This window comes from Leucobacter massiliensis, from assembly GCF_002982315.1.
GTDB classification, from domain to species: Bacteria; Actinomycetota; Actinomycetes; order Actinomycetales; family Microbacteriaceae; genus Leucobacter; species Leucobacter massiliensis.
Window position 1 is genome coordinate 57,672 of the sequence record NZ_MWZD01000024.1, and the last position, 55,576, is coordinate 113,247.

At 72.1% G+C, this 55,576-nt stretch carries 50 protein-coding genes and 4 pseudogenes (2 of these 54 only partly in view); 22 read left to right on the top strand and 32 right to left on the bottom strand.

Features of this window, described 5'->3' with window-relative positions; genetic code table 11:
• Positions 1–2,248, bottom strand: the 5' portion of a protein-coding gene (locus B4915_RS13900) for an ATP-dependent DNA ligase (protein WP_105806424.1). 164 nt of this gene lie to the left of the window's left edge; only the first 2,248 of its 2,412 coding nucleotides appear in the window; the start codon lies at positions 2,246–2,248; its stop codon lies beyond the left edge, outside the window.
• A 69-nt stretch (positions 2,249–2,317) separates the two neighbouring features.
• On the opposite strand from B4915_RS13900, the gene ku reads away from it, so the two are divergent.
• On the top strand, positions 2,318–3,217 hold the full coding sequence (gene ku, locus B4915_RS13905) for a non-homologous end joining protein Ku (protein WP_105806425.1): 900 nt from the start codon (positions 2,318–2,320) through the stop codon (positions 3,215–3,217).
• 60 nt (positions 3,218–3,277) lie between these two features.
• On the opposite strand, the gene B4915_RS13910 is transcribed toward ku, so the two are convergent.
• Positions 3,278–3,706 (bottom strand): hypothetical protein, encoded by a 429-nt coding sequence (locus B4915_RS13910; RefSeq protein WP_105806426.1) that lies wholly within the window; start codon positions 3,704–3,706, stop codon positions 3,278–3,280.
• Positions 3,707–4,107: 401 nt separating this feature from the next.
• Between B4915_RS13910 and B4915_RS13915 the strand changes: the two genes are divergently transcribed.
• The 4 genes from B4915_RS13915 (at position 4,108) to B4915_RS13930 (ending at position 5,962) form a co-directional block, all read left to right on the top strand.
• Positions 4,108–4,545 carry an SRPBCC family protein gene (locus tag B4915_RS13915; RefSeq protein WP_105806463.1) on the top strand — a complete coding sequence of 146 codons (438 nt, stop codon included), beginning with the start codon at positions 4,108–4,110 and terminating at the stop codon, positions 4,543–4,545.
• A gap of 101 nt (positions 4,546–4,646) precedes the next feature.
• A complete protein-coding gene (locus B4915_RS13920; RefSeq protein WP_105806427.1) occupies positions 4,647–5,027 on the top strand; it encodes a hypothetical protein in 381 nt (126 codons plus the stop codon).
• A 131-nt stretch (positions 5,028–5,158) separates the two neighbouring features.
• Positions 5,159–5,644: an SRPBCC family protein gene (locus B4915_RS13925; protein ID WP_105806428.1), complete on the top strand. Its 486-nt coding sequence runs from the start codon at positions 5,159–5,161 to the stop codon at positions 5,642–5,644.
• Between the two features lie 90 nt (positions 5,645–5,734).
• Complete coding sequence (locus B4915_RS13930; RefSeq protein WP_105806429.1) at positions 5,735–5,962, top strand: hypothetical protein; 228 nt, start codon at positions 5,735–5,737, stop codon at positions 5,960–5,962.
• Here B4915_RS13930 and B4915_RS13935 read toward each other — a convergent pair whose 3' ends face one another.
• The 7 genes and pseudogenes from B4915_RS13935 to B4915_RS15135 all read right to left on the bottom strand — a co-directional run.
• On the bottom strand, positions 5,963–6,673 hold the full coding sequence (locus B4915_RS13935) for an SDR family oxidoreductase (RefSeq protein ID WP_105806430.1): 711 nt from the start codon (positions 6,671–6,673) through the stop codon (positions 5,963–5,965).
• 84 nt (positions 6,674–6,757) lie between these two features.
• The gene (locus B4915_RS13940) at positions 6,758–8,161 is read right to left on the bottom strand and encodes a PfkB family carbohydrate kinase (protein ID WP_105806431.1); all 1,404 of its coding nucleotides are present in this window, start codon (positions 8,159–8,161) and stop codon (positions 6,758–6,760) included.
• On the bottom strand, positions 8,158–8,799 hold the full coding sequence (locus tag B4915_RS13945; protein WP_105806464.1) for a D-sedoheptulose-7-phosphate isomerase: 642 nt from the start codon (positions 8,797–8,799) through the stop codon (positions 8,158–8,160). Before B4915_RS13945 ends, B4915_RS13940 begins: the two co-directional genes overlap by 4 nt.
• A complete protein-coding gene (locus B4915_RS13950) occupies positions 8,799–10,052 on the bottom strand; it encodes a glycosyltransferase (RefSeq protein ID WP_105806432.1) in 1,254 nt (417 codons plus the stop codon). Before B4915_RS13950 ends, B4915_RS13945 begins: the two co-directional genes overlap by 1 nt.
• Positions 10,053–10,117: 65 nt before the next feature.
• A complete protein-coding gene (locus tag B4915_RS13955; RefSeq protein WP_105806433.1) occupies positions 10,118–11,047 on the bottom strand; it encodes a glycosyltransferase in 930 nt (309 codons plus the stop codon).
• On the bottom strand, positions 11,044–12,141 hold the full coding sequence (locus B4915_RS13960) for a glycosyltransferase family 9 protein (protein WP_105806465.1): 1,098 nt from the start codon (positions 12,139–12,141) through the stop codon (positions 11,044–11,046). Before B4915_RS13960 ends, B4915_RS13955 begins: the two co-directional genes overlap by 4 nt.
• Positions 12,136–12,330: pseudogene (locus tag B4915_RS15135) on the bottom strand (hypothetical protein); the annotation flags it as partial. The pseudogene B4915_RS15135 and the gene B4915_RS13960, both read right to left, overlap by 6 nt.
• A gap of 78 nt (positions 12,331–12,408) precedes the next feature.
• Between B4915_RS15135 and B4915_RS13970 the strand changes: the two are divergent.
• The gene (locus B4915_RS13970; protein ID WP_105806434.1) at positions 12,409–13,461 is read left to right on the top strand and encodes a glycosyltransferase family 9 protein; all 1,053 of its coding nucleotides are present in this window, start codon (positions 12,409–12,411) and stop codon (positions 13,459–13,461) included.
• On the opposite strand, the gene B4915_RS13975 is transcribed toward B4915_RS13970, so the two are convergent.
• On the bottom strand, positions 13,454–14,458 hold the full coding sequence (locus B4915_RS13975) for a sigma-70 family RNA polymerase sigma factor (RefSeq protein ID WP_146120123.1): 1,005 nt from the start codon (positions 14,456–14,458) through the stop codon (positions 13,454–13,456). The two genes, B4915_RS13970 and B4915_RS13975, sit on opposite strands and share 8 nt — an antisense overlap.
• Before the next feature lie 41 nt (positions 14,459–14,499).
• Positions 14,500–14,766 (bottom strand): GlsB/YeaQ/YmgE family stress response membrane protein, encoded by a 267-nt coding sequence (locus tag B4915_RS13980; protein WP_105806436.1) that lies wholly within the window; start codon positions 14,764–14,766, stop codon positions 14,500–14,502.
• A 514-nt stretch (positions 14,767–15,280) separates the two neighbouring features.
• On the opposite strand from B4915_RS13980, the gene B4915_RS13985 reads away from it, so the two are divergent.
• Both B4915_RS13985 and B4915_RS13990 read left to right on the top strand, forming a co-directional pair.
• The gene (locus B4915_RS13985; protein WP_105806437.1) at positions 15,281–16,798 is read left to right on the top strand and encodes an FAD-dependent oxidoreductase; all 1,518 of its coding nucleotides are present in this window, start codon (positions 15,281–15,283) and stop codon (positions 16,796–16,798) included.
• A gap of 69 nt (positions 16,799–16,867) precedes the next feature.
• A complete protein-coding gene (locus tag B4915_RS13990) occupies positions 16,868–17,134 on the top strand; it encodes a DUF7218 family protein (RefSeq protein WP_105806438.1) in 267 nt (88 codons plus the stop codon).
• A 32-nt stretch (positions 17,135–17,166) separates the two neighbouring features.
• Here the strand turns inward: B4915_RS13990 and msrB are convergent, their stop codons facing one another.
• The 9 genes from msrB to B4915_RS14035 all read right to left on the bottom strand — a co-directional run bounded on the left by msrB (position 17,167) and on the right by B4915_RS14035 (position 26,371).
• Entirely contained in the window at positions 17,167–17,568 is a 402-nt protein-coding gene (msrB, locus tag B4915_RS13995) for a peptide-methionine (R)-S-oxide reductase MsrB (protein ID WP_105806439.1), read from the bottom strand.
• 51 nt (positions 17,569–17,619) lie between these two features.
• Entirely contained in the window at positions 17,620–19,350 is a 1,731-nt protein-coding gene (gene ptsP, locus B4915_RS14000) for a phosphoenolpyruvate--protein phosphotransferase (protein ID WP_105806440.1), read from the bottom strand.
• A complete protein-coding gene (locus B4915_RS14005; protein WP_105806441.1) occupies positions 19,347–19,616 on the bottom strand; it encodes an HPr family phosphocarrier protein in 270 nt (89 codons plus the stop codon). Before B4915_RS14005 ends, ptsP begins: the two co-directional genes overlap by 4 nt.
• Before the next feature lie 31 nt (positions 19,617–19,647).
• On the bottom strand, positions 19,648–21,792 hold the full coding sequence (locus tag B4915_RS14010; RefSeq protein WP_105806442.1) for a PTS fructose transporter subunit IIABC: 2,145 nt from the start codon (positions 21,790–21,792) through the stop codon (positions 19,648–19,650).
• Positions 21,793–21,829: 37 nt separating this feature from the next.
• Complete coding sequence (pfkB, locus tag B4915_RS14015) at positions 21,830–22,777, bottom strand: 1-phosphofructokinase (protein WP_105806443.1); 948 nt, start codon at positions 22,775–22,777, stop codon at positions 21,830–21,832.
• Positions 22,774–23,535, bottom strand: a complete 762-nt coding sequence (locus B4915_RS14020; RefSeq protein WP_105806444.1) for a DeoR/GlpR family DNA-binding transcription regulator — start codon at positions 23,533–23,535, stop codon at positions 22,774–22,776. Before B4915_RS14020 ends, pfkB begins: the two co-directional genes overlap by 4 nt.
• 117 nt (positions 23,536–23,652) lie before the next feature.
• Positions 23,653–24,642 (bottom strand): SRPBCC family protein, encoded by a 990-nt coding sequence (locus B4915_RS14025; RefSeq protein ID WP_105806445.1) that lies wholly within the window; start codon positions 24,640–24,642, stop codon positions 23,653–23,655.
• A 122-nt stretch (positions 24,643–24,764) separates the two neighbouring features.
• Positions 24,765–25,694, bottom strand: coding sequence for a DUF4031 domain-containing protein (locus B4915_RS14030; RefSeq protein ID WP_105806446.1), 930 nt, complete (start codon positions 25,692–25,694; stop codon positions 24,765–24,767).
• Positions 25,691–26,371: a TetR/AcrR family transcriptional regulator gene (locus B4915_RS14035; protein ID WP_105806447.1), complete on the bottom strand. Its 681-nt coding sequence runs from the start codon at positions 26,369–26,371 to the stop codon at positions 25,691–25,693. Before B4915_RS14035 ends, B4915_RS14030 begins: the two co-directional genes overlap by 4 nt.
• Before the next feature lie 153 nt (positions 26,372–26,524).
• Here B4915_RS14035 and B4915_RS14040 point away from each other — a divergent pair, with 153 nt between their 5' ends.
• Positions 26,525–26,770: a putative antibiotic biosynthesis monooxygenase gene (locus tag B4915_RS14040; RefSeq protein ID WP_105806448.1), complete on the top strand. Its 246-nt coding sequence runs from the start codon at positions 26,525–26,527 to the stop codon at positions 26,768–26,770.
• Between the two features lie 99 nt (positions 26,771–26,869).
• Here B4915_RS14040 and B4915_RS14045 read toward each other — a convergent pair whose 3' ends face one another.
• Positions 26,870–27,607 (bottom strand): LysE family transporter, encoded by a 738-nt coding sequence (locus B4915_RS14045; protein WP_105806449.1) that lies wholly within the window; start codon positions 27,605–27,607, stop codon positions 26,870–26,872.
• A gap of 69 nt (positions 27,608–27,676) precedes the next feature.
• Between B4915_RS14045 and B4915_RS14050 the strand changes: the two genes are divergently transcribed.
• The gene (locus tag B4915_RS14050) at positions 27,677–28,096 is read left to right on the top strand and encodes an Lrp/AsnC family transcriptional regulator (RefSeq protein WP_105806450.1); all 420 of its coding nucleotides are present in this window, start codon (positions 27,677–27,679) and stop codon (positions 28,094–28,096) included.
• 211 nt (positions 28,097–28,307) lie between these two features.
• Entirely contained in the window at positions 28,308–29,345 is a 1,038-nt protein-coding gene (locus B4915_RS14055; RefSeq protein WP_105806451.1) for a serine hydrolase domain-containing protein, read from the top strand.
• 79 nt (positions 29,346–29,424) lie between these two features.
• On the opposite strand, the gene B4915_RS14060 is transcribed toward B4915_RS14055, so the two are convergent.
• A complete protein-coding gene (locus tag B4915_RS14060) occupies positions 29,425–30,939 on the bottom strand; it encodes an MFS transporter (protein WP_146120124.1) in 1,515 nt (504 codons plus the stop codon).
• 48 nt (positions 30,940–30,987) lie between these two features.
• Here B4915_RS14060 and soxR point away from each other — a divergent pair.
• A pseudogene (soxR, locus tag B4915_RS14065) lies at positions 30,988–31,416 on the top strand (redox-sensitive transcriptional activator SoxR); the annotation flags it as partial.
• A 48-nt stretch (positions 31,417–31,464) separates the two neighbouring features.
• On the opposite strand, the gene B4915_RS14995 reads toward soxR, so the two are convergent.
• The gene (locus tag B4915_RS14995; RefSeq protein WP_105806452.1) at positions 31,465–31,968 is read right to left on the bottom strand and encodes a SixA phosphatase family protein; all 504 of its coding nucleotides are present in this window, start codon (positions 31,966–31,968) and stop codon (positions 31,465–31,467) included.
• 238 nt (positions 31,969–32,206) lie between these two features.
• Between B4915_RS14995 and B4915_RS14075 the strand changes: the two genes are divergently transcribed.
• Together B4915_RS14075 and B4915_RS14080 are read left to right on the top strand one after the other, a co-directional pair.
• Positions 32,207–33,256 carry an NAD(P)-dependent alcohol dehydrogenase gene (locus B4915_RS14075; RefSeq protein ID WP_105806453.1) on the top strand — a complete coding sequence of 350 codons (1,050 nt, stop codon included), beginning with the start codon at positions 32,207–32,209 and terminating at the stop codon, positions 33,254–33,256.
• 154 nt (positions 33,257–33,410) lie between these two features.
• Complete coding sequence (locus tag B4915_RS14080) at positions 33,411–33,782, top strand: VOC family protein (RefSeq protein ID WP_105806454.1); 372 nt, start codon at positions 33,411–33,413, stop codon at positions 33,780–33,782.
• Between the two features lie 174 nt (positions 33,783–33,956).
• Here the strand turns inward: B4915_RS14080 and B4915_RS14085 are convergent, their stop codons facing one another.
• Both B4915_RS14085 and B4915_RS14090 read right to left on the bottom strand, forming a co-directional pair.
• On the bottom strand, positions 33,957–35,690 hold the full coding sequence (locus tag B4915_RS14085; protein ID WP_105806455.1) for a DUF2075 domain-containing protein: 1,734 nt from the start codon (positions 35,688–35,690) through the stop codon (positions 33,957–33,959).
• A complete protein-coding gene (locus tag B4915_RS14090; RefSeq protein WP_105806456.1) occupies positions 35,677–35,994 on the bottom strand; it encodes a nucleotide pyrophosphohydrolase in 318 nt (105 codons plus the stop codon). The genes B4915_RS14085 and B4915_RS14090 overlap by 14 nt, the downstream gene beginning before the upstream one ends.
• Before the next feature lie 159 nt (positions 35,995–36,153).
• Between B4915_RS14090 and B4915_RS15045 the strand changes: the two are divergent.
• From B4915_RS15045 to B4915_RS14115, 5 genes and pseudogenes are all read left to right on the top strand, one after another.
• A pseudogene (locus B4915_RS15045) lies at positions 36,154–36,252 on the top strand (VOC family protein); the annotation flags it as partial.
• A 115-nt stretch (positions 36,253–36,367) separates the two neighbouring features.
• A complete protein-coding gene (locus B4915_RS14100; protein ID WP_105806457.1) occupies positions 36,368–37,303 on the top strand; it encodes a virulence RhuM family protein/type II toxin-antitoxin system death-on-curing family toxin in 936 nt (311 codons plus the stop codon).
• A gap of 242 nt (positions 37,304–37,545) precedes the next feature.
• Entirely contained in the window at positions 37,546–37,851 is a 306-nt protein-coding gene (locus B4915_RS14105; protein ID WP_105806458.1) for a hypothetical protein, read from the top strand.
• Positions 37,852–37,938: 87 nt separating this feature from the next.
• Positions 37,939–42,738, top strand: a complete 4,800-nt coding sequence (locus tag B4915_RS14110) for a DUF5979 domain-containing protein (RefSeq protein WP_146120125.1) — start codon at positions 37,939–37,941, stop codon at positions 42,736–42,738.
• A 187-nt stretch (positions 42,739–42,925) separates the two neighbouring features.
• On the top strand, positions 42,926–43,699 hold the full coding sequence (locus B4915_RS14115) for an SDR family NAD(P)-dependent oxidoreductase (protein ID WP_425436382.1): 774 nt from the start codon (positions 42,926–42,928) through the stop codon (positions 43,697–43,699).
• A gap of 46 nt (positions 43,700–43,745) precedes the next feature.
• Here the strand turns inward: B4915_RS14115 and B4915_RS14120 are convergent, their stop codons facing one another.
• The 5 genes and pseudogenes from B4915_RS14120 to B4915_RS15050 all read right to left on the bottom strand — a co-directional run.
• Positions 43,746–44,519, bottom strand: coding sequence for an SDR family NAD(P)-dependent oxidoreductase (locus tag B4915_RS14120; RefSeq protein WP_425436382.1), 774 nt, complete (start codon positions 44,517–44,519; stop codon positions 43,746–43,748).
• 187 nt (positions 44,520–44,706) lie between these two features.
• Entirely contained in the window at positions 44,707–49,506 is a 4,800-nt protein-coding gene (locus B4915_RS14125; protein ID WP_146120125.1) for a DUF5979 domain-containing protein, read from the bottom strand.
• Positions 49,507–49,593: 87 nt separating this feature from the next.
• Positions 49,594–49,899 carry a hypothetical protein gene (locus B4915_RS14130; RefSeq protein WP_105806458.1) on the bottom strand — a complete coding sequence of 102 codons (306 nt, stop codon included), beginning with the start codon at positions 49,897–49,899 and terminating at the stop codon, positions 49,594–49,596.
• Between the two features lie 242 nt (positions 49,900–50,141).
• Positions 50,142–51,077 carry a virulence RhuM family protein/type II toxin-antitoxin system death-on-curing family toxin gene (locus B4915_RS14135; RefSeq protein WP_105806457.1) on the bottom strand — a complete coding sequence of 312 codons (936 nt, stop codon included), beginning with the start codon at positions 51,075–51,077 and terminating at the stop codon, positions 50,142–50,144.
• 115 nt (positions 51,078–51,192) lie between these two features.
• Positions 51,193–51,291, bottom strand: a pseudogene (locus B4915_RS15050) (VOC family protein); the annotation flags it as partial.
• Between the two features lie 159 nt (positions 51,292–51,450).
• Between B4915_RS15050 and B4915_RS14145 the strand changes: the two are divergent.
• A complete protein-coding gene (locus tag B4915_RS14145) occupies positions 51,451–51,768 on the top strand; it encodes a nucleotide pyrophosphohydrolase (RefSeq protein WP_105806456.1) in 318 nt (105 codons plus the stop codon).
• Positions 51,755–53,488 (top strand): DUF2075 domain-containing protein, encoded by a 1,734-nt coding sequence (locus tag B4915_RS14150; protein ID WP_105806455.1) that lies wholly within the window; start codon positions 51,755–51,757, stop codon positions 53,486–53,488. The genes B4915_RS14145 and B4915_RS14150 overlap by 14 nt, the downstream gene beginning before the upstream one ends.
• Positions 53,489–53,662: 174 nt before the next feature.
• On the opposite strand, the gene B4915_RS14155 is transcribed toward B4915_RS14150, so the two are convergent.
• Together B4915_RS14155 and B4915_RS14160 are read right to left on the bottom strand one after the other, a co-directional pair.
• A complete protein-coding gene (locus B4915_RS14155; RefSeq protein WP_105806454.1) occupies positions 53,663–54,034 on the bottom strand; it encodes a VOC family protein in 372 nt (123 codons plus the stop codon).
• Between the two features lie 154 nt (positions 54,035–54,188).
• Positions 54,189–55,238 carry an NAD(P)-dependent alcohol dehydrogenase gene (locus B4915_RS14160; protein ID WP_105806453.1) on the bottom strand — a complete coding sequence of 350 codons (1,050 nt, stop codon included), beginning with the start codon at positions 55,236–55,238 and terminating at the stop codon, positions 54,189–54,191.
• 238 nt (positions 55,239–55,476) lie between these two features.
• Here B4915_RS14160 and B4915_RS15000 point away from each other — a divergent pair, with 238 nt between their 5' ends.
• On the top strand, positions 55,477–55,576 hold the 5' portion of the coding sequence (locus B4915_RS15000) for a SixA phosphatase family protein (RefSeq protein WP_105806452.1). The gene runs 404 nt beyond the window's last position; 100 of the gene's 504 nt are visible here — the first part of the coding sequence; it begins with the start codon at positions 55,477–55,479; its stop codon lies beyond the right edge, outside the window.

Below are 55,576 nucleotides of genomic sequence, written 5' to 3' on the forward strand. Positions count from 1 at the left end.
GCCCGTCGCACGCGAGCGGCGCGAGTCGCTCCCGGATGGCGCGCCGCTGCGCCGCCGAGAACCCGGTCCCCACCCGCCCCGCGTAGCGCCACGCGCCGTCCTGCCGTTCGGCGAGGAGCAGCGAGGCGAGCCCGCGCGGCTCGGAGGCGCTCTCCCGCCACCCGATGACGGTGAACTCGCGTGCGTCGAGGAAGGGGAACTTGCGCCAGTCGGGCGAGCGCACCCCGGAACGGTAGGGGCTCGCCCAGCGCTTCGCCATGATGCCCTCCAGGCGCAGCTCCCGGCACGCCTCGGCGGCCTCCTCGGCGCTGCCGTCGAAGAGCTCCGGCAGTGCGACCGGCACGCCGGCCTCCGCCTCGACGAGTTCCTCCAGCAGCTCCCGTCGCTGCCGGAAGGGCAGCGCGCGGCAGTCGCGGCCGTCGAGGCTCAGCACGTCGAACACGAAGTAGGCCGCGGGCGCCGCGCGCCGCGCCCGCTCCAGTTCAGCGCCGCCCGTCACGCCGAAGCGCGCCTGCAGGCGGCTGAAGCTGGGTGCGCCGTCCTCGCCGATCGACACGATCTCCCCGTCGAGCACCGCCCGCTCGGCGTTCACCACCCGCGGCAGCCCCGCCAGCTCGGGGTACGAGGCCGTGAGCTCGCCGCCCGTGCGGCTGCGCAGCGCGCAGCGCTCGCCGTCGATGTGCGCGAGCGCCCGGATCCCGTCCCACTTCATCTCGAAGGCCCATTCGGCGCCGTCGAGCCGCGGCAGCGCGCGGGGTGCGCCGCGCTCGGCGAGCATGGGGGCGAGCGGCTCGCGAGCGGACGGCCCCGGAGTCTCCTCGCGCATCAGGTGGATCATCCAGCGCGGCTTACCGCCCGACTCCCCGGCGCGGAACAGCGCGTAGCGCCGCACCTCGCCGCCGAGCCCGCCCCCGGGGCGGCCTGAGAGCCGCACGATCACTTCGTCGTCCCGCCACTTCTCCAGCTCGTAGCTGCCGGCGTCCCAGATCTCCACCCGCCCCGCACCGTACTCGCCCCGCGGGATGACCCCCGCGAAGGGGCGGTACGACATCGGGTGATCCTCGGTGGGCACGGCGAGGTGGTTGACGGCCGGGTCGGTGGGCACCCCCTTCGGCAGCGCCCAGCTGACCAGCACGCCGTTGCGTTCGAGACGGAAGTCGTAGTGCAGCCGGCGGGCCTCGTGGCGCTGGATCACGAAAACGGGCCCGGATCCCGCCCCCGGCTCGCTCTCGCCGTTCAGCGCCCCGCCGGCAGCTTCGTCGACATCGCTCGCGCCGGCTCGGGGGACGGGCTCGGGGGTGCGCCGCGCGTCGCGTTTCGCGCGGTACTCGGCGAGCCGGCCGGAGACCTCGGCGGCGGCCGCGGGGTCGGCGAGCGCGGCGAGCGGGTCACCGCGCCGGGCGACGCGCTCCAGCACCTCGTCGAAGCGCAGCTGCCGCAGCTGGGGCGCGGCGAGCTCCCGCCAGGTGCGCGGCGCGGCCACGGTGGGGGTGGCGCGGCCGCGCAGGGAGTACGGTGCGACCGTGGTCTTCGCGGCGTTGTTCTGGCTCCAGTCGATGAACACGCGACCCGGGCGGCGGGAGCGCCGCATCGAGCTCGTGATCGTGTCCGGGTGGTCGGCCTCGAGCGAGCGGGCGAGCTCCCGCGCCACGGCCGAGGCCTGCTCCGAGCTCTGCCGGCCGTCGAGGGCGGCGTAGAGGTGGATCCCCTTGCTGCCGCTGGTCACGGGGATCGAATCCAGGCCCATGCCGCGCAGGATGTCGCGCACGAGGAACGCGACCGCGGCGCACTCCCGCAGCGGCACCCCCTCGCCCGGGTCGAGATCGAGCACCAGGCGGTCGGGAGGGGACGGTTCGCCGTCGGCGTCGAAGCGCCACTGCGGCACGTGGAGTTCGAGCGCCGCCAGTTGCGCGAGCCACGCGAGCGTCGCCTCGTCCTCCACGAGCGGGTAGCGGTTGACGTGGTCGCTGTGGCGGATCGCGCCGGTGGGCACCCACGCAGGGGCGTCGTCGCCGATGTCCTTCTGGAAGAACGACGGCGCCTGCCCATCGGCGCCGACCCCGTCGGGCCAGCGCTTGCGGGTGACCGGCCGGCCGCGGCAGTGGGGGAGCATGACGGGCGCGATGGCGCCGTAGTAGCCGATCACCTCGCCCTTCGTGGTGCCGCTCGCCGGGTAGAGCACCTTGTCGAGCCGCGAGACCCGGATGCGGCGTCCGTCCACCTCCACCCACTGCTCACTGCGGCCCATGCGTACAGGATCCCGGGCCGGCCGCGCAAGCGGTAGACCTTTGACAGCCCCGAGCGATCTACTGTACGCATGCGTGCGATCTGGAGCGGGGCGATCACCTTCGGACTAGTCAATGTGCCGGTCAAGCTGTACAGCGCCACTGAGGACCATGATGTCGAGCTGCATCAGGTGCACGACCGCGACGGCGGCAGGATCCGGTACCAGCGCCGCTGCGAGGTCTGCGGCGAGGTCGTGGAGTACGCGCACATCGACAAGGCCTACGCCGAGGACGACGAGACGATCGTGCTGACCCGGGAGGATCTCGCCTCGATCCCGCAGGAGCGCGACCGTGAGATCTCCGTCGTGGAGTTCGTGCCATCCGATCAGATCGACCCGATGCTCTTCGAGCGCAGTTACTACCTGGAGCCGAGCGGCAAGACGACGAAGGCGTACGTGCTGCTGCGCCGCACCCTGGAGCAGACGGACCGCACTGCGATCGTGGAGTTCGCACTGCGCCAGAAGACGCGGCTCGCCGCGCTGCGCGTGCGCGGGGACGTGCTGCTGCTGCAGACCCTGCTGTGGCCTGACGAGGTGCGCGACGCCGAGTTCCCGGCGCTCGATCAGCGGGTGCGCATCAGCCAGAAGGAGCTGCAGCTGTCCGCCTCGCTCGTGAAGAGCTTCTCGGGCGATTTCGAGCCGGACCGCTTCCATGACGAATATCAGGAGCAGCTGCGGGAGCTGATCGAGGCGAAGCGACGGGCGGGGGACGCGCTCGACACCGAGGAGACCTTCGGTGACCCCGGCGACGACGAGGGCGGCGAGGTCATCGACCTCATGGAGGCGCTCAAGCAGAGCGTGCAGAAGTCGCGGGCCGCGAAGAAGCGCGGACGCGCGAAGAGCGCGAGCGGGTCTCGGTCGGGCGCGTCACAGCGCTCCTCCGGGGGATCCCGGGCTGCGTCGGGCTCGCGTCGCCGCAAGAAGGAGGCGTGACGCGGGAGGCATCCGGAGATCGGGGAGCTCCCGCGTCACGCGTCCCTCACGACCGCGGGCTCAGTCGACCGGGTCGAGGGAGATGATGTCCTCATCGCGCTGATCGTCCCGGGTCTGCTTGATCCGGCGCGCCTCGTCCCGGGTCTCCATCACGTCGGCGCTCTCCCCGGGCTCCAGATCTGCGCCGTCCGAGGCGGGCACGGGGCCGTCGCCGCCCGCCAGCGGCTCGGGCTGGGTGTTGGACCGCGCGCCGTCGAGGCTCGGCCGATCGGCGGCTCCGGGCGCCGCGTCGTGGGCTTTGCGCGCCGCGCTCGGGGCGTCGGCGGCGTCGGGTCCGGTCTTGCCGACGTGGGCGGTCTCCTCGGGGACGGACTCCTCGACCGAGTCGGGTGCGGTCGCGGTCGGCTCCGTCACGGGGACGTCCTCACGGCGGGCCGGATCCTGGGTGGGATCCTCGATTCCGCGGTCCTGCTCGCGTTCGGCGTTCATGTCGATCGTTCCTCCTCCGGGTGGTGATCGGGTGCGGCCCGGGCTTCCGGGTCCGCTGCGTGCGGTGTCGATCCGGCGCGCGCTCCGAGCCTAGAAGCGGCGGCGCGGCCCGGGCAGGGGCTTGCCGTGCGGACCGGCGCCCGGTAGCGGGTGCGGGAGTCGCGGCGCGAGCGGGCGCAGCGGGCGGGGACCCGGTTCTCCCTGGGATGGGGCGCGGTCCTGGGCGCGAGGCGCGGTCGCGGTCGCGGGGGCGGCGGGGCCGGCCCGGCGGGCCGTCTGTCAAGCCCTTGCGGGTCCCGCCCGTGCGGGGGAGTATCGAGGTGGCGTCGTCGTGTCACAATGGGGTGCGCGGTGACGTCACGTCGGGATCGCCGAGCAGGATCGAAGCCGAGGGGGGCACCGTGGCCAGGAACAGCCGACGATTCCGGTGTTCGGCGGAGACCGTGTTCCGGGTGCTGGGGGATGCCTGGCTCTACCCCGGCTGGGTGGTCGGGGCATCCCGGATGCGCGATGTGGACGAGGCCTGGCCCGAGCCGGGCTCGCGGCTGCGGCACTCCGTGGGGGTGTGGCCGCTGCTGCTCGACGACTCCACGAGCGTGCGCGAGTGGGATCCGCCCCGCCGCATGATCCTGCGGGCGCGGGGCTGGCCGCTGGGTGAGGCGACGGTCACCTTCACGGTGGAGCCCGACGGCGAGGAGTGCCTCGTGCACATGCACGAGGTGGCCGTGCGGGGTCCCGGCACGCTGATCCCGCGGTGGATCGCCGATCCGGTGATCCGCTGGCGCAATCGCGAGTCGCTGAAGCGCCTCGCCTACCTCGCAGAAGGCGGCGCCCGCTAGCACCCGCGCCCCCGCCCGCCACGGGAGCGTTGCGCAAGGGCCTTGTGAGGGGCGCCGGGGGCGCGTGAGGCAGGGTGGAGCCGAGTGGAAGGAGAGAGCACATGCAGCATGACGGCGAGCATCCCGCGCCCGAGATGGGCGCCCGCCCCGATCCGACGAAGGTCACGAATCAGGCAGCCCTGCAACGCTCCAGCGGCACCGTGTGGATCGTCATGGGAGGGCTGTTCCTGCTCGCGGCGCTCGTGCCGCTGGGCGCCTTCGCCTTCGCCGGCAGCGGGCGATCCGCGGGCCTTGCGATACCCGTCGGGGTGGTGCTGATCGTCCTGTACCTCGCCCTGCTCCTCGCGCGCCTCACGATCGCGCAGCGCCGGGCCCGCTTGCGGGTCATGGCGGCGAGCATGCTCACCATGGCGGTCGTGGCCCTGATCGGCGTCGCAAGCTGCGCGTGGATCGAGGCGGCGGCCGGCGCAGCGGCCGGCTGAGCCGCGCGAGACGCCCGGAGGCGGAGCCGGGCGATACTCGCATCCTCCGGTGGCCGTCAACCCCGCTGTTTCGGGAGCCGCACGCTCTTAGGGTGGGTCGCACACATCCCGAGATGAAGGAGTGATCGCCCATGCACACCGTCACCAGCGACATCGACGTGAACGCGCCGGTCCGCACCGTCTACGACCAGTGGACCCAGTTCGAGGACTTCCCGGCATTCATGTCCGGCGTGGAGGAGGTCCGCCAGCTCGACGACACGACGACGCACTGGAAGGTCAAGGTCGGGGGAGTCGAGCGCGAGTTCCAGGCGCGGATCACCGAGCAGCTCCCCGACGAGCGGATCGCCTGGCGCAGCCTCAGCGGCCCGCAGCACGCCGGCGTCGTGACCTTCCACCGGCTCAGCGACGATCAGACGCGGGTGCGTCTACAGCTCGAGTGGGAGCCCGAGGGCTTCGTCGAGCACGTCGGAGCGGCGCTGCACATCGACAACGCGCGCGTCGGCGAGGATCTGCGGGAGTTCGCGCGGCTGCTCGAGTCGAACGGCTTCGCCACGGGCGCCTGGCGCGGATCCGTCGACCGCCCCGACAGCACCGGCGGCGCACCCGCCGCGCCGTGAGCCGCCCCGCCCGTCTCATCCGCTGCGGGCGAGGCGGCTGCCGGGCGATCGACGCGCCGGCTGACACCCCAAGACTCCGAGGAGGCACGCATGGCCCAGCCCTGGGAACCCAATGACGAGAAGGACGAGAACGAAGAGCTCGCCATCACCGAGCACCGTGACGCCGCCGAGCCGGCGGTGACCGCCGAGGACGAGCAGGCGGTGGAGGTCGCCGAGCCCGACCCCCGCGCCGCGCTCGACGCCCTCGGGGAGGACGTGGCGTCCTCCCCGGCGCGGCGCGGGCACGAGGACCCGGAGATCAGCGCCGAGCGGGGCTGATCACGGCCAGGAGGGCTCCTCCTCGGGGCAGATGACGAGCTCCCGCACCTCGCAGTGCGGGGGCTGCTGCAGGGCGAAGATCACGGAACGCGCCACGTCCGAGGGCTCGTTGAGCTGGGCGTCCGGCGCGGGCCGGTACGCCTCCGGCCGGTCGTCGAAGAAGCGGGTGCGCATGCCGGCCGGGATCAGCGTCGTCACCCCGAGGCGGCCCGCGGTCTCGGCGGCGAGGGCGCGGGAGAAGCCGAGCACCCCGAACTTCGAGGCGCAGTACGCGGTCGCCTCCGGCAGGGCGCGCAGCGCGAGCGAGGAGGCGACGGTCACGATCCGGCCGTGGCCGCGCAGGACGTGGGGGAGCGCCGCGCGCACCGTCGAGACGGTGCCGAGCAGGTTCACGCCGATGACGCGCTCCCACTCCTCCGCGGCCACGTCCTCCAGGCGGCCGCAGCGGTCGATGCCGGCCGCCGTCACCACCGCGTCGATGCCGCCGAGTTCCTCCGCGAGCTCCGCCACCGCGCGCTCGACCGCCGCCCGGTCCGAGACATCCGCCTGCCGGGCCGCCGCCCCGACGGGCGCGCCGTCGAGCGACACGTCGATGACCGCGGGCGTGCCGCCCGCCTCCGCGACCGCTGCGGCGACCGCGGCCCCCAGGCCCGAGCCGCCGCCCGTGATGAGCACGCGGCCGATCGGCCGGGGGAAGAGAGAGTTCTGCATGATGCCTCCTGGATGTTCTGTCGGTTTCTGTGAGCGGGATGCCGGCTGCCGGCCGGTGACCGTGACGTCCGGCCGGCAGCCGGGTCAGCCGACGCGGGCGAGGGCCTCGGCGAGCCGGGTGGTCGAGCGGTGCAGGTGGTACGGGACGGTGACCGCGCGGCCGCCCCACTGAGCGAGCGCCGCCGACTCTGGGAGCGAGTCGACGGTGTAGTCGCCGCCTTTCACCCAGAGCTGGGGCCGGAGCGCCTCCAGGGCGCGGCCGGGATCGTCCTCCTCGAACACGAGCACGGCGTCGACGCAGGCGAGCGCGAGGAGCATCTCGACGCGGTCGTCCTCGCGGATGAGCGGACGCTCCGGCCCCTTGAGCCGGCGGACGGAGGCGTCCGAGTTGAGGCACACGACGAGACAGTCGCCGAGTTCCCGCGCCGCGGCGAGCGTGCGCACGTGTCCCGCGTGCAGCAGGTCGAAGCAGCCGCCCGCGGCGACGACCACGCCGCCGCGGTCCCGCACGGCGCGCGCCAGGGCGAGCGCGTCGGGGCCGCCCGTGACGGGGCTTCCGGCGGCGGGGCTCCCGGCTGCGAGGCTCCGGGCTGCGAGGACGGTCTCCTCCGGCTCGCAACCGAGCGACGCCACTCCGCCCGCCGCGAGGAAGTCCCCTGCGGCGCTGACCGCCGCACGAGCGGCCGCGCGCGCATCCGCACCGCCCCCGAGCGCCGCGACCGCGGTCGCCGCGAATCGGTCCCCCGCCCCGCAGGCGTCCGCAGCGTCCACGCGCCGTGCGGCGAAGCGTTCCGGAACGCCGCCCTCCCCGCACAGCAGCGCGCCGTCCGCACCGAGCGTCACGAGCACGGCGGCGCAGCCGTAGCGTTCGCGCAGCCGCCGCGCCGCCAGGAGCGCCTGCGCGGGCGTCGCCTCCGTGCCCGCCGCCGCGGCGGCCTCCGCGAGGTTCGGCGTGACGAGCGCCGCAGCCGCCACCGGCTCGGCGCCGCGCGGGTGCGGATCCCAGACGAGCGGCACCTCGGCGCCGCGCCGCTGCAGGGCCGAACGCAGCTCCGGGTGCGCGGTCAGGCCCCGGCCGTAATCGGAGACGAGGATCGCGTCCGCCCGGTCGATGGCGGCGAGCATCGCCGCGTCCACGCACGGCAGCGGCGGCGGCGCGCAGCCCTCGTCGATGCGGCACAGCGGCCCGGCGGCCGTGCTCAGGCGGGTCTTCACCGGTGTCGGCGCACCGGACTCGCCCGCGACGAGCGAGATCCCGTCCAGCAGTTCCCGCAGCCGCCCCGCGCGACCGTCGCTCGACAGCGCGGTCACCAGCTCGACCTCGTGGCCGTCGCGGCGCAGCAGGCTCGCGACGAGGCCCGCGCCCCCGGCCCGGCTGCGCCGTGAAGTGACGTCGACGACCGGTACGTGCCCGTCGGGGCTCAGCCGCTCCGACACCCCGCCGAGGTCTTCGTCGAGCAGCACATCGCCCACCACCGTGACCCTCATGCCCGCTCCTCCGCATCGAGTGCGCGGCAGCGCGCATCGAACACCTCGCACAGCGCGTGCACCGCCGCAAGCTGGCACTCCTGCACGTGCGGCGAGGCGCCGTCGAAGCAGATCGCCTCGTCGCAGACAGTGGTGAGCGGGTTCGGGCCCTCGCCCGTCATGGCCCACGAACTCGCGCCGACGAAGCGCGCCGCGTGGGCGGCCTCGATGAGGTTCCGGCTCCCGCCGCTCGTGGACAGCAGCAGCACGACGTCGTTCTCCCGCGCGTGCGCCCGCACCTGCCGCGCGAAGACCTCCGCGAAGCCGTAGTCGTTGCCGATCGCGGTGACGCTGGACGTCTCCGCGTTGAGCGCGATCGCCGAGAAGGCGCGACGCTCGTCCCGGTAGCGGCCGACCAGTTCGGCGGTGAGGTGCTGCGCCTCCGCCGCAGAGCCGCCGTTGCCCGCGACGAGGAGACGGCCGCCGGCGCGCAGCCGCTCGGCGAGTTCGAGACCCCAGGTCTCCAGGTGCGTCGCGTGCCGTTCCGCCGCGGCGAGGGCGCGCGTGAGCGAGCGCAGGTGACCGGTGACGAGCGGGGCGTAGTCTTCGGCCGCGGCGTCGCGGAGCGCGGCGGCGCGGCGCGGCGCGGTCGCGCGCATCACTGCGCCGCTCCCGCGAGGCGGGCGAGACGGCCGCCGTCCCGCGCGATGGCGCGCTCGTAGATGCGCTCCGTGCGCTCCGCGACGCGATCCCAGCCATAGAGCGCCTCCACGCGCTCGCGCCCGGCAGCGCCCAGCGCCGCGCGCAGCCGCTCGTCGGTGAGCAGCCGCGCGACCGCGCAGGCCACAGCCCCGGGGTCCCTCGGGGGCACCAGCAGCCCGGTCACCCCGTCGACGACGCTGTTCTGCAGGCCGCCGACGCGGGCCGCGACCACCGGGGTGCCGCACGCCATGCTCTCCAGGGGCACGATCCCGAAGGGCTCGTACCAGGGCGCGCACACCGTCGCGTGCGCCGAGCGCAGCAGCGCGGGCATGTCCTCCCGGGCGACGGCGCCCCGGAAGCGCACCATGCCGGAGACCCCCAGCTCGGCCGCGAGCGAGGCGAGCCGCGTGCGCTCCCGGTCGCGACCGTCGACCTCGGCGCCCGTGCCGGCGATCACCAGCTCGACGTCGTCTCCGAAGCCGAAATCGCGCAGCCGGGCCAGCGCCTGCATCACCGTGTCCACGCCCTTGCGGGGCACGAGGCGCCCGATGCTCAGCAGCCGGAATCGCGCGCCGCGGCGCTCCGCCTCGCCGCGCGGGGTGAAGAGCTCGGGGTCGACCCCGCACGGAGCGACCTCGATGTGACCGCGGTCGACGCCCAGCGCTCGCAGCTCCTCCACCTCGTCGGCGCAGGTCGCGATCACCGTGTCCGCCTGCCTGCCGACGAGCGGCTCCAGCCGGGCGCGTTCGCCCGGGCTCGTGTCCGCCACGCCCTGGCAGCGCCGCTTCACCGAGCCCAGCGCGTGGAAGGTCTGCAGGATCGGGGGCCGCGGCAGGGTCGGCACCATCTGCCGCGAGCCGCCCAGCGCCGCCAGCCCCGACATCCAGAAGTGCGCGTGGACGAGGTCGGGACGCTCGACCGACCACGCCGAGGCGAGCCCGGCGGCGAGCGGACCCATATAGGGCAGCAGGGCGTCCTTCGGGATCCGGCGTTCCGGTCCGGCGCTGAGCTGCACGACCTCCACGCCCTCGTCGAGCGCGACGCGCGTCGGGGTGTCCGGATCGTCGCGGCGAGTGAAGACGGTGACGGTGTGGCCGCGCCGGCCCAGGTGCCTGGCGAGCGCGGCGACGTGCACGTTCTGCCCTCCCGAGTCGACGCTGCCGGGAGGTGCGAGCGGGCTGGCGTGCTCGGAGACCATGGCTATTCTCATCGTTCCACTCCTTCGATCGGCGGTGAACTCGTGGGGGCTCTTTTACACATCTGTCGCTGCCGGCGCTATGCGAGGAGCGCGTCCCAGTCGGCCAGGAACCGGTCGAGGCCGTAGCGCGTCCGCACGAAGGCCCGGGCGGCTCGGCCCCGCTCGCGCGCCTCATCGGGGTCGGCCATCCAGCGGCGCGCCGCGGAGGCGAGCTCCTCCACATCGGCCGAGACGACCCCCGCCTCGGCGGGCACCGCGCGGCCCGCCTCGGTGGTCGCGAGCACGAGCACCGGCATCCCGATGCTCATCGCCTCCAGCAGCGACAAGCCGAGCGAGGTCCAGCGCATCGGGTGCAGGTAGGCGCGGCGGCGCGCGAGTTCCCGGTGCAGGCGGACGGTCGGCAGGTCCCCGACGACGCGCAGCCGGTCCGGGCCGAGCCCGAGCGCCCCCGGCAGCCGGTCCGTGTCGATGCCGAAGCAGTCGAGCCGGGCCTCCTCCGCGAAGCGGGGGAGCAGGTCGGTGCCCACGACGCGGCCGCGGCGCACGGGCTCGTTGATGACCACGCCGAGCGCCTCCAGTTCGCCGGAGTAGCGTGCCCGGGGGTCGGGGATGCCGTGCTCGATGACGACCGTGGGAGCCTCGCCGCAGTCCCACACGAGACGGTTGAAGTGGGTGACGTGCACCACCGGGATGCGGTGCTGCCCGGCGAGCGGGTGCCGCTCGGTGACGGGCAGCCGCTTCGGCGTGTTGTGCTCGACGAACACGGCGGGGACGTCGATGCCCGGGCGGCGGCCGAGGAGGGCGGCAGCCGCTTCGAGCTCCTCGGTGCGCTGCAGCACGACGACGTCGACCTCCTGCTCCGCGAACTCGCGAGGCTCCAGCCAGCGGCTTCCCGCGGGGAGCGCGGGGCGGGCGCCGGCGGCCGGGGCGGGCAGCAGGTACTCGTGGCCGCCTCGCAGGAAGCCGTCCATCCAGCCGCCGTGCACGTGCCAGACCATGATCCTCATCGCAGCGCCTCCCGGAACTCTTCGTGCGCACCCGTCCACGAGACGGGCGCAGCCGCCGCGGGGACGCGCGCCCCCGACGCGGCCTCCAGCTCGAACACCGCGTCCAGGACCGCATCGGGGCCGACCGAGGCGAGGCAGGGATGGCCGGGCACGGGGCACTCGCGCGCCCGCGTCCCCCGGCAGGGCGCGTCCTGATCGCCGAGCAGGCGGAGCGGGACCCGGTACGGCTGCCAGCGCACCGCGGGCACGACGGGGGCGAAGAGGCTCACGACCGGCGTGCCGACCGCCGCTGCGAGGTGCGCCGGGCCGGTGTTCCCGCACACGAGCACCTCCGCCCGGGCGATGACGCCGGCAAGCTCAGGGAAGGAGCACGCCCCGGAGAGGTCGATCACGCCGGGAGCGGCGGCGGCGGCGCAGAGTTCGCGCTCCTCCCCGCCGCCCGTCACCACGACCCGCCGGCCGTGCTCGACGAGTTTCCGCGCGAGCTCGGCGTAGCCCTCGGCCGGCCACCGCCGGGCGGGGACCGCAGCGCCGGGGTGCAGCACCACGTAGGGTTCCGTGCCGCACAGCTCCGCCGTCTCCGCCGCCTCAGCCACGCCGCGCACGGCGAGCCGGCCGTCGTCGGCTGCGGGGTAGCCGGCCGCTCCGGCGATCGCGAGGCCGCGCTCCGCCTCCGGGATGTCCTCCGGCAGATCCTCGCCCGGTCGCAGCCGCACATCGAGCAGTGATCCCGCGTAGTCCGTCGACACCCCCGTGATGCGCGGCACCCCGGCGGCCCGCAGCAGCAGCGCGAGCGGCAGCGGCGACTGGTGGAAGGAGGTCAGGATCACGGCCTCGTCGATGCCGGCCGCGCCCAGGGCGGCGAGGAGCTCGCGCTGATGCGCGGGCGTGGCCTCGGGCGCCGGGTTGGAGATCCAGGGCGCATCCCACACGATCAGCCGGGAGACCCCGGGCAGCATTCGCGCGGCCGCCTCGCCGCGCGGGCCGCACAGCAGCACGGTCTCGGCACGGGCGGCGACCGCGCGCACCGCCGGGCCCGCGAGCAGCACATCGCCGGCGCTGTCGAGCCGCGCCACCAGCACCCGCCGGGTCACGGCCGCGCCTCCGTCTTCGCCGCCTGGCCGGGTGAGCGGCGGTCCCGCGGGCGCTCCGCCTTCCGGGATGTCCTCCGGCAGATCCTCGCCCGGTCGCAGCCGCACATCGAGCAGTGATCCCGCGTAGTCCGTCGACACCCCCGTGATGCGCGGCACCCCGGCGGCCCGCAGCAGCAGCGCGAGCGGCAGCGCGACGCGGGCGGGCGACGCGCGGCGGCGGTGTCAAGGGGTGGCACGCGATGGCGCCGGAACGGCAGCGTTGGAGGCATGGAGGAGCTGAGACGGGACGACCGCGGGATCGGGGACGGCAGACCGGTGCTCCTCGCGCTGCGCGCGCTGAAGCTCGGCGATCTGCTCGTCGCCGTCCCCGCGCTGCGGGGCCTCCGGCGCGCCTTCCCCCGGCACCGCCTGGTGCTCGCGGCCCCGAGCTGGCTCGCGCCCGTGGCGCGGCTGATCCCCGCCGTCGACGCGCTGTGGCCCACCCCGGATCCGTTCCAGCCGCTCGGGATCCCGGCCGGACAGGTCGATGTCGCGGTGAATCTGCACGGGAGCGGCCCGCAGAGCCGCGCCCGGATCGCGGAGCTGGGGGCGCGCCTGCGCATCGTCCACCGCGCGGAGGGCGACCCCCGCGGGCCCGAATGGATCGAGGATCTGCACGAGCGCGAACGCTGGGTGCGGCTCGTGCGCGCCTACGGCGTCGCCGCAGACCCGCTGGAACTCACGATCGACCGGCCGGATGCCGCGGCCCCCGTGGCGGGTGCGGTCGTCGTGCACGTCGGCGCGGCGTTCGGTTCACGCCACTGGCCGGTCGAGCGCTTCGCGGCGGTGGTCCGCGGGCTGCGCGACGCGGGGCACGAGGTGGTGCTGACCGGCGGCCGCGACGACGCGGAGCGCGCCCGAGCCGTGGCCGGGGCAGCCGGGCTTCCGCAGTCCCGGCAGCTCGCCGGGTGCCTCTCCCTCGACGCCTTCGCCGCGCAGATCGCGGGGGCGTCACTGCTCGTGTCGGTCGACACGGGCGCCGCCCACCTGGCCTCCGCGTACCGCGTCCCGTCCGCGATCGTCTTCGGGCCGTCCCCGCCCGAGCGCTGGGGCCCGCCGCCCGGACCGCACCGGGTGCTCACCGAGGCGAGTCTGCGCCGGGGGGAGGCCTTCGCCTCGGATCCCGATCCGGCGCTGCTCGCGGTCTCCGCCGCGCAGCTGCTCGACGCCGCCCGCTCACTGCTGAGCGGGGATCCGGCTCCCACCGCCGGCGCGGGCACCGCGACCGCCGGAGCGGGATCCGCCCAGCCGGGAGGGGGCCCGCGGCCGCCGGTCAGCTGAGATCGTCGCCGTGCTCCAGCCGCTCACGCAGCAGGCGCAGTGCCCGGCCCAGACGGCGCGAGACCTGCATCTGGCTGATCCCGAGCCGGCCCGCGATCTCCGCCTGCGTGAGCTCCTCGTCGAAGCGCAAACGGAGCAGGTGCCGATCCGCCGGTGCCAGGCAGGCGAGCGCCTGCTCGACGAGCAGCGTGCGCTCCACCCGCGCGAAGTCGTCGCTCCCGTCGGCGATCGTCGACGCCAGGGCCCGCGCCTCATCGCGGGGCGCCACGTCGAACGACTCCGGGTGGCGCGCCCCGGCGCTGCGCAGCGCCTCTGCCACGCGCTCGGTGCTCGTCCCGCACGCTCGGGCGAGCTCGTGCACGCTCGGCTCCCGGCCCAGCCGCTGGCTCAGCTCCGTCCGCTGCTCGTGGAGCCGGGACGCCAGTTCCTGCACGGATCGCGGCGGCCGGATCGCCCAGCAGCGGTCGCGCAGGTGCCGCTTGATCTCGCCGGCGATGGTCGGCACCGCGAAGGCCGCGATCTCCTCGCCGAGCCGCGGATCGAAACGCCAGATGGCCTGGATCAGACCGAGATAGGCGACCTGACGCAGCTCCTCGGGATCGGGCGCGAGATGCCGGAACCGGTTCGCGACGGCCTCCGCGAGTTCCAGGTACTCGAGCACGACGCACTGCGTGAGCCGGAGCCGCTCTGCCGCTCCGGCGCTCGCGGCGGCCTCGAGCCATCGCCGGGCGCGCTCGTTGCGCGCGGCGTACTCCTCGTCCCGAGGGGCGTCGAGCCGGAAAGGCAGGCGATGCGCCGCGGACGAGGGATCCGGCGCACCCCGGCGTGCCGCCCCGCGGGCGGCGATCCGCTCGTGCGGATCGAGCGGCGCCTGGGGGTCGAGCGGCGCCTGGGGGTCGAGCGGCGCCTTCGGGTCGAGCGGCGCGGCGACCGCCGTCCCGGCTGCCTCTCCCAATGGGCCGCCGGGGCGCACGGCTCCGCGGGGAGCGGGTGCCATGACCCGCTCCCCGCGGAGCGCTGCGCCGCCGGCGGGTGTCATCACGCCTCGCGCTTGCGGCCCACGATCAGGCCGTAGATGAGCAGCACGACGATCGATCCGCCGATCGCGAGGAGCCACGACTCCAGCGACCAGAACTCGTTCATGTCCGCCCCGAAGAGCATGCCGCCGAGCCAGCCGCCGAGCAGGGCCCCGATCACGCCGAGCACGAGCGTCGCGATCCACCCCCCGCCGTGGCGTCCCGGCAGGATCGCCTTCGCGATGGCTCCGGCGATCAGGCCCAGCAGGAGGAAAGCAAGGAAACTCACGGGTCGACTCCTTTCGTGCGGGCGGCTTTCGCCCGGCCTGCTCGACGCTATGCGCCGGGCGGCGCGGTCTGCAGGGCCTTGCGCCGCGCTCCGCTCATGCACTACGTCCGCGGGTGCGGCCCCGCGGGGACGGCCGGGAGGGCGGGGGCGTGGAGGGCCGGAGGCGCGGTGGCGGCGGCGCGGAGGGCGGGGACGGGACGCCCCGGCCACGGCCCGCGCGGCCGGGGCGGGGCCGACGGGGCGCGGAGTTGGCCACGGGGTCGTGGCCCGGCCGGAGGGGGGGCGGCGGTGCGGGAACCCCGGAACGGGCGGGCCGGGACCGGCGGGGCGGGGGGCGGCGAGAGGGACGGCGTGCTCCCGGCTCGAGGAAGCCCCCCCGCCCGGGCCCGCCCCCGTTGGCAGTTCGCCGCCGGGACGCCCCGGCCACGGCCCGCGCGGCCGGGGCGTGTCAGACGGGGCGGCGAATTGTCAACGGGGTCGTGCCCGTGCGGGAGGGCTTCCTAGAGTCGGGAGCATGAGGTCTCTCTGGCAGCTCACCGCCCCGCCGATCCCGTCCGACCCGTTCGGGGGTCCCGGCACCGACGCCGGTTCTGAGCGGCCGGCCGACGCGGTCGTCGTGGGTGCCGGGCTCACCGGCCTCGTGACCGCCGTGCTGCTCGCGCGCGCCGGCCAGGCGGTGACCGTCCTGGAGGCGCGCTCGGTCGGTGCCGTGGCGACGGGCAACACGACGGCGAAGCTGAGCCTGTTGCAGGGCACGGTGATGAGCGATATCCGCAGACTGGCCGGCGACGAGGTGCTGCACGCCTACGTGGAGGGCAACCGCGAGGGTCAGGCGTGGCTGCTGCGCGAACTGGAGGGGCACGAGGGCGCCGTCGAGTTCCGGACCGCGTACACCTATGCCTCCGCACCGGAACAGCTCGCGAGCCTGGAATCGGAGCTGGATGCCGCCGCGTCCGCCGGGCTCGCCGCGCGCGAGACCGGGGAGACGGGGCTTCCCTTCGAGGTCCACGGCGCGCTCGCCCTCGACGAGCAGGCGCAACTGCAGCCGATGCGCGTCCTCTCCATCCTCGCCGCGGAGCTGCGTGAGCGCGGGGGCCGCCTGGTCGAGGGCTGCGAGGTGCACGACGTCGAGCAGCGCGAGGGCGGCGTCCGTGTCGTCTCCGGCTTCGGCACGATCGACGCCGTGGCGTGCGTGCTGGCGACCGGAACCCCGATCCTCGACCGCGGTCTGTTCTTCGCGAAGCTGAAGCCGTCGCGGTCGTTCGTCACGGCGTACCACCTGCCCGAGGCGAGCCCGCCGCGCGGCATGTACGTCGCCGCGGGAACGCCGATGCACTCGCTGCGCAGCGCCCCGGACGCGGACGGCGGCGAGGCGCTGGTCGTGGGCGGCGGGGGCCGCACGCCGGGCACCTTCGGCGACACCCGCGAGGAGCTGCGCGAGCTCGACGCGTGGACGGCCGGGCACTTCCCCTCGGCGCGCCGGCTCACGTGGTGGGCCGCGCAGGACTATCAGACGCACGCGCGGGTGCCGTTCGCGGGCGCGATGCCGCGCGGGGGCGGGCGCATCTTCGCCGCCACCGGCTACGACAAGTGGGGCATGACGAACGGCGTCGCCGCGGCCCTCGCGATCACCTCCGAGCTGCTGGGCGGGCGGAAGGACTGGGCGGAGCTGCTCAACGACCACGGTCACAGCCTGGCGGAGGCCGCGCAGGCGGTGGCGGCGAACGCCGAGGTCGCCGGCCGCATGGTCTCAGGCTGGGCGGGCGCCGAGGCCCGATCCGTCGCCGGGGCCGAGGATCTCGCGGACGGAGAGGGCTTCGTCGGCCGCGACGGGGTCGCCCCCGTGGGCGTCTCCCGCGTGGACGGACGACTCTGCAAGGTGTCGGCGGTGTGCCCGCACATGGGCGGCATCCTGGCCTGGAACGCGGCGGAGCGCTCGTGGGACTGCCCGCTGCACGGTTCACGATTCGCGGCCGACGGCGCGCGCCTGGAGGGTCCGGCCCTGCGGGGCCTCGCGCCGGCGGGGGAGTGACCGGCAGCGACGTGCACAGCAACACAGTGGCTGCGGTGAACCGCAGCCGCGATCCGAGGGAGGGACACCATGCCGAAGCGATCATCGTCAAGGATCAAGGACGAGGAGCTCTACGAGAGCCTGCGTGAGGACGGCGCCTCGAAGGAGAAGGCGGCCAGGATCGCGAACGCGGCCGCGCGTGACGGCCGATCGAAGGTGGGCCGCCGCGGCGGCGGCGCGGAGGACTACGAGGAGCGGACGGTGCCGGAGCTGCGCGAGCGCGCGAGGGAGCTGGGCCTCAGCGGCTATTCACGCCTCCGGAAGCCGGAACTGATCCGCAAGCTCCGCGAGCACTGACCGCGGCGGCCCCCGGCCGGTCGCGCGGCGCCTCAGCTCTCCGGCGTGAAGTCCAGCGCGACGGAGTTCATGCAGTAGCGATTGCCGGTGGGCGTGCCGAAGCCATCGGGGAACACGTGCCCGAGGTGGCTGCCGCAGCGGGCGCAGCGCACTTCCGTGCGCTCCATCCCGAGCGAGTGGTCCGGCAGCAGCTCGACCGCTTCGGGCCGTACGGCATCATAGAAGCTCGGCCAGCCGCAGTGCGAGTCGAACTTCGTGCCGCTCCGGAACAGCTCGTTGCCGCAGGCCGCACAGGCGTAGAGGCCTGCGCGGTCCTCATCGAGCAGTTCGCCCGTCCAGGCGCGTTCGGTCGCGGCCTGGCGCAGCACCGCGTACCGCTCCTCGCCGAGCTCTGCGCGCCACTCTTCATCGGACTTCTCGACCTCATACCCCATGCGCCCCAGTGTACGCCGCCCCGCGGCGTGCCCACTGAGCCGTGCCCGCAGCTAGAGCACGGCGAGCAGCTCGGGGTCCGCGGCCTCCCGCACCGCGGCGCGTGCCGTTTCCGGCGAGGCGGCTGCGCGCGCTGCGGCTGCCAGCCGCTCGCAGTGCTCCAGGGTGTGCGTGCGGAGCGCGAGGCGCACCCCTCGCGCCTTGCCCGCAGCCATCGACAGGCTCGACACGCCGAGGCCGACGAGCACGAGGGCGAGCAGCGGATCCCCGGCGGACTCCCCGCACACTCCGAGCGGCTTTCCCGCCGCCCGGGCGCCCGCAGCGGCGGCAGCGATCACGTCGAGCACGGCCGGCTGCCACGGGTCGAGCAGCTCCGAGAGCTCGCCCTCCATGCGGTCGGCCGCCATGGTGTACTGCGCCAGGTCGTTCGTGCCGAGGCTGCCGAAATCCACCTCGGCGAGCACCTGCTCGGCGCGCAGGGCGGCCGCGGGCACCTCGATCATCACACCGGCGCGCTCCAGTCCGCTTGCCCGGACGCGCTCGGCGAACCACCGCGCCTCCTCGGCGGTGGCGACCATCGGCGCCATGACCCGCACATCGGCGCCCGTCTCGTGCGCCGCCGCCGCAAGGGCCTGCAACTGGGCGTCCAGCAGCTCCGGGCGCGCCTGTGAGAGACGCAGCCCGCGCCGTCCGAGCGCCGGATTCTCCTCCGCGCCGAGATCGGCGAAGGCGAGCGGCTTGTCGGCGCCCGCGTCGAGGGTGCGCACCACCACCCGGCGCGAGCCGAAGGGCGCGAGGACGCGGCGGTAGATCTCCGTCTGCTCCTCGACCGTCGGGGCGTGCTGCGCCGAGAGGAAGACGAACTCGGTGCGGAACAGCCCGACGCCCTCCACATCGGCGGCGCCCGCGAGCTCCGCGTCCTCGACCCCGCCGATGTTGGCGAGCAGCGCGACGGCGTGCCCGTCAGCGGTGCGACCGGGGCCGCTGACATCGGCCAGCGCCCGCTCGCGGCGTTCCCGCCGCTCAAGCTGCGCCGCGACCGCGTCCGCATCCGGGTTCAGGACCACCTCGCCGGAATCGCCGTCGAGCGACACGAGCGTGCCGCCGGGGATCTCGGTGGCGCCGTGGGCCTGCACGACGGCCGGGATGCCCATCTGGGCGGCGAGGATCGCGGTGTGGCTGGTGCGCCCTCCCGCGGCGGTGACGATCCCGAGCACCCGCGAGCGGTCGAGGGTCGCGGTCTCGGCGGGGGCGAGATCGTGCGCGACGATCACGCTCGGCTCCGAGAAGTGCGGGACGCCGGGGGCGGGCTCCCCGAGCACCGTCGCGATCGCGCGCGAGCCGACGTCGCGCAGATCGGTGACGCGCTCCGCGAAGTAGCCGCCGAGGGCCTCGAACTGCGCGGCGAACTCGTCGATCGCGCTCGCGATGGCGGTGGCGGGTCCCTGCCCCTCGCCGAGGTGCTTCGTGACGGCGCGGTGCAGCGAGCGGTCGCGCGCGATCATGGCGGTGGCCTTCAGCACGTCCCGGGCCGCGTCGTCGGCGGTCGCGGCGCGGCCATCGAGGGTGTCGGCCACCCCCATGAAGGCCGCGATGGCCTGCTCCGCGGCCGCAGCCGGGTCCGCGGCCGGCGGCTCGTCTGCCGGGGGAGCGACCGGCGCCGCGACCTGCACGACGGGCCCGTGCGCGGAGCCGGAGCTCACGCCGATGCCGCGGAGCACCCGCCCGGGCGATCCAGCCGCCCGGCCCGGCGCGTCGCCGCTCGCGTCGCCGGCCGCGGTCACTGCGCGTCCAGGTCCGTGGCGAGCAGCTCTGCGAGCCGGTCGAGGGCGGCCTCGGCCTCGGGACCCTCCGCCGTCAGCACGACCTCCTCGCCGTGCTTCGCGCCGAGCGCCATGACGCCGAGGATGCTCCCGGCGTCGACCGAGGCCTCGCCGGGGCGCCCGATCTCGACGTCCAGCCCGGTCTCGCCCACGGCCTCGACGAACAGCGAGGCGGGGCGGGCGTGCAGCCCGACGGACGATGCGATGGTGACGGTGCGGGTAGCCATGATGTGCCTCCTAGGGATCCGTGGTTCCAGGCTAACTCGCCGCGACGGCGAGCGCAGGGGTGTTCTCGCGTCGCCGGGCGGCGAGCGACTTGAGGGCGATCACGATGAGCGCCGTGATCACCACGCCGATCGCGAGCGCCAGCACGAAGAGCAGCGGCTGCCCGATGAGGGGCAGCACCCAGATGCCGCCGTGCGGGGCGCGCAGCGTCGCGCCGAAGAGCATCACGAGCCCGCCGGTCACGGCGGAGCCGATCGTGGAGGCGATGATGATGCGGATCGGGTCGGCGGCGGCGAAGGGGATCGCGCCCTCGGAGATGAAGGAGGCGCCGAGCAGCCACGCCGCCTTGCCGTTCTCGCGCTCGGGAGCCGAGAAGAGCTTGGGCCGCACGGCGGTGGCGAGCGCGAGGGCGAGCGGCGCGACCATGCCGGCGGCCATCACCGCCGCCATGATCTTCAGCTGCGGCGCATCCATCGCCGTCCCCGCCGCGGAGAGGCCGGCGGTCGCGAAGCCGTAGGCGACCTTGTTCACGGGGCCGCCCAGGTCGAAGCCCATCATGGCACCGAGGATCAGGCCGAGCACGAGCACGCCGGCGCCGGTGAGTCCGTTCAGCCCGTCGTTCATCGCCTCCATGAGCGCGGCGATGGGGCGGCCGAGCACGGTGATGAAGAGGCCGACGGTGATGAGGGTCGACAGCAGGGGGATGACGACGACGGGCATGACGCCGCGCACGCCACGGTGCACCTTCCAGCTTGCGATCCAGCGTGCGACGAAGCCGGCGAGCAGGCCGGTGACGATGCCGCCGAGGAAGCCGGCGTTCATGGTCGTGGCGATGGCGCCGCCGACGATGCCGGGGACGAGGCCCGGCCGGTCCGCGATCGCGAAGGCGATGTAACCGGAGAGGATCGGGACGAGGAAGCCGAAGGCGGCGGCGCCGATCACATAGGCGAGCGCGGCCCAGGCGGTGAGGCTCGCCGGGTTGAAGTTCTGCGCGATGTTGTAGGCGTCGTCGCCGGTGAGGCTGTACTTCACGATCTCGATGGCGCCCTGCTCGCCGAGTGCGATCTGGGCGAGCATGAAGGAGATCGCGATGAGGATCCCGCCCGCGGCGACGAAGGGGATCATGTAGGAGACGCCGGTCATGAGCCACTGGCGCAGGCGGGTGCCGACGCCGACGCGCTCCTCGGATTCCTCGCTGCGTGCGGCGGCCTCTGCGGGGCCGGCCGCGGCTCCGTCGGCTGCGGCGGACGCGGCGCGGGAGGGATCGGCATCCCATTCCGCGGCGAGCTGCGCGGCCTGCGCGAGGAGCTGGGGGCCGTCCGAGATGGCGCGCTTGACTCCCACGTCGACGGTGGGCTTGCCCGCGAAGCGGGCTCGGTCCTTCACCTCGACGTCGTGGGCGAAGATGACGGCGTCGGCATCGGCGATCTGCGCCGCGGTGAGCGGCGTCGAGCCCGCGGATCCCTGCGTCTCGACGGCGATCTCATGCCCGGCCTCGCGCGCGGCCGTCTCGAGCGCCTCAGCGGCCATGTAGGTGTGGGCGATGCCGGTGGGGCAGGAGGTGACGGCGACGAATCGCAGGCGCCGGGCGGGTGCCTCAGGGGCGGCGTGGGCGGCGTCGGCGGCGGGGGCCACCTCCGCGGCGGGATCGGCGTCCGAGGCGGGCTCGGCGGCGGCTTCGGGCGCGGCGTGCGCCGCTGCCGGCTGGGCGGGCGCCGTCGCCTCCGCCTCGGGGAGCGAGACGTGCTCGTTCACGATTGCGACGACCTCCGCGGGGCTCGTCGCCGCGAGCAGCGCGGAGCGGAAGTCCTCGCGCATGAGCGCCCGTGCGAGCTGGGGCAGCACCTGCATGTGCGCGTCGCCGCCGTCGGCGGGGGCGGCGATCAGGAACACGAGGTGCGCGGGGCCGTCCTTGGCGCCCCAGTCGATCCCCTCGGCGATCCTGCCGAAGACGAGCGAGGGCTCGGTGATGGCGGCGCTGCGCGCGTGCGGGATGCCGATGCCGCCGGGCAGGCCGGTCGCCATCTTCGATTCCCGCTCGCGCACGTCCGCGAGGAACGCGTCGAGGTCGGTGCAGCGGCCGGTCGCCAGCAGGCGCTCGGCCAGGGCGCGGGTGGCGTCGTGGCGGTCCGATCCGGTCAGATCGAGCACCACCTGCTCTTCGCTGATCAGTGGCATGTCGATTCCTTTCAGGGGCGTTTCTGGTGAGACGGTGTCAGTCGGTGAGCGGGAGCTCGCGATCCGGTTCGGGGGAGCGGGTCACCTGGACGGCGGCCACCGCGGCCGGGCCGGGCACCTCGGTGCCGGGCAGCCGCACGGCGGCGACACCCCAGGACACGCCGCGTGAGAGCGCCTCGGCGGGGGCCTCGCCACGGTCGAGTCCGAAGAGCAGGCCGGCGAGCATGCAGTCGCCGGCGCCCACCGTGGACACGGGGTCGCTGATGACGGCGGCCGCGTGCACTTCGCCGGTGCGGCTCGCGAGCAGGGCCCCGTCGCGGCCGAGGCTGACGGCCACGTACCGGATCCCGCTCGCCACCAGCTCGCGGGCACTGTCGATCACGGCGCCCATGGTGCGCAGTGGACGGCCGACGAGCTCTGCCAGCTCTTCGCGGTTGGGCTTGATGAGGTCCGGGGCTGCGGCGACGGCGGCGGCGAAGGCCGGGCCGGAGGAGTCGATGGCGAGCAGCGCGCCGCGGCTGCGTGCCTCGCGGATCAGCGTCGCGTAGAAGGTGTCGGGCACTCCGGGAGGCAGGCTGCCGCAGCCCGCGATCCAGCGGCCCTCGTCCGCTCCGTCGAGCGCGGCGGCGAGCAGCGCCTCGGCCTCCGCTTCGCGGAGCCGCGGCCCGGCCTCGTTGAGCTTGGTGGTGGTGCCGTCGGGTTCGAGCACGCTGACGTTCATGCGCACGCTGCCGGAAATCGGCACGATCCGCGTCGCGACCCCGGTCTGCCGCAGCAGGGCCTCGAAGAGCGCGCCCTCGGGCCCGCCGGAGGGGACCGCCACGACCGGTTCGGCGCCCATGGCGGCGAGGGCCCGCCCCACATTGACGCCCTTGCCGCCCGGGTCGACCCGCGAGGAGTGTGCCCGGAGCACCTGGCCGCGGTCGAGGGCGTCGACGGTGATCGCGCGGTCGACGCTGGGGTTGGGTGTGAGGGTGGTGATCACGCGAACACCACCTCCGGCCCGGCGGCGCGGATCGCCTCCGCCGTGTCGGGATCGAGGCCGCCATCGGTGATGACGCGGTCGATCTGCGCGAGCTCGGCGAAGCGGTGCAGGTGCGCCTCGCCGGCCTTCGCCGAGTCGGCGAGCAGGACCGTGGTGCGGCAGGCGCGCACCATCGCGCGCTTCGTGGCGGCCTCGATCTGGTCGGGGGTGGTGAGGCCGCGCTCCGCGTCGAAGCCGTTCGCGCCGATGAAGCCCAGGTCGATGGTCAGCTCGGCGAGGGCGTCGATCGTCCAGCGCCCGACCGCGGCTCCGGTGAGCGAGCGGACCTGCCCGCCGAGCTGCAGCAGCGTGATCCCCGGTTTCGCGGCCAGCGCCGCGCAGATCGCGGGGCTGTTGGCGACGACCGTCAGCTCGGCGTCGCCGGGGAGGGCCTGCGCGAGGGCGAGGGTGCTGGTGCCCGCGTCGAGCAGCACGGTGCCGCGCTCGGGCAGTTCGGCGAGGGCGCGCTGTGCGATGCGGCGCTTCTCGGCCGCGCGGCGGCCGATGCGCTCGGCGAGGGCGAGCTCGGGGCGTTCGGTCTCGGCGGGGATCGCGCCGCCGTGCACCCGCTTGAGCAGTCCGCGGCGCTCGAGGGCGGTGAGGTCCCGGCGGATCGTCTCGGCGGTGACGTCGAGCTGCTCGGCGAGCCCGCTCACCTCGACGCGGCCGAGGGATCGGGCTGCGTCGAGGATCAGCCGGTGTCGTTCTGCGGCGTACACGGCACTCTCCCGTCGTCGGTCGATGATTGTTCCCCATATTGACACACAAACGGGTAGAAACAAAACAAAACCAACATCCGGATGTAACCGAGTTGCGCTAGGGAGCGGGTGCGCCGATCAGCCGAGGACTTCGGCTTCGAGCCGCGCGAAGCTCGCCTCCATGCCCTCGGCCATGCCGGTGGCGAGTGCCGCCTCCCGCACCTCGGCGCTCGGATAGGTGATGAGATACGCGACGAGGGTGCCGCCCTCGGAAGCGGTCAGGGTGAGCTCGTTCAGCGTCTCCGGCCTCGATGCCCCGTCCGGGTCGCTCGGGGAGACCATGCGCTCCGTGCTGACGAGCCGCTGCGGCGGCGCCGCCGAGACCACGGAGCCCACGAAGCCGAAGCTCTCCCCGCTCTCCAGATTGCGCCACTCGCTGCGCAGCGCCGTGCCGGGTTCCGCGCCCGTCTCGCAGACGGTCATCTCCCAGCCGTCGGGGCCGAGCTGCCAGCGGCGCAGCAGCGCCTCCTCCGTGAAGGCTCGCCACACCTCGGGGAGAGCGCCCCGCACGACGCGGGAGACCCGGGCCTGGGTCTCGCCGATGAGCTGCGTCTCGGTGCCGGCGCCGGCCGCGAAGGAACTGAGGTCTGCGAGCACCGCGTCGATCTGCCCCATCGCGGCGCGCATGCCCTCCATCATGCCCATCGCCTGCAGCTGCTCCAGCTCTTCGAGGGAGCTGAAGTACGTGGTGGTCGTCAGCCGCGAGCCGAGGGCCGTCTCCGCGAAGTCGAAGGTCATGCGCATGCTCGGCAGTTCCGTGTTCGGCTGACCGCCCTCCGCGGCGAAGCCGTCGCGGACCTCGAAGGAGCGGCCCTCCTCGACCGAGACCCACTCCCAGTAGCCGCAGCTGCGCTCGCCCTCCGGGCCGGTCATGCAGTACTGGGAGAGTCCGCCGGGGAAGCCGTCGTGGCGGGTGAAGACGGCCGGGAAGGTCGGCGGGCCCCAGAAGCGCTCGATCTGGCGGGGATCGAGGTAGGCGTCCCAGAGGCGGCGCACCGGGACGGTGAAGTCGGCGACCACGGTGAGCGTGAGCGCCTGCGGGTCGGTGTCTACGGAGGCGATGGGCATGAGCTGGCCTTTCGGTGTGGTCGATCGCCGGTGATCGAGGGCGGTGAAGGGTGGGCGGTGATGGCGGGTGGCTGGGAAGCCGATGGGGTCGGTGAACGGCGGCCGGTGGTTACTCGTCGCGCTCAGCCGCTGGCGAGCGCGGCGAGCTCTGCGGCGAGGTTGGCGCGGGCGCGGGACTCCCAGAGGTTCCGGGCCGCCTCGGTGCGGTAGACGGCGGGGCGATCGAGATAGCCGCGCAGGATCTCGGATCGGCCCCGGGCGAAGTCCGCTGCGGGTACGTGTGCGTACTCGGTGCGCACCGCCTGCGAGTAGCGCTCGTAGCGGGCCTTCGAGGCGGCGAAGATCGCGAGGTCGGCGTCGAGCAGCAGGGCGAGGGGGTGCTCGGGATCCTGGACCGCCCTGGCGGGAGCCGTCTCGGCGACGAAGGCCGCCACGCGCTCAGCCAGCGCCGCGTCGAGTCCCGCCGAGTCGAGCGCCTCGCGGGCGAGCCGCGCCGAGGCTGCTTCGTCGTCGGCGGCGCCGGAGTAGACCGCGTCGTGGAACCAGGCCGCCAAGAGCGTTTCCGGTGGGACGCGCTCGCCGCGGGTCCCGAGCTGGTCGAGGGCGAGCAGCACGTCTTCGAGGTGCTCCTCGCTGTGGTAGCTGCGGTGGGGCTCCGCCCAGCGGGCGAGCAGATCCTCGCCGAGCCGAGCCCACGCGTCCGTGCGGGCCGGCCGCACGCCGCACGCCGGGCCGAGCTCGGCCCACTCCGCGGCGAGATACTGGCGCCGCCGCACCGGGGCCATCACGGGCCGGTCCACCTGGCGCACGCGCTGACCCGAGTCGCGCAGCGCCTGCAGCACCTCGCGCGCGGAGACGGGTCTCGCCCCCAGGGCGATCGCCCGCTCGGTGAGCGAGGCGGGCACGTCGTAGTGGTCGAGGTCGAAGCCTCTGCGAGGGATCCCGAGTCGCTTCGCGAAGGCGTGCAATTCGGCGGCGTCGCGGTCGGAGACGAGGTGGCTCCAGACGGTGCCGTGGGCGGGCCACGTCGGCGGATCGATCAGGATCGTCACGAGCGGGACTCCTCCGCCGCGAGGGGCGGATGCGTCGCCGTGCCGGCCGGCGGGGCCGGCGCCGCGCTCCGCGGCGAGCCGCTGGCCTCGGACGCCTCGGCCTCCTCCGTCATCCCCGTCGCGAGCGCGCGCGCGTGCGCCACGACGGTCGCGCGTCGGGTCTCCCACTCCATGGTCCCGCCGACGACGGCAGATCCGAGGTTCCCGAGCTCGCACCAGCCGACCGCGAGCGCGATCAGGCTGAAGAGCAGATGCTCGGCGCGGCCGCGGTCGAGTGCGGGCAGCGCCGTGAGGATCCCGTCCACCTTGTGCGCGCAGACCGGGCGGCGCTGCTCGATGGCGACGGCGGCGTCCAGCTCGAGGCTCTCCCACAGCAGCAGCCGCGGTAGTTCGGGGTGCCGCTCGCATCGGTCGAGCAGCTGCGCAACGAAATCACCGATCGCCTCGGCTCCGGTGCCGGTGACGTCGAGGCCGTCGAGCAGCCCCGCCAGCTCGTGTCCGAGCACCGCGGCGAAGAAGGCGCGCTTGTCGCCGAAGTAGCGGTAGATGCGCTCCTTGTTCACGCCCGCGTCGGCGCCGATCGCCTCGATCCGGGCGCCCGCGAAGCCTGCCGCGGCGAACTGCCGGGCTCCGGCGAGCAGCAGCTTCCGCTGCGTCGCGTCGGTGTCCCAGGCCATGCAGGGATCCTAGCAAGTCCAACCGGCCGGTTGCCGAACTCCAAACGAACGGTTGCAGATGTTGCGGCGGATCGCTACGCTGCAAAATGCAACCGAATGTTTGGAGATCACATGATGCCTTCCCCGACGCCCGCGGCAGCTCAGACGCCCCGGATGCCCTCGACGCCGCCGATGCCCCCGGCGCCGGTGCGCATGATCGTGACCTGGATCGGGATCTTCCCGCTCGTCCTGCTCGCCCAGTGGCTGCTGCGGCCCCTCACCGCAGCGTGGCCGCTCGTGCTCTCGACCGGACTCACCCTGGCCGTGGTGGTGCCGCTCGCGGTGGGCGTCGTGATCCCGACCCTGTTCCGGGTCCTGGGGATGCTGCGCCGACGCCGCGCGGAGACGACCGCCGCGTGAGAGCCGTGGTGCTCGGCGCCCGTGGTGCCGTCGGGCGCGAGGCCGTCGCCGAGCTCTGCACGCCCGGCGAGGCCGCCGGGCGGCTCGGTGCGCCGCTGCTCAGCCGCTGAGCGCGCCCAACAGGAGCGAGAGCCCGAGCGCCGCGACGAGCACGTTCCCCGCGAGCAGCGTGAGACGCGTCACGCGGCGCGGCAGACGCGCCGACAGCAACGCGCCCGCGCCGACCAGGACGAGCTGCCACAGCAGCGAGCCGAGCAGCACCCCGGCCGTGAAGGCGATCCGGGCGTCGGTCCCCGCCAGCAGCTCGCCGGAGCCCGCGGCGATCGCCGCGAAGTACAGCAGCGTCAGCGGGTTGACGAGCGTGAGGGCCACGAAGGCGAGATACCGGCGCATGCGCCGGGGCGGCGCGACGGGCCCGCGGGCGGAAGCGGTGCCGGGCGCGGGGGCGGGATCGGTGCCGGGATCCGGTGACCCGGGATCCACGGCGGTTCCGGAGCCGGGACCCGGAACCGCAACCCCGGCTCCGGGGTCCCCGTCGGGCGCGGCACGCCGGGCACGCGCGAAGCCGAGCACCGCGATCGCGATCACCGCGACGCCGCCCGCGACGGCGGGCCAGGGCGCCAGGGCGCGGATCGCGGGAGCGGCGAGCGCCCCGAGCGTGACCGCGAGCGCGCAGTAGAGCGCGTCGACGGAGGCGACGCCGGCAGCCGCAGGCCAGCCGTGAGCGAAGCCGTGCCGCAGGCCGGTGGCGAACAGCAGCGCGCCGACCGCGCCGAGCGGGAGCGCCAGGGCGAGCCCGGCCACCAGCCCGGCGGAGAGCGCAGCCGCGAGATTCATGCCTTCAGCATGCGGACCCGGCCCGCCTCACACAGAGAGGTGCGTGGTCAGAGCAGTATGATTCGTGGTGTGGACGCCATTGACGAGCAGATCATCGCTCTCCTGCGAGAGGATGCTCGGCGTGCCTACAGCGCGATCGGACGCCAGGTGGGGCTCGGCACCAACGCCGTCTCGGCGCGCGTGCGGCGGCTGCGCGAGGCAGGCGTCATCACCGGCTTCACCGTGCTGCTCGGCGAGGCGCGCGCCGAGGGGCCGGCGGGCATCGAGGCCTTCGTCGATGTGCGCTTGCAGGCCGATCGCGACTCCGAGGAGTTTCTGCGCTGGGCGCACACGGCACCCGGCGTGCTCGACGCGGTGCACGTCACCGGTCCCTACGACTACCTGCTGCGCGTGCGTCTGCGCGACACCGCCGCGCTCGACCGGCTGCTGCGCCTGCTCAAGCGCGAGGGCGGCGCCGCCCAGACCCAGACCCGCCTCGCTCTGCGCTGAGGCGGAGGCCCTCCTCCGTCACGCGCTCCCTCCCGGTCTCGCGGTCCGTGGCACCCGGGTGCCGCGCGATGCGCGGGGATGCGCCGCGACTCCCTCGCGCGGGGGAGGAAGATCGCACGTCCGGCCGATGCGGCGCGAGTTCAGTGCTGCTTGGCTGGAACCGGGGCGGCGTGAGCGCGCGGCCTAGCGGGGCGAATAGGGAGGCATCGGCATGGGGAGACCACGACCGTTCGGCGCGGTGAGCGCCGAGGTGAGCGCGCTCGCCGGCCGGGCGCGCGCGCCGCTCGCGGTGTCGCTGCGGAGCGGCGAGCGCGGCTGGTGCCGCACGGCACGCCCCGGCGTGGCGGCCGGCGACCGCTTCGAGATCGGCTCCGTCAGCAAGGTGCTCACCGGCACGCTGCTCGGAGTGCTGGCCGAGGCGGGCGAGGTGGACCCCGATGCCCCGGTCGACGAGGTGACGGGGGAGCGCCTGCCCTGGCGGGATCGCGCCCCCTCGCTCGCGGAGCTCGCCACGCATCACTCCGGCTTGCCGAACACGCCGCCGCGCCTCGGGCCGCGAGAGGCCGTCGGGGCGCTCGGGCTGAGCAGGCGCGACCCGTGGCGGGGCGTGAGCCCGGCCGCCTACCGGGTGGATCTGTCGCGCGCGGCAGCGCGGGCGCGCGCCGACGGAGGCTTCCGCTACTCGAGCATGGGCATCGGCCTGCTCGGTGACGCGCTCGCCGCCGCGAGTGGCCGGCCCTTCGCAGAGCTGATCCGCGAGCGCCTGCTGCTCCCGCTCGGCATGACCCGCACCGGCCTCGACCGGCCAGAGGGCGGTGCGGACGCCGTCTCCCGTCCGCACAACCGCCGCGGCATGCCGATGCCCTACCTGCGGGATCACATGCCGGGGGCGGGCATGTTCGCGTCGTCGCTCGCCGATCTGGAGCGCCTGCTCGACGCCGTGCGAGATCCCGGCGCGACGCCCCTCGCGGCGGGAATCCGGAGCGCGACCGCCGTCCAGCGCGCGGCCGGGCCCGGGCTGGGCGTGGGCTACTGCTGGCTGATCCGCGAGGCCACTGCACCCGGCGGCTCCGGCCCGGCACCGACGGGGGAGCCGGTGCTCCTGCACGACGGCGCCACCTGGGGCTCGCAGGCGCACGTCTCCGTCGGCCTCGCCACCGGACGAGCGGTTGCGGCGATGTCGGCCATCTACCGCGACCTCGACGGTTTCGCGACGCGGTTCCTCGGCGAGGGGGCCGCCGGGCGCTGATCCCTCCCGGGGTGCGGCGCACTCCTGCCGGGATCAGTGCGAATCCGCAGGGACCCCGATCCGGATCCCGGTCCCGCCCTCAGACCCGTTCCCGTCCGGCCTCCCGCCGCCCCCGCATCGCGAGCAGCGCCGCCGGGATCCCGAGCGCCGTCAGCGCCGTCACCCCGAGGATCAGCCACTGCGCCGAGGCGAGCGGCGAGTCACCGCCGAAGGCGAGCAGATTGCCGGCAATCGCGCTCGTCAGGGTGAAGGCGACGAGCTGCGTCGTGCTCACCGCGGCGGCCGCCTTCGCACCCTCGGCCGGGTCGTCGCTCGCGCGCATCGCCGCCACCGAGAGGTGCGGGTAGGCCATGCCCACGCCGGCGCCCGCGAGGAACAGCAGCACCGCCCAGATCGCCAGGTCCGCCCAGCCCGCGTCGGCGCGCTGCAGCAGCCCGTAGGCCGCGAAGCCCGCAACCACCACGACCGGCCCCGTCCGCACGCGGGCGCGCGCCATGCGCTCGCCCGCGCTCACGCTGAGCACCTGCGCGGTGGTCCAGCCGACGGAGGGCGCGGCGCCCAGGATCCCCGCCACGATCGGGCTGGCTCCCGCGAGCTGCTGCCCGAAGAGCGGGATGAAGTTCTCGGCGGTGATCCCGGCGCACAGACCCGCCACCGTCAGGTACACCCACTTCAGCGGGTTGCCGCGGACGTAGGCGAGCCGCGGCAGGACCCCGTTGGGGTTGCGTGCGTCGAGCGCGAAGAAGAGGAGCAGCAGGGCGAGCGCGCCCGCGATGGTCAGCGGGATCCACGCGCCGCTGAGCGTGGAGCTCAGGCTCAGCAGCGCGGCGGTGACGGCGAGCGCCACGATCGAGGGGAACGGAATGGGGGTGCGCGCGGGCTGCTCAGGCCGCTCGCGGGGGAGTGCGCGCGCGGTGACGAAGACGAGCAGGATCGCGACGCCCGCGAGCGCCGCGAAAGCCGCCCGCCACGCGCCGAACTGGGCGAAGAGGCCGCCGAGTGCGGGGCCGAAGAGCGTGCCCACGCCGAACATGGCGGAGACCAGGCCGGTCGCGCGCGTCCACAGCTCGGAGGGGAGCACCGCGCGGATGGTCGCGAAGCCGAGGCCGGTGAGGAGCCCCGCGCCGAGCCCCTGCACGGCGCGGCCCGCCACGAGCAGCTGCATGGCCGGGCTGCACGCCGCGAGCGCGGTGCCGGCGGCGAACACGAGGTAGGCGATGACGTAGGAGCCGCCGCTGCCGCGCGCGCCCAGCACGCGCCCGGTGAACATGGTCGCCGTCACCGCGGCGATGAGGTAGGCCGTGGACGCCCAGGCGTAGAACTGCCTGCCGCCGAGCTCGGCCACGACGGAGGGGAGCAGGGATGCGGTGAAGTAGAGGTTCATCGCGTAGAGCGCGACGCCGCCGGCCATGACGATCACCGCCGTGCGGTGGGGCTTCGCGAAGAGGGCGCCCCAGCTGGCGGCGGGCGGGGCAGGTGCGTCCCCGGCGGACCCGGCGCTGGGCTCCGCATCCCCGGTGACGGCCTCCGGGGATGCGGGCGAGGCCTCGACGGTGCCGGTGTCGGTGTGCTTGTCGGAAGAGTGTTCACGCATGTCCGCTACGCTAGAACTTCAAGTCCACTTGAAGTCAAGGAGGCTGGGATGCGCCGTTCGCCCACCGATCTGCTGACCGTGGGGGAGGTGGCGAGCCGCGCCGGCATCGCCCCGAGCGCGGTCCGCTACTACGAGCAGCAGGGGCTCATCGCGGCGACGCGCACCGCCGGCAATCAGCGCCGCTACCCCCGGCACGTGCTCCGCCGCATCGGCATCATCGTCGCGGCGCGCAGGTTCGGGATCCCGCTCTCGGAGCTGCAGGAGGTGTTCGCCGCCCTGCCTCACGACCGTATGCCGGGCAAGGCCGACTGGCGGCGGATCTCGCGCGGCTGGCACGACCGGCTCGAAGCGCGGCGGCGGGAGCTGGAGCGGCTGGAGGAGGAGCTGATCGGCTGCATCGGCTGCGGATGCCTCTCGCTCGGCACCTGCCGGGTGCTCAACCCCGGCGACGTGCTCGCCGAGGAGGGACCCGGCGCGCGGCGGCTGCCCGAGGCGGGCCCGGGCGGGGAAGCGCGCGGACGCGGATCAGCCGCGCCGTCCCTCCCGCGGGGCGTCGACGCTCCACGCCTCGGCGGGGCGGGTGATCGCCTCGGCCCAGGTGCCGCCGCGCCACGCGAAACGGGCGACCGCGCAGGTGGGCATGCGGTCGATGCCGCCGGAGGAGAGCCGGTGGGCGAGGCCTGAGATCCCCGGGTCGTGCGCGACGAGCAGCACCCCGTCGACGTTCGCGGCGGCAGCGGTGGCGAGCAACGTCTCTGCTGGGGCCAGGTAGAGGGCCTCATCGAACTCCACGGGGATCCCGAGCGCAGCGCCGAAGTGCTCGGCCGTGCTGCGCGCCCGCTGCGCGGTGCTGCTGAGGACGCGCGCGATCCCGAACGCGTCGGGGTCCGCGTCCCGTGCCACCGCGAGCCTCGCCGCCAAGACCGGCGCGTCGCGCTCGCCACGGGCGTTCAGCGGGCGGTCGTGGTCGCGCAGGCCCGGCTCGCCCCAGTCGGACTTGGCGTGCCGGACGAGGATGAGCTGCGGCATGACGCTCCTCTGCGTGCTGGGCGTGGGACGGCGGTTCGATCCGCCCCACCCAGCCTAAACGGCTCCGCCCGCCGGCGGCGCCCAGGGCACACGAGCGGGCGTGCACCATCGGGGTTCCGTCAATCGCGGGCGGCATGTTTGCGCTGCCCGCGAACCCAGGGCCGGGAGAGGAGGAGAATCGAGGTGGGCGCGGCGCGAATGCCCGGGCCCTTCGCACTGCCGAGGAAAGAAGGAACGCATGCGCGCTGTTCGACTGACCGACTGGAAGACCTTTCCCGAACTGCAGGAGATCGAGCGGCCGAAGCCGGGGCCCGGGGAGGTGCTGCTGAAGGTTGCGGGCGCGGGTGCGTGCCACAGCGATGTGTCGCTGTTCGCCGAGTTCGACGCCTCGATGGGGCTGCCGGGGTTGCAGCCGCCCTACACGCTCGGCCACGAGAACTCGGGCTGGGTGGAGGAGGTGGGTGAGGGCGTCACCGGCTTCACGAAGGGCGACGCCTACCTCGTCTACGGTCCCACGGGCTGCGGCCGCTGTGCTGCGTGCGCGCGCGGCGAGGAGACCTACTGCGAGAACGCGGCCACGAACCCGGCGCAGGGCGTCGGGCTCGGCCGCGACGGCGGCATGGCCGACTACGTGGTCGTGCCCGCCGGGCACCTGATCCCGCTGGGCGACGCGGATCCCGTCGCCGCGGCCCCGCTCGCCGATGCCGCGCTCACCCCGTATCACGCGATCAAGAAGGCGCTGCCGGTGCTGAACCGGGGCGGGGCGACGGCGCTCGTGGTCGGCCTCGGAGGGCTCGGCCAGATCGCCGTGCAGATCCTGCGGGCGCTCACCGGGGCGACGGTGATCGCGACCGACATGAAGCAGTCCGCGATGGACGCGGCCGCTGCGCGCGGCGCCGTGACGGTGCCGGGCGGCGACGACCAGGCGGCAAGGATCCGCGAGGCCACCGGCGGTCGCGGCGTGGATGCGGTCTTCGACTTCGTCGGCGCTGCTCCCACGCTGAAGCTCGCCATGTCGGTCGTTGCGGTGGGCGGCCGGGTGCAGGTCGTGGGCATCGCGGGCGGCGTGGTCGAGTGGTCGTTCTTCACCGCGCCCTACGAGTCGGTGCTGACCAGCAGCTACTGGGGCTCGGTGTCGGAGCTGCACGAGGTCGTCGCCATGTACCGCGCCGGCCAGATCGAGCCTGACATCCAGCGCTTCCCGATGGATCAGGCGCTCGACGCCTACCGCCTGCTCCACGAGGGCAAGCTCTCCGCCCGCGCCGTGGTCGTCCCCCACGCCGCCTGACCCCGCTCACGTGGGCGGACCTTCCTCGCCGGTGCGGGGAGGGCCGCCCGCCTGGGGCGACCCGCCTGCGTCCGGGAAGCCCCTGAGCGGGCGTTTATATTTCGGCGCTCAATGACGCTGTCGTGCGGGCGGCGTGGGGAGTAGGCTGCACGGCATGGCTGCCCGGCTCTCCGAGATCGTGATCGATGCGCGCGACCCGCAGCGGCTCGCGCAGTTCTGGTGCGAGGTGCTCGGCTTCACGGTGCTCGAAGCGGACGACGACGGCGTCGAGATCGGCCCGGAAGCGGGCTTCGGCGGGGTTCAGCCGACGCTCGTGTTCGTTCCGTCCGTGGCTCCCAAAACCGGGAAGCTCCGCCTGCACTTCGACATCAACCCGACCGACCGCGATCAGAACGCCGAACTCGACCGCCTCCTCGCGCTCGGTGCGCGGCTGGCCGACATCGGCCAGGGCCCCGAAGTGTCCTGGCACGTCCTCCAGGACCCCGAAGGCAACGCGTTCTGCCTCCTCCGCCGCCGACTCGGCTGACATTGCTTGCGCACCAACTGCCGCAAAGCGCTGGCGGGGACTCGGGGTCCGCATGCGCGCGAATTCGAAAGGAGGAGGTGTGCAACGGCATTGGTGGAGGGGTGTTGCGCGGGTGCCGGGCAGGTGCCTTAGGTGCCTGTTCTGGTGGCAAGCGGGGAGATGCTCCGACAGGTTTCATGTGAGTTGCGTTGAGAAGTAGCTGCGGAGATAGTCCCGAAGAGCCGGGTCACAGACATAGATGTACGTGCCGAGTATTCCGCGGGTCAAGAGCACCGTGTAGATGTTCTTGACGTACCGCAGGAGGTCCTCGTCGCTGAAGGTGAGTCCGAGCTTCGGATTGTTCTCACGGCCCTTCTTGTCGTGATAGTTGGCGCGGTTGAAAACGATCCTTTTGGACGCGATGTCATACGTGAGGTCGTTGCCGAAAGTGACGCCAGCGTAGTTGAGGTCGTACCCCTGGACCGTGTGGATCGACCCCATCTCCTCGATCGAACCCGGGCTATTGATCCAGTCCCGTTGCGTGGTGTTCCAGCGAAGGCGCTCGCCGCAGATCTCAATGTCGAACGCCTCCTTGTCTCGCTTGCTCCGCCAAGGCCACGCGTACCCGGCCACCAGCCTTGAGAGGCCGTGTTCTTCCTCACGCAGCAGGATCTGTCGCCGCATCTCTCCGAAGTCCGAGAAGAGTCGGAGATCGTACCCTTCGAATGAAATCCTGCTCTTCGGAGGCTCGTCGCTGAGGACGGATCGAACGTAGCCGACGTAGTCCTGCCCGCCCGAGATCCGCATTTGCGAGTGCAGCGGATAGATGCGGCCAGTCAAGGAGGCTTCGTTCACGAGTGCGCGCGTCGTCTCCGGCGAAAGGTCCGCAGGACGCACGCTCTGGCCTGCGTCGAGCATCAGTATCGTGTGTGTGCTCTGCTTCCTGATCCAGTCCAACTGAGTCAGCTGAAGGTCGTCCTGACCGAAGAGCTTGCGATTGATTTCAGCGAACTTCTGGTTCAGGGGGCCCGAGGCCTGGTTTGCGCGCCGATTCAAACGGTGAGCCTCGTCGACGATGAGCAGGTCAAAAGGCTCCTCGCTCTCACCGACGCCGTAAGGGGTGAGGACGAGGTCTTTGCTGAGACCAGGGGTCAGAGAAAAGACCTTGGCGATGGACTCGCGAAGCGACTGCTGAGGCACGACGATTCCGACCTTCAACGTTTTCAGCAAGTCCGCGTGACCCGGTGTGAAGAAGTCGCTGAATATCGAGTCGCTGTCGATGGGCTCTTTCGGATCGTGTCCCCGGATGTCCTCCAGCAGCTTCAGGAGGTAGATCGCGACCACCGTCTTGCCGGTTCCAGGGTTGCCATGCACGATGACCGTGCTCGAAGTGCCATGCTCGAGGTCTGCGAAGAGCCCCTCGAGAATGTCCTCGACCGCGATTGCCTGGTCGTGATTCAGCGCTTTGAAGGGTGAGAGCTTGAAGAGATCGCTGTTGATGATCTCGGGCAGGGTCCGCTGAAACAGATGTTCTTGGGTGCGGAGATGCTCGAATACACCGTGGAAGGCCTGCTGATAGGTCTCGCGGTTGTAGTAGTCGGAGTCCGTGATCCCCGCGTTGTGGTTAAGAACCTTCAGGTAGCCGTCCCCGGAGAACATCCTGATGAGGAACGACTCAAGGTCAAGGCATGCCGACTTGTTGAAGGTGTCATCGAGGACCACACGGAACCACTCGAGGTCTCTCTTCTCGGGAGAATCGAGATGCTGACGCATCCGTGCTTCGACGTTGAGCGATTCCCCCACGTATACCTCGCGATGGCTGTTGAGAATGTAGACCACGGGCCAGTTCCGGTGCCGGGGATCGACCGCGCCCCAGGCGCGTACACTCTCAGCAGTAAAGGGGAGACGTTCGACCTCAGAGGCGGTCATACTTAGTGCTCCTGCCTCGGGCATCAGCCGCCGGGTATTTCACCCGCGTCTTCTCGAGTTTCTGAAGCACGATCTCGTCGGGGTCGAGACCTAGCCGATCTGCGAGAAGCAGGCAATAGGTCAATACATCGGCCAGTTCGTCCTCAGCTGAGCCAAGGCCCGAGTCGTCCCATTGAAAACACTCGAGAAGTTCACCCGCTTCGATGCTGATGCTCTTTGCCAGATTCTCCGGCGTATGGAACTTCCCCCAGTCGCGCTCGGCAACGAACTCTCGAAGCGCAGTGCGGACAGGCTTCTCATGCATGCTTCTTAAGTTAGCACCGCGGCAAGCACTCGGTGGAGTGGCGTCGGGTGCAGCGCTGCTGAGACCGAGCCCCTGCCGGTCGACGATACTGGGCGGGCGGGAATCTCTGGGTACGGCTTGGCAGTGGGGCTTGCGGTGCTCGCGCTGCAGCTGGTGCCCGAACTCGACCGCCTCCTCGCGCTCGGCGCGCGGCCGACCGACATCGGCCAGGGCCCGAAGGCAACGGAGTACTGCCTCCTCCGCCGCCGACTCTGTTGAGCGGCCCTGCGCACCAACGGCCGCAAGAGCGCTAGCCGGGTTGTGGCACCGGGGAGAGGATTGTGAGGCGGCGCCGAATCCGGTCAATGTCGGTGGTCGGAGGTACGTTGGAGCCATGAGCAGCCTCGAACTCTACACCTCTCACGATGGCACCGTCTCGCTTGAAGTCCGGGCCGACCACGACACCGTTTGGCTCACACGTCAGCAATTGGCAACGCTGTTCGGGCGTGACGTGAAGACCATCGGTAAGCACATCGCAAACGCGAGGCGGGAGGAACTCGAGGGCGTGGCAGTTGTCGCAAAATTTGCGACAACTGCCACCGACGGTAAGACATACCGGGTCGAACACTACAACCTCGACCTCGCCCTTTCCGTCGGCTACCGTGTCAAGTCGCCCGAGGGCGTGTACTTTCGTCGGTGGGCAACGGACGTTCTCCGCCGGTACCTTCTCGAAGGTGTGGCCGTGAACGAATCACGATTGCGAGAGCTCGGTCAGATCGTGCAGATTCTCTCCCGTTCCAGCGATGAGCTGGTTGCAGGGGTTGCCGATGTGTTGGCGGAGTACCTCCCCAGCCTCACCCTGCTGCGCGACTACGACGAGGGCAGCATCGACACCGCGCCCTGTGTCGTTCCCGGATGGACGCTCACTCTCGACGAAGCCCGGTCGGTCATCGCGCACGTTGCTGACGAGTTTCCCGATGACGGCTTGCTCGGCAGAGAGCGTGGCGATGCGCTCGGCGGCGTGGTCGGCGCGATCTATCAGGGTTTCGACGGGCAGGATCTGTACCCGACAGTCGAAGAGAAGGCGGCGAACCTGCTGTACCTGGTGGTCAAAGACCATCCGCTCTCGGACGGCAACAAGCGCAGCGCGGCGGCACTGTTCATCACCTTCCTCGCTCGTAACGGAATGCTGGCGAGCAATAGCGGCGCCCCGTGCATTGCGAATAACACGCTCGCCGCGATTACCCTCATGGTCGCAATGAGCGACCCGAAGGAGAAGGACCTCATGATCGCCCTGCTGATTCGCATGATCACGGGGCGTGCCGCGTGAGCCGTATTCGATGGTCTGACCGCTGAACACTGTGCCGAAAGTGTCAGCTTCGACACGAGCGGGTGACTTGCTGAATGAGCGCCCAGGCGACTCCGCCCCAAGTCCGTTTCGGGATACTGACAGACGGCACCGTTCCTGGGCTGAGTTCGGCGCAGTCAACGAGGAGCGGATGGCACTGGGGTGCCACGGGGTCGGCACCGGGGGGTGACGCGCGGGAGGTGCGGTTCCGGGAGGGTGGAACCATGACCGCCACCCATCCGCTCCACCGTCCCGTGCCCTTCATCGCCGTGTGCCTCTCGCTCGCCGTCGCGCTCGCGCTCGTGGCGACGCTCGCTGTGTGGGCGATCGTGGGCGGCGCGACCGCGTCGGCACTGCAGGGGTCCGAGCGCACCATCAGCAGTGACCCCGTGAGCGCCGTCTCCGCTGCCGCACCCTCTACCACCGCAACCACGTCCGGGAGCGCGCAGACCACCGCGACCACGTCCGGGAGCACCGCGGCCACCGCGTCCACCGGCACGCACGACGGGGCTGCCGCCCACGCTCGCTGAGCGGGATCACGGCCGGTCGCCAGCCGCCGAGCTGTGGCCCTACCGCTTTTACGTGCCATCGCCTAGCCTGTTTGCGGGGGGTGGACGATGCGGTCTCGCAAAAACAAGAAAGAAGTCCAATTTAAACGTGGGCTCGCCATGCTGGCATGCGGTCTCCTGGCGGTCACCGGGCTGGTGGTGACGGAACTGGCCTCCGCGCCGACGCCGGCGCAGGCGGCGGCCTCGGATCTGCTCGACTGCACGCCCTCGTCCCCGTACGTGTACAACCTGCGGAGCCCGGACCAGACCGTGGGCGGTCAGCGCGTGAATCGCGTCGAGCGGGTCAACGTCACGACGGGCGAGGTGGAGGTCATCGCGGACTTCTCGGCGGCCACCGCGCCCGACGACCTCGTCATCGAAGAGCAGGTCAACGGACTCGGCATTCGCAGAGACGAGCTGGGGCGCGGCCGCTGGCTGGTCTTCTCGACCAGCAACATCTCGGATCTGAGCGGAACGCGGAACGTCTATCAGTACGATCTGCTGACCGAGACGCTGGTCTCCACCCGCATCCCCGACGAGATCTGGTCGGCCGACTCGAACCACACGACCCGCCACGGCGCGGTCGACCTGAGCACCGGCATGTACTACACGGCGACGCACCGCAGCAACTCCGACGAGTTCACGCTCATCGCCTACGACCTCGATGCGGAGGAGGTGTGGCTCGCCGGCCACCTGCGCACTCCGGGCGCGACCGGCTCCAGCGGCGACATGGCCTTCGACTCGCTCGGCAACCTCTACTTCATCGTCGGCGGCCAGTCGGCTGCCCGGCAGTTCACCGCCCCGGCGGGGACGCTCCCGACCGAGCCGGGGCAGCAGATCGAGTTCACCCTGACCGACACGGGCGGCGCGGCCACGGACGACGCGGCCCCGCAGCAGCGGCCCCCGCTGTCGCGCACCAACGGCGTCGGCGTCGCCTTCGGGCCCTACGGGTATCTGTACGAGACCTTCGCCTCCGGCTTCCTCTACCGCGTCGACCCCTCGTCCGGCGTGATCGTCCCCGATGCGGCGGTGCGCCCGCAGGACGTCGCCCTCGTCGACCTCGGCCCAGCGCAGCCGGGCTCGACGGCGCGGGGCGGCTCCTCGACCGACCTCGCCACCTGCGCGTCCCCGAGCACCATCGAGGTCCGCAAGTTCGTCAACCACCGCGAGAAGGACAGCGACCAGTTCACCATGTCGGTGACGCGCGAGGACGGCGAGGCCGTCGGCGTCCCTGCCACCACGAGCGGCACGGAGAACGGGCTGCAGCAGGAGCAGGTGGGCCCGGTCGGGATCCTCACCCTGCGCGGGGACGGCAGCACCCCCTGGAGCTACACGATCTCCGAGACGGGCACCGGGGCGACCGACCTCTCCGACTACGACACGAGCTACCACTGCGTCGACCGCAACGACTCGTCGTGGGGCCCGTACTCGGGCAGCTTCGCCGGCTCCGAGGAACGCAGTTTCACGATCGAGACCCCCACGCGCGAGGCGGGGGCGGCGAGCCGCGCGATCGTGTGCACGCTGACGAATGCCGACCCCGGCAACCCCGTGGTCGTGAAGCAGTTCGACGACGAGACGCCGCGGGCGGCCGTCGACGATGTGACCTTCTCCGGGAGCTATCGCTGCGTGCTCGAATCGGCAGAGCCGGCCGTCGTGAACGAGGGCACCTGGACGGTGGAGGGCAGCGGGCCCGCGCTGCTGGTCCCGGAATCGGGTTCGACCACCGACGTGCCGATCGGCTCGGTGTGCGAGGTGAGGGAGGACGCGCTCGACGCAGGCGTCTTCCCCGATGACTCCTGGTCGTGGGGCGCCACCGTCTTCGCACCGGAGACCCCGGGCGATCCCGCGTCGGGAACCGTCACCATCACTGCGGAGGACACGCTCGCGAACACCGTCACCGTCACCAACTCGGCCCGGCAGGCCACGGCGCCGCTGCAGATCACCAAGTCGTTCGCGGACGGTGCGCCCGACTGGGTCGAGGAGGTCGCCTTCTCGGGGGCCTACGACTGCGCCTACGCGGGCCTCGACGGCGTGCGCGGCACGGACGACGACGTCATCAACACCGGCAGCTGGAGCATCACGGGCACGGGGGAGGCGGCCCTCGACCCCGAGGCGAGCGCGCTGCCGGTGAACTCCGTGTGCTGGATCACCGAGGACACGCCGTCCGACGACGAGCTCCCGGCGGGAGCGTGGCACTGGATCGCCCCGAGCTACGAGCCTGCCAGTGACGACGGCAGCTCCGCCATCGTGACGATCCGCGACGCCGCCGAGAATCGGGCGACCGTCACGAACTCCGCGAGCGGTCTCTCCATCGTCAAGGCATTCCCCGACGGCGCCCCCGAGTGGGTGCAGGAGATCACCTACACGGGCAGCTACCGCTGCGAGACCGGCACCGCGCAGATCACGGGCACCTGGTCCGTGACCGGGGCCGGGATCGCGGAGCTCAGCCCCGGCGAGGGGCAGCCCGCCGAGCTTCCGCCTGGCGCGAGCTGCAGCGCGAGCGAGGACACGCTCGACCCCGGGCAGCTGCCGGACGAGAGCTGGTCGTGGGGGACGCCCGCCATCACCCCCGACTCGGTCCTCGCCGGCTCCGATCCGGCGGCCAGCACGATCACCGTGACCAACTCGGTGTCGCAGGAGACGCCCGTCGTGTCGCTGAACATCGACAAGGCGCTGCCGGAGGGATCCCCGGCGTGGCTCGATCAGCTGCGCTACACCGGTGGATACTCGTGCGTCCTCGGCGACGAGGAGTACACGGGCACTTGGGCGGTCACCGGTGCGGGACCCGCGGTCCTCACCCCCGGGGAGGGCTCCTCCGCCGAGCTCCCCGTGGGAGCGCAGTGCACGGTCGAGGAGGACGCGCTTGATCCCGGGCTGCTGCCGGACGCCTCGTGGACGTGGAACGCCCCGGTGATCGATCCTCAGCCGCTGGAGCTGACGGCCGAGGGGGAGAACACCGTGACGGTGACGAACGGTGCCACGCAGGCCACCACCTCCCTGTCCATCGCGAAGGCGTTCCCGGAGGATGCCCCGTCGTGGCTGGGGGAGCTCTCCTACTCCGGCCGCTACTCCTGCGCCATCGGAACCCAGCTCGACACCGGCTCGTGGAGCGTCACCGGCGCGGGTGCCGCGACGCTGCTCCCCGATGAGGGGAGCTCCGCGGAGCTGCCCGTCGGCGCGGCGTGCACCGTCTCGGAGGGCGAGCTCGATCCGGCGCTCCTGCCGAACCCCTCGTGGGCCTGGCAGCCGCCGGTCATCGATCCGACGCCGCTGGTCCTCACCGCCGACGGCGCGAACACGGTGACGGTGACGAACAGCGCGTCGCAGGCGACCACCGGGCTCTCCGTCGTGAAGGCGCTCCCCGAGGGATCTCCCGAGTGGCTGCAGGAGATCACCTACTCGGGTGCCTACGCCTGCAGCACCACGGGAGAGGAGAACACGGGCACCTGGGTCGTCACCGGCGCAGGCGAGGCGCAGCTCGCGGCCGACCCGGGCACCAGCAGTGAGCTGCCCGCGGGTTCCTCCTGCGTGGTGACCGAGGAGCCTCCCGCCGAGGGACTGCTGCCGAACGCCTCGTGGAGCTGGGACCAGCCGCTCATCGATCCGGTGCCGATCGTGCTGTCGGCCGAGGGGCCGAACGTCGTCACCGTGACGAACGGGGCGACGCAGGCGACTGCGGCGCTGACCGTCGCGAAGGCCTTCGCGGACGGTGCGCCGGAGTGGATGGAGGACGTCGCCTACTCGGGGGGCTACGCGTGCGCGATCGGATCTGAGGAGTCGAGCGGCACCTGGTCGGTCACCGGCTCCGGGACTGCGGTGCTCGAGCCGTCGCCCGGCTCCGTCTCGCCCGCGGCGATCCCGGCGGGCTCCGCGTGCACGGTCACCGAGGACGCGCTGAACCCGGAGGATCTTCCGGACGAGCTCTGGTCGTGGGCCGAGCCGGTGGTGGACCCCGTCCCGCTCGTGCTCGCCGCGGACGCGGAGAACGTCGTGACGGTCACGAACAACGCCAGCCGGCTCCCCACCGCGGAGGTGGCGATCCGCAAGGCGTTCGCGGAGGGCTCGCCCGGGTGGATGGACGGGGTCGCCTACACGGGAGGCTTCGAGTGCCGCTTCGAGGGCGCAGTGTTCGCGGGGAGCTGGCGCGTCACCGGGTCCGGTGACGCGGTGCTCGCCCCCAGTGCCGAGGTGCCGCTCGGTGCCGAGTGCTCGGTGAGCGAGGACGCGCCCTCGGCGGAGGATCTCCCCGACGCCTCGTGGGCGTGGGGCGAACCGGAGGTGTCGCCGGATTCGCTCATCGTCGGCGAAGCGGCTTCGAATGTGTTCACCGTCACGAACAGCGCGATGAGGGTGACGGGCAGCCTGCAGATCGAGAAGGCGCTCGCGCCGGGTTCACCGGCCTGGCTCGGGGACATCACCTACACGGGCAGCTGGTCGTGCACCCTCGGTGAAGAGACCCGGGCGGGGAGCTGGTCGGTGACCGGGGCCGGGTCCGCCGAGTTGCGGCCGGCGGCCGAACTCCCCGTCGGTGCCGTGTGCACGGTGGCGGAGGATCCCCTCGACCCGGGCGAGCTCCCGGACGGCACCTGGGAGTGGGAGCAGCCGGTCATCGAGATCACCCGGATCACCATCGCCTCCGGGGCGCCGGAGACCCCGGTGGCCGTCGTGAACGCCGCGCGGCAATCCGATTCGCCGGCACCGGGTCCGGGGCCCGAGCCGCCGCATCCGGGCCCTGAGCCGCCGCATCCGGGTCCCGGCCGGATCGCCGAGACGGGCGGCGGGGACAGCGCGGGGCTGCTGCTGCTCCTGGCCGGGGCCGGGGTGCTCGCCGGAGCCGCGGTGCTCGCGCTCCGTCCGCGGCGGCGGTGACGCCGTGATGGTCGGGCCGGCTCCTGGTTAGCATGGAGCTGAGACAGCAGCGCCGCCACGTCGAAAGGTGACCGAGATGCGATCCAGCGAAACCAGCAGCGCCAGCGAAGCCGGCCGCGCGGCGCGCACCGCACGCCCCACGCTCGTCACCGGCTCCGTCGTGCTCGTCACGGGGGCCGCCGCCGGCATGGGGGAGCTGTACGCGCGGCGCGCCGCGAAGGAGGGGGCGCGGGCGATCGCGCTGTGGGATCTCGACGGGCCGCGGGCGGAGGCGCTCGCCGCCGAGCTGAGCGGCGGCGAGACCACGGCGCGCGCCTATGTCGTCGACGTTTCCGACCGTGAGGCGGTGCGGGAGGCGGCCGGGCGGACCGTCGCGGAGCTCGGCGTCCCCGACGTGCTCATCAACAACGCCGGCATCGTGCGCGGTGCGCTCTTCTGGGAGCACGACCCCGAGCGCGACATCGAGCTCACGATGCGCGTCAACACGCTCGCCCCCATGTGGCTCACGCGCGAGCTGCTCCGGGCGATGCTCGCCGATCGCGGCCGGCCGAAGCGCATCCTCAACATCGCCTCCGCCGCGGGCACGCTCGCCAATCCGCGGATGAGTGTCTACGCCGCCTCGAAGTGGGCGATGATCGGGTGGAGCGAGTCACTGCGCCTCGAACTCGCGCGCGAGGGCCACGGCCACGTCGCCGTCACGACGTTCTGCCCCAGCTACGTCTCCACGGGCATGTTCGCGGGCGCCCGCGGCCCGCTGCTCACCCCGATCATGACGCCGGTGCGGGCAGCCCGCGCCGCGTGGGAGGGCATGCTCGCGGGCACGCCGCTCGTGCTGCGGCCGTGGACGGTGAAGCTCGCGATGGCGTTGCGCGGGATCCTGCCCACGCGCGTGTGGGACGCGATCGCGGATCGCGTGTTCCACGTGTACTCCTCGATGGATCGCTTCACGGGACGCGGCTGAGGCTCCCTGGTGCCCCGGATCAGCTGATCCGGGGCACCAGGGAGCCTCAGCCGCGTCCCGTGAAGCGATCCATCGAGGAGTACACGTGGAACACGCGATCCGCGATCGCGTCCCACACGCGCGTGGGCAGGATCCCGCGCAACGCCATCGCGAGCTTCACCGTCCACGGCCGCAGCACGAGCGGCGTGCCCGCGAGCATGCCCTCCCACGCGGCGCGGGCTGCCCGCACCGGCGTCATGATCGGGGTGAGCAGCGGGCCGCGGGCGCCCGCGAACATGCCCGTGGAGACGTAGCTGGGGCAGAACGTCGTGACGGCGACGTGGCCGTGGCCCTCGCGCGCGAGTTCGAGGCGCAGTGACTCGCTCCACCCGATCATCGCCCACTTCGAGGCGGCGTAGACACTCATCCGCGGATTGGCGAGCGTGCCCGCGGCGGAGGCGATGTTGAGGATGCGCTTCGGCCGGCCGCGATCGGCGAGCATCGCCCGGAGCAGCTCGCGCGTGAGCCACATGGGGGCGAGCGTGTTGACGCGCATCGTGAGCTCGATGTCGCGCTCGGGGTCGTGCTCCCAGAAGAGCGCACCGCGCACGATGCCGGCGTTGTTGATGAGCACGTCGGGGACGCCGAGCTCCGCGACGGTCCGCCCGGCCGCCTCCCGCACCGCCTCACGGTCGGAAACGTCGACGACATAGGCGCGCGCCGTGGTCTCGCCGCCGCTCAGCTCGGCGGCGAGCGCCTCCGCCCGCGGCCCGTCGAGATCCCACAGCGCGATCGCCCGCGCCCCCTCCTTCGCGGCGCGCCGCGCGTACAGCTCCCCCATGCCGGCGGCGGCCCCCGTGACGAGCACGACGGAGCCGGTGACGAGCGTGGGGCGTGCGGTGCGCGCCGCGCGGCCGGCTTCGCTGGCGCTGCTGGTTTCGCTGGATCGCATCTCGGTCACCTTTCGACGTGGCGGCGCTGCTGTCTCAGCTCCATGCTAACCAGGAGCCGGCCCGACCATCACGGCGTCACCGCCGCCGCGGACGGAGCGCGAGCACCGCGGCTCCGGCGAGCACCCCGGCCCCGGCCAGGAGCAGCAGCAGCCCCGCGCTGTCCCCGCCGCCCGTCTCGGCGATCCGGCCGGGACCCGGATGCGGCGGCTCAGGGCCCGGATGCGGCGGCTCGGGCCCCGGACCCGGTGCCGGCGAATCGGATTGCCGCGCGGCGTTCACGACGGCCACCGGGGTCTCCGGCGCCCCGGAGGCGATGGTGATCCGGGTGATCTCGATGACCGGCTGCTCCCACTCCCAGGTGCCGTCCGGGAGCTCGCCCGGGTCGAGGGGATCCTCCGCCACCGTGCACACGGCACCGACGGGGAGTTCGGCCGCCGGCCGCAACTCGGCGGACCCGGCCCCGGTCACCGACCAGCTCCCCGCCCGGGTCTCTTCACCGAGGGTGCACGACCAGCTGCCCGTGTAGGTGATGTCCCCGAGCCAGGCCGGTGAACCCGGCGCGAGCGCCTTCTCGATCTGCAGGCTGCCCGTCACCCTCATCGCGCTGTTCGTGACGGTGAACACATTCGAAGCCGCTTCGCCGACGATGAGCGAATCCGGCGACACCTCCGGTTCGCCCCACGCCCACGAGGCGTCGGGGAGATCCTCCGCCGAGGGCGCGTCCTCGCTCACCGAGCACTCGGCACCGAGCGGCACCTCGGCACTGGGGGCGAGCACCGCGTCACCGGACCCGGTGACGCGCCAGCTCCCCGCGAACACTGCGCCCTCGAAGCGGCACTCGAAGCCTCCCGTGTAGGCGACCCCGTCCATCCACCCGGGCGAGCCCTCCGCGAACGCCTTGCGGATCGCCACCTCCGCGGTGGGGAGCCGGCTGGCGTTGTTCGTGACCGTCACGACGTTCTCCGCGTCCGCGGCGAGCACGAGCGGGACGGGGTCCACCACCGGCTCGGCCCACGACCAGAGCTCGTCCGGAAGATCCTCCGGGTTCAGCGCGTCCTCGGTGACCGTGCACGCGGAGCCCGCCGGGATCGCCGCGGGCGAGACGGAGCCGGGCGACGGCTCGAGCACCGCAGTCCCGGAGCCGGTGACCGACCAGGTGCCGCTCGACTCCTCAGATCCGATCGCGCACGCGTAGCCCCCCGAGTAGGCGACGTCCTCCATCCACTCCGGCGCACCGTCCGCGAAGGCCTTCGCGACGGTCAGCGCCGCAGTCGCCTGCGTCGCCCCGTTCGTCACGGTGACGACGTTCGGCCCCTCGGCCGACAGCACGATCGGCACCGGATCGATGAGCGGCTGGTCCCAGCTCCACGAGGCGTTCGGCAGCAGTCCCTCGGCGGGAGGCTCCTCGGTCACCACGCAGGAGGAACCCGCGGGCAGCTCACTGCTGGTGCCCGGGTCGGCCGCGAGCTGCGCCTCGCCTGCGCCGGTGACGACCCAGGTGCCCGTGTTCTCCTCTCCCGTGGTGCTGCAGGCGTAGGCACCCGAGTAGGTGATCTCCTGCAGCCACTCGGGAGATCCCTCGGGGAGCGCCTTCACGACGGAGAGCCCGGTGGTCGCCTGCGACGCGCTGTTCGTCACCGTCACCGTGTTCGCGCCGTCGGCGGTGAGGACCAGCGGCGTCGGATCGATGACCGGCGGCTGCCAGGCCCACGAGGGGTTCGGCAGGAGCGCCGGATCGAGCTCGCCCTCCGAGACGGTGCACGCCGCGCCGACGGGCAGCTCCGCGGAGCTCCCCTCATCGGGGAGCAGCGTCGCGGCACCCGCGCCGGTGACGCTCCACGAGCCGGTGTCGAGCTGGGTTCCGATGGCGCAGGAGTAGCGGCCGGAGTAGGAGAGCTCCCCCAGCCACGACGGGGCATCCTCCGGGAACGCCTTCGCGATGGACAGGGAGGTGGTGGCCTGCGTGGCACCGTTCGTCACCGTCACGGTGTTCTCCCCCTCGGCCGTCAGCTCCAGCGGCTGAGGATCGATCACCGGGGCGTTCCACGTCCACGAGGCGTCCGGCAGCAGCCCGGGATCAAGCGCGTCCTCCTCGACCGTGCACTGCGCTCCCACGGGGAGCTCGGCGGAGGAGCCCTCCCCGGGGGTGAGGACCGCGGGTCCCGCACCGGTGACCGCCCAAGTGCCCGTGTACTCCTCGTCGCCGAGGACGCACGAGTATCCACCGGTGTAGCGCAGCTGATCGAGCCACGCCGGGGATCCCTCCGGCAGCGCCTTGTCGATGTTCAGCGACACGACGGGCGTCTCCTGCGACACCGAGTTGGTCACGGTGATCGTGCTGGCCGCCGGATCGGAGCCGGCGAGGACCGAGTCGGGGGTGATGGCGGGCGTCCCCCACGACCAGCTCTCGTCCGGCAGCTGCCCGGGGTCGAGCGTGTCCTCGCTCGCGCTGCAGCTCGCGCCAGGCGGAAGCTCGGCGGGCTGCCCCTCGCCGGGGCTGAGCTCCGCGATCCCGGCCCCGGTCACGGACCAGGTGCCCGTGATCTGCGCGGTGCCGGTCTCGCAGCGGTAGCTGCCCGTGTAGGTGATCTCCTGCACCCACTCGGGGGCGCCGTCGGGGAATGCCTTGACGATGGAGAGACCGCTCGCGGAGTTCGTGACGGTCGCCCGATTCTCGGCGGCGTCGCGGATCGTCACGATGGCGGAGCTGCCGTCGTCACTGGCAGGCTCGTAGCTCGGGGCGATCCAGTGCCACGCTCCCGCCGGGAGCTCGTCGTCGGACGGCGTGTCCTCGGTGATCCAGCACACGGAGTTCACCGGCAGCGCGCTCGCCTCGGGGTCGAGGGCCGCCTCCCCCGTGCCCGTGATGCTCCAGCTGCCGGTGTTGATGACGTCGTCGTCCGTGCCGCGCACGCCGTCGAGGCCCGCGTAGGCGCAGTCGTAGGCCCCCGAGAAGGCGACCTCCTCGACCCAGTCGGGCGCACCGTCCGCGAACGACTTGGTGATCTGCAGCGGCGCCGTGGCCTGCCGGGCCGAGTTGGTGACGGTGACGGTGTTCGCGAGCGTGTCCTCCGCAGTGATGGTGACGGTTCCCGACGCGGGATCGCCCGGGGTCTCCGGTGCGAAGACGGTGGCGCCCCACGACCAGGAGTCATCGGGGAAGACGCCTGCGTCGAGCGCGTCCTCCCTCACCTCGCACACCGAGCCGATCGGCACGTCGGTGGTCGAACCCGATTCCGGGACCAGCAGCGCGGGCCCGCTGCCCTCCACCGTCCAGGTGCCCTCGTTCACGACGGCCGGCTCTGCCGATTCGAGCACGCAGCGATAGCTCCCGGAGAAGGTCACATCGTCGACGGCCGCCCGCGGCGTCTCGTCGTCGAACTGCTTCACGACCACGGGGTTGCCGGGGTCGGCATTCGTCAGCGTGCACACGATCGCGCGGCTCGCCGCCCCCGCCTCGCGCGTGGGGGTCTCGATCGTGAAACTGCGTTCCTCGGAGCCGGCGAAGCTGCCCGAGTACGGGCCCCACGACGAGTCGTTGCGGTCGACGCAGTGGTAGCTCGTGTCGTAGTCGGAGAGGTCGGTCGCCCCGGTGCCCGTCTCGGAGATCGTGTAGCTCCAGGGGGTGCTGCCGTCCCCGCGCAGGGTGAGGATCCCGACCGGGCCCACCTGCTCCTGCTGCAGCCCGTTCTCCGTGCCGCTCGTGGTGGCAGGGACGCCGACGGCCTCGCCGTCCTCGCGCGTCACCGACATGGTGAACTGGTCGCTGTCCTTCTCGCGGTGGTTGACGAACTTGCGGACCTCGATGGTGCTCGGGGACGCGCAGGTGGCGAGGTCGGTCGAGGAGCCGCCCCGCGCCGTCGAGCCCGGCTGCGCTGGGCCGAGGTCGACGAGGGCGACGTCCTGCGGGCGCACCGCCGCATCGGGGACGATCACGCCGGACGAGGGGTCGACGCGGTAGAGGAAGCCGGAGGCGAAGGTCTCGTACAGATACCCGTAGGGCCCGAAGGCGACGCCGACGCCGTTGGTGCGCGACAGCGGGGGCCGCTGCTGCGGGGCCGCGTCGTCCGTGGCCGCGCCGCCCGTGTCGGTCAGGGTGAACTCGATCTGCTGCCCCGGCTCGGTCGGGAGCGTCCCCGCCGGGGCGGTGAACTGCCGGGCAGCCGACTGGCCGCCGACGATGAAGTAGAGGTTGCCGAGCGAGTCGAAGGCCATGTCGCCGCTGGAGCCGGTCGCGCCCGGAGTGCGCAGGTGGCCGGCGAGCCACACCTCCTCCGCATCGAGGTCGTAGGCGATGAGCGTGAACTCGTCGGAGTTGCTGCGGTGCGTCGCCGTGTAGTACATGCCGGTGCTCAGGTCGACCGCGCCGTGGCGGGTCGTGTGGTTCGAGTCGGCCGACCAGATCTCGTCGGGGATGCGGGTGGAGACCAGCGTCTCGGTCAGCAGATCGTACTGATAGACGTTCCGCGTTCCGCTCAGATCCGAGATGTTGCTGGTCGAGAAGACCAGCCAGCGGCCGCGCCCCAGCTCGTCTCTGCGAATGCCGAGTCCGTTGACCTGCTCTTCGATGACGAGGTCGTCGGGCGCGGTGGCCGCCGAGAAGTCCGCGATGACCTCCACCTCGCCCGTCGTGACGTTGACCCGCTCGACGCGATTCACGCGCTGACCGCCCACGGTCTGGTCCGGGCTCCGCAGGTTGTACACGTACGGGGACGAGGGCGTGCAGTCGAGCAGATCCGAGGCCGCCGCCTGCGCCGGCGTCGGCGCGGAGGCCAGTTCCGTCACCACCAGCCCGGTGACCGCCAGGAGACCGCATGCCAGCATGGCGAGCCCACGTTTAAATTGGACTTCTTTCTTGTTTTTGCGAGACCGCATCGTCCACCCCCCGCAAACAGGCTAGGCGATGGCACGTAAAAGCGGTAGGGCCACAGCTCGGCGGCTGGCGACCGGCCGTGATCCCGCTCAGCGAGCGTGGGCGGCAGCCCCGTCGTGCGTGCCGGTGGACGCGGTGGCCGCGGTGCTCCCGGACGTGGTCGCGGTGGTCTGCGCGCTCCCGGACGTGGTTGCGGTGGTAGAGGGTGCGGCAGCGGAGACGGCGCTCACGGGGTCACTGCTGATGGTGCGCTCGGACCCCTGCAGTGCCGACGCGGTCGCGCCGCCCACGATCGCCCACACAGCGAGCGTCGCCACGAGCGCGAGCGCGACGGCGAGCGAGAGGCACACGGCGATGAAGGGCACGGGACGGTGGAGCGGATGGGTGGCGGTCATGGTTCCACCCTCCCGGAACCGCACCTCCCGCGCGTCACCCCCCGGTGCCGACCCCGTGGCACCCCAGTGCCATCCGCTCCTCGTTGACTGCGCCGAACTCAGCCCAGGAACGGTGCCGTCTGTCAGTATCCCGAAACGGACTTGGGGCGGAGTCGCCTGGGCGCTCATTCAGCAAGTCACCCGCTCGTGTCGAAGCTGACACTTTCGGCACAGTGTTCAGCGGTCAGACCATCGAATACGGCTCACGCGGCACGCCCCGTGATCATGCGAATCAGCAGGGCGATCATGAGGTCCTTCTCCTTCGGGTCGCTCATTGCGACCATGAGGGTAATCGCGGCGAGCGTGTTATTCGCAATGCACGGGGCGCCGCTATTGCTCGCCAGCATTCCGTTACGAGCGAGGAAGGTGATGAACAGTGCCGCCGCGCTGCGCTTGTTGCCGTCCGAGAGCGGATGGTCTTTGACCACCAGGTACAGCAGGTTCGCCGCCTTCTCTTCGACTGTCGGGTACAGATCCTGCCCGTCGAAACCCTGATAGATCGCGCCGACCACGCCGCCGAGCGCATCGCCACGCTCTCTGCCGAGCAAGCCGTCATCGGGAAACTCGTCAGCAACGTGCGCGATGACCGACCGGGCTTCGTCGAGAGTGAGCGTCCATCCGGGAACGACACAGGGCGCGGTGTCGATGCTGCCCTCGTCGTAGTCGCGCAGCAGGGTGAGGCTGGGGAGGTACTCCGCCAACACATCGGCAACCCCTGCAACCAGCTCATCGCTGGAACGGGAGAGAATCTGCACGATCTGACCGAGCTCTCGCAATCGTGATTCGTTCACGGCCACACCTTCGAGAAGGTACCGGCGGAGAACGTCCGTTGCCCACCGACGAAAGTACACGCCCTCGGGCGACTTGACACGGTAGCCGACGGAAAGGGCGAGGTCGAGGTTGTAGTGTTCGACCCGGTATGTCTTACCGTCGGTGGCAGTTGTCGCAAATTTTGCGACAACTGCCACGCCCTCGAGTTCCTCCCGCCTCGCGTTTGCGATGTGCTTACCGATGGTCTTCACGTCACGCCCGAACAGCGTTGCCAATTGCTGACGTGTGAGCCAAACGGTGTCGTGGTCGGCCCGGACTTCAAGCGAGACGGTGCCATCGTGAGAGGTGTAGAGTTCGAGGCTGCTCATGGCTCCAACGTACCTCCGACCACCGACATTGACCGGATTCGGCGCCGCCTCACAATCCTCTCCCCGGTGCCACAACCCGGCTAGCGCTCTTGCGGCCGTTGGTGCGCAGGGCCGCTCAACAGAGTCGGCGGCGGAGGAGGCAGTACTCCGTTGCCTTCGGGCCCTGGCCGATGTCGGTCGGCCGCGCGCCGAGCGCGAGGAGGCGGTCGAGTTCGGGCACCAGCTGCAGCGCGAGCACCGCAAGCCCCACTGCCAAGCCGTACCCAGAGATTCCCGCCCGCCCAGTATCGTCGACCGGCAGGGGCTCGGTCTCAGCAGCGCTGCACCCGACGCCACTCCACCGAGTGCTTGCCGCGGTGCTAACTTAAGAAGCATGCATGAGAAGCCTGTCCGCACTGCGCTTCGAGAGTTCGTTGCCGAGCGCGACTGGGGGAAGTTCCATACGCCGGAGAATCTGGCAAAGAGCATCAGCATCGAAGCGGGTGAACTTCTCGAGTGTTTTCAATGGGACGACTCGGGCCTTGGCTCAGCTGAGGACGAACTGGCCGATGTATTGACCTATTGCCTGCTTCTCGCAGATCGGCTAGGTCTCGACCCCGACGAGATCGTGCTTCAGAAACTCGAGAAGACGCGGGTGAAATACCCGGCGGCTGATGCCCGAGGCAGGAGCACTAAGTATGACCGCCTCTGAGGTCGAACGTCTCCCCTTTACTGCTGAGAGTGTACGCGCCTGGGGCGCGGTCGATCCCCGGCACCGGAACTGGCCCGTGGTCTACATTCTCAACAGCCATCGCGAGGTATACGTGGGGGAATCGCTCAACGTCGAAGCACGGATGCGTCAGCATCTCGATTCTCCCGAGAAGAGAGACCTCGAGTGGTTCCGTGTGGTCCTCGATGACACCTTCAACAAGTCGGCATGCCTTGACCTTGAGTCGTTCCTCATCAGGATGTTCTCCGGGGACGGCTACCTGAAGGTTCTTAACCACAACGCGGGGATCACGGACTCCGACTACTACAACCGCGAGACCTATCAGCAGGCCTTCCACGGTGTATTCGAGCATCTCCGCACCCAAGAACATCTGTTTCAGCGGACCCTGCCCGAGATCATCAACAGCGATCTCTTCAAGCTCTCACCCTTCAAAGCGCTGAATCACGACCAGGCAATCGCGGTCGAGGACATTCTCGAGGGGCTCTTCGCAGACCTCGAGCATGGCACTTCGAGCACGGTCATCGTGCATGGCAACCCTGGAACCGGCAAGACGGTGGTCGCGATCTACCTCCTGAAGCTGCTGGAGGACATCCGGGGACACGATCCGAAAGAGCCCATCGACAGCGACTCGATATTCAGCGACTTCTTCACACCGGGTCACGCGGACTTGCTGAAAACGTTGAAGGTCGGAATCGTCGTGCCTCAGCAGTCGCTTCGCGAGTCCATCGCCAAGGTCTTTTCTCTGACCCCTGGTCTCAGCAAAGACCTCGTCCTCACCCCTTACGGCGTCGGTGAGAGCGAGGAGCCTTTTGACCTGCTCATCGTCGACGAGGCTCACCGTTTGAATCGGCGCGCAAACCAGGCCTCGGGCCCCCTGAACCAGAAGTTCGCTGAAATCAATCGCAAGCTCTTCGGTCAGGACGACCTTCAGCTGACTCAGTTGGACTGGATCAGGAAGCAGAGCACACACACGATACTGATGCTCGACGCAGGCCAGAGCGTGCGTCCTGCGGACCTTTCGCCGGAGACGACGCGCGCACTCGTGAACGAAGCCTCCTTGACTGGCCGCATCTATCCGCTGCACTCGCAAATGCGGATCTCGGGCGGGCAGGACTACGTCGGCTACGTTCGATCCGTCCTCAGCGACGAGCCTCCGAAGAGCAGGATTTCATTCGAAGGGTACGATCTCCGACTCTTCTCGGACTTCGGAGAGATGCGGCGACAGATCCTGCTGCGTGAGGAAGAACACGGCCTCTCAAGGCTGGTGGCCGGGTACGCGTGGCCTTGGCGGAGCAAGCGAGACAAGGAGGCGTTCGACATTGAGATCTGCGGCGAGCGCCTTCGCTGGAACACCACGCAACGGGACTGGATCAATAGCCCGGGTTCGATCGAGGAGATGGGGTCGATCCACACGGTCCAGGGGTACGACCTCAACTACGCTGGCGTCACTTTCGGCAACGACCTCACGTATGACATCGCGTCCAAAAGGATCGTTTTCAACCGCGCCAACTATCACGACAAGAAGGGCCGTGAGAACAATCCGAAGCTCGGACTCACCTTCAGCGACGAGGACCTCCTGCGGTACGTCAAGAACATCTACACGGTGCTCTTGACCCGCGGAATACTCGGCACGTACATCTATGTCTGTGACCCGGCTCTTCGGGACTATCTCCGCAGCTACTTCTCAACGCAACTCACATGAAACCTGTCGGAGCATCTCCCCGCTTGCCACCAGAACAGGCACCTAAGGCACCTGCCCGGCACCCGCGCAACACCCCTCCACCAATGCCGTTGCACACCTCCTCCTTTCGAATTCGCGCGCATGCGGACCCCGAGTCCCCGCCAGCGCTTTGCGGCAGTTGGTGCGCAAGCAATGTCAGCCGAGTCGGCGGCGGAGGAGGCAGAACGCGTTGCCTTCGGGGTCCTGGAGGACGTGCCAGGACACTTCGGGGCCCTGGCCGATGTCGGCCAGCCGCGCACCGAGCGCGAGGAGGCGGTCGAGTTCGGCGTTCTGATCGCGGTCGGTCGGGTTGATGTCGAAGTGCAGGCGGAGCTTCCCGGTTTTGGGAGCCACGGACGGAACGAACACGAGCGTCGGCTGAACCCCGCCGAAGCCCGCTTCCGGGCCGATCTCGACGCCGTCGTCGTCCGCTTCGAGCACCGTGAAGCCGAGCACCTCGCACCAGAACTGCGCGAGCCGCTGCGGGTCGCGCGCATCGATCACGATCTCGGAGAGCCGGGCAGCCATGCCGTGCAGCCTACTCCCCACGCCGCCCGCACGACAGCGTCATTGAGCGCCGAAATATAAACGCCCGCTCAGGGGCTTCCCGGACGCAGGCGGGTCGCCCCAGGCGGGCGGCCCTCCCCGCACCGGCGAGGAAGGTCCGCCCACGTGAGCGGGGTCAGGCGGCGTGGGGGACGACCACGGCGCGGGCGGAGAGCTTGCCCTCGTGGAGCAGGCGGTAGGCGTCGAGCGCCTGATCCATCGGGAAGCGCTGGATGTCAGGCTCGATCTGGCCGGCGCGGTACATGGCGACGACCTCGTGCAGCTCCGACACCGAGCCCCAGTAGCTGCTGGTCAGCACCGACTCGTAGGGCGCGGTGAAGAACGACCACTCGACCACGCCGCCCGCGATGCCCACGACCTGCACCCGGCCGCCCACCGCAACGACCGACATGGCGAGCTTCAGCGTGGGAGCAGCGCCGACGAAGTCGAAGACCGCATCCACGCCGCGACCGCCGGTGGCCTCGCGGATCCTTGCCGCCTGGTCGTCGCCGCCCGGCACCGTCACGGCGCCGCGCGCAGCGGCCGCGTCCATCGCGGACTGCTTCATGTCGGTCGCGATCACCGTCGCCCCGGTGAGCGCCCGCAGGATCTGCACGGCGATCTGGCCGAGCCCTCCGAGGCCGACCACGAGCGCCGTCGCCCCGCCCCGGTTCAGCACCGGCAGCGCCTTCTTGATCGCGTGATACGGGGTGAGCGCGGCATCGGCGAGCGGGGCCGCGGCGACGGGATCCGCGTCGCCCAGCGGGATCAGGTGCCCGGCGGGCACGACCACGTAGTCGGCCATGCCGCCGTCGCGGCCGAGCCCGACGCCCTGCGCCGGGTTCGTGGCCGCGTTCTCGCAGTAGGTCTCCTCGCCGCGCGCGCACGCAGCACAGCGGCCGCAGCCCGTGGGACCGTAGACGAGGTAGGCGTCGCCCTTCGTGAAGCCGGTGACGCCCTCACCCACCTCCTCCACCCAGCCCGAGTTCTCGTGGCCGAGCGTGTAGGGCGGCTGCAACCCCGGCAGCCCCATCGAGGCGTCGAACTCGGCGAACAGCGACACATCGCTGTGGCACGCACCCGCGCCCGCAACCTTCAGCAGCACCTCCCCGGGCCCCGGCTTCGGCCGCTCGATCTCCTGCAGTTCGGGAAAGGTCTTCCAGTCGGTCAGTCGAACAGCGCGCATGCGTTCCTTCTTTCCTCGGCAGTGCGAAGGGCCCGGGCATTCGCGCCGCGCCCACCTCGATTCTCCTCCTCTCCCGGCCCTGGGTTCGCGGGCAGCGCAAACATGCCGCCCGCGATTGACGGAACCCCGATGGTGCACGCCCGCTCGTGTGCCCTGGGCGCCGCCGGCGGGCGGAGCCGTTTAGGCTGGGTGGGGCGGATCGAACCGCCGTCCCACGCCCAGCACGCAGAGGAGCGTCATGCCGCAGCTCATCCTCGTCCGGCACGCCAAGTCCGACTGGGGCGAGCCGGGCCTGCGCGACCACGACCGCCCGCTGAACGCCCGTGGCGAGCGCGACG

Coding starts and splice junctions, on each gene's coding strand:
- msrB (WP_105806439.1), bottom strand. CDS start 17,568: ATGGGGTATGAGGTCGAGAAGTCCGATGAAGAGTGGCGCGCAGAGCTC.
- B4915_RS14005 (WP_105806441.1), bottom strand. CDS start 19,616: ATGGCTACCCGCACCGTCACCATCGCATCGTCCGTCGGGCTGCACGCC.
- B4915_RS14075 (WP_105806453.1), top strand. CDS start 32,207: ATGCGCGCTGTTCGACTGACCGACTGGAAGACCTTTCCCGAACTGCAG.
- B4915_RS14085 (WP_105806455.1), bottom strand. CDS start 35,690: ATGACCGCCTCTGAGGTCGAACGTCTCCCCTTTACTGCTGAGAGTGTA.
- B4915_RS14150 (WP_105806455.1), top strand. CDS start 51,755: ATGACCGCCTCTGAGGTCGAACGTCTCCCCTTTACTGCTGAGAGTGTA.
- B4915_RS13955 (WP_105806433.1), bottom strand. CDS start 11,047: ATGAGGATCATGGTCTGGCACGTGCACGGCGGCTGGATGGACGGCTTC.
- B4915_RS14120 (WP_425436382.1), bottom strand. CDS start 44,519: ATGGGGGAGCTGTACGCGCGGCGCGCCGCGAAGGAGGGGGCGCGGGCG.
- B4915_RS13990 (WP_105806438.1), top strand. CDS start 16,868: ATGCCGAAGCGATCATCGTCAAGGATCAAGGACGAGGAGCTCTACGAG.
- B4915_RS14080 (WP_105806454.1), top strand. CDS start 33,411: ATGGCTGCCCGGCTCTCCGAGATCGTGATCGATGCGCGCGACCCGCAG.
- B4915_RS13950 (WP_105806432.1), bottom strand. CDS start 10,052: ATGAGAATAGCCATGGTCTCCGAGCACGCCAGCCCGCTCGCACCTCCC.
- B4915_RS14110 (WP_146120125.1), top strand. CDS start 37,939: ATGCGGTCTCGCAAAAACAAGAAAGAAGTCCAATTTAAACGTGGGCTC.
- B4915_RS13975 (WP_146120123.1), bottom strand. CDS start 14,458: ATGGCACCCGCTCCCCGCGGAGCCGTGCGCCCCGGCGGCCCATTGGGA.
- B4915_RS14125 (WP_146120125.1), bottom strand. CDS start 49,506: ATGCGGTCTCGCAAAAACAAGAAAGAAGTCCAATTTAAACGTGGGCTC.
- B4915_RS14055 (WP_105806451.1), top strand. CDS start 28,308: ATGGGGAGACCACGACCGTTCGGCGCGGTGAGCGCCGAGGTGAGCGCG.
- B4915_RS13940 (WP_105806431.1), bottom strand. CDS start 8,161: ATGAGGGTCACGGTGGTGGGCGATGTGCTGCTCGACGAAGACCTCGGC.
- B4915_RS14025 (WP_105806445.1), bottom strand. CDS start 24,642: ATGCCCATCGCCTCCGTAGACACCGACCCGCAGGCGCTCACGCTCACC.
- B4915_RS14995 (WP_105806452.1), bottom strand. CDS start 31,968: ATGCCGCAGCTCATCCTCGTCCGGCACGCCAAGTCCGACTGGGGCGAG.
- B4915_RS14060 (WP_146120124.1), bottom strand. CDS start 30,939: ATGCGTGAACACTCTTCCGACAAGCACACCGACACCGGCACCGTCGAG.
- B4915_RS14035 (WP_105806447.1), bottom strand. CDS start 26,371: ATGGCCTGGGACACCGACGCGACGCAGCGGAAGCTGCTGCTCGCCGGA.
- B4915_RS13925 (WP_105806428.1), top strand. CDS start 5,159: ATGCACACCGTCACCAGCGACATCGACGTGAACGCGCCGGTCCGCACC.
- B4915_RS14010 (WP_105806442.1), bottom strand. CDS start 21,792: ATGCCACTGATCAGCGAAGAGCAGGTGGTGCTCGATCTGACCGGATCG.
- B4915_RS14135 (WP_105806457.1), bottom strand. CDS start 51,077: ATGAGCAGCCTCGAACTCTACACCTCTCACGATGGCACCGTCTCGCTT.
- B4915_RS14045 (WP_105806449.1), bottom strand. CDS start 27,607: ATGAATCTCGCGGCTGCGCTCTCCGCCGGGCTGGTGGCCGGGCTCGCC.
- B4915_RS14155 (WP_105806454.1), bottom strand. CDS start 54,034: ATGGCTGCCCGGCTCTCCGAGATCGTGATCGATGCGCGCGACCCGCAG.
- ku (WP_105806425.1), top strand. CDS start 2,318: ATGCGTGCGATCTGGAGCGGGGCGATCACCTTCGGACTAGTCAATGTG.
- B4915_RS14145 (WP_105806456.1), top strand. CDS start 51,451: ATGCATGAGAAGCCTGTCCGCACTGCGCTTCGAGAGTTCGTTGCCGAG.
- B4915_RS13985 (WP_105806437.1), top strand. CDS start 15,281: ATGAGGTCTCTCTGGCAGCTCACCGCCCCGCCGATCCCGTCCGACCCG.
- B4915_RS13910 (WP_105806426.1), bottom strand. CDS start 3,706: ATGAACGCCGAACGCGAGCAGGACCGCGGAATCGAGGATCCCACCCAG.
- B4915_RS14040 (WP_105806448.1), top strand. CDS start 26,525: ATGCCCTCGACGCCGCCGATGCCCCCGGCGCCGGTGCGCATGATCGTG.
- B4915_RS14160 (WP_105806453.1), bottom strand. CDS start 55,238: ATGCGCGCTGTTCGACTGACCGACTGGAAGACCTTTCCCGAACTGCAG.
- B4915_RS13930 (WP_105806429.1), top strand. CDS start 5,735: ATGGCCCAGCCCTGGGAACCCAATGACGAGAAGGACGAGAACGAAGAG.
- B4915_RS14100 (WP_105806457.1), top strand. CDS start 36,368: ATGAGCAGCCTCGAACTCTACACCTCTCACGATGGCACCGTCTCGCTT.
- B4915_RS14090 (WP_105806456.1), bottom strand. CDS start 35,994: ATGCATGAGAAGCCTGTCCGCACTGCGCTTCGAGAGTTCGTTGCCGAG.
- B4915_RS13920 (WP_105806427.1), top strand. CDS start 4,647: ATGCAGCATGACGGCGAGCATCCCGCGCCCGAGATGGGCGCCCGCCCC.
- B4915_RS13970 (WP_105806434.1), top strand. CDS start 12,409: ATGGAGGAGCTGAGACGGGACGACCGCGGGATCGGGGACGGCAGACCG.
- B4915_RS14115 (WP_425436382.1), top strand. CDS start 42,926: ATGGGGGAGCTGTACGCGCGGCGCGCCGCGAAGGAGGGGGCGCGGGCG.
- B4915_RS14105 (WP_105806458.1), top strand. CDS start 37,546: ATGACCGCCACCCATCCGCTCCACCGTCCCGTGCCCTTCATCGCCGTG.
- B4915_RS13935 (WP_105806430.1), bottom strand. CDS start 6,673: ATGCAGAACTCTCTCTTCCCCCGGCCGATCGGCCGCGTGCTCATCACG.
- B4915_RS13945 (WP_105806464.1), bottom strand. CDS start 8,799: ATGCGCGCGACCGCGCCGCGCCGCGCCGCCGCGCTCCGCGACGCCGCG.
- B4915_RS14130 (WP_105806458.1), bottom strand. CDS start 49,899: ATGACCGCCACCCATCCGCTCCACCGTCCCGTGCCCTTCATCGCCGTG.